This is a genomic window from Bacillus sp. 1780r2a1, from assembly GCA_024134725.1.
Lineage (GTDB): Bacteria > Bacillota > Bacilli > Bacillales > Bacillaceae_H > Priestia > Priestia aryabhattai_A.
Genome location: CP099863.1, coordinates 4,137,792 through 4,184,416, shown reverse-complemented (window position 1 = coordinate 4,184,416; position 46,625 = coordinate 4,137,792). Strand labels below are relative to the sequence as shown.

Annotated in this window: 46 protein-coding genes and 4 tRNA genes (1 of these 50 only partly in view); 46 read left to right on the top strand and 4 right to left on the bottom strand. The window is 36.5% G+C overall.

Annotated elements, in window-relative coordinates; translation table 11 throughout:
- Nucleotides 1-749: 749 nt before the first annotated feature.
- The 10 genes from rpmH (at nucleotide 750) to NIZ91_21095 (ending at nucleotide 9,944) form a co-directional block, all read left to right on the top strand.
- Nucleotides 750-884 (top strand): 50S ribosomal protein L34, encoded by a 135-nt coding sequence (gene rpmH, locus NIZ91_21140; protein USY55171.1) that lies wholly within the window; start codon nucleotides 750-752, stop codon nucleotides 882-884.
- Between the two features lie 111 nt (nucleotides 885-995).
- Entirely contained in the window at nucleotides 996-1,376 is a 381-nt protein-coding gene (gene rnpA, locus NIZ91_21135; GenBank protein ID USY55170.1) for a ribonuclease P protein component, read from the top strand.
- An 87-nt stretch (nucleotides 1,377-1,463) separates the two neighbouring features.
- Nucleotides 1,464-2,234, top strand: a complete 771-nt coding sequence (gene spoIIIJ / locus NIZ91_21130) for a YidC family membrane integrase SpoIIIJ (GenBank protein ID USY55169.1) — start codon at nucleotides 1,464-1,466, stop codon at nucleotides 2,232-2,234.
- Nucleotides 2,231-2,878, top strand: coding sequence for a protein jag (locus NIZ91_21125; protein USY55168.1), 648 nt, complete (start codon nucleotides 2,231-2,233; stop codon nucleotides 2,876-2,878). Before spoIIIJ ends, NIZ91_21125 begins: the two co-directional genes overlap by 4 nt.
- Before the next feature lie 268 nt (nucleotides 2,879-3,146).
- The gene (gene mnmE / locus NIZ91_21120) at nucleotides 3,147-4,535 is read left to right on the top strand and encodes a tRNA uridine-5-carboxymethylaminomethyl(34) synthesis GTPase MnmE (GenBank protein USY55167.1); all 1,389 of its coding nucleotides are present in this window, start codon (nucleotides 3,147-3,149) and stop codon (nucleotides 4,533-4,535) included.
- Nucleotides 4,536-4,561: 26 nt separating this feature from the next.
- A complete protein-coding gene (gene mnmG, locus NIZ91_21115) occupies nucleotides 4,562-6,451 on the top strand; it encodes a tRNA uridine-5-carboxymethylaminomethyl(34) synthesis enzyme MnmG (GenBank protein USY55166.1) in 1,890 nt (629 codons plus the stop codon).
- Between the two features lie 27 nt (nucleotides 6,452-6,478).
- The gene (gene rsmG, locus NIZ91_21110) at nucleotides 6,479-7,195 is read left to right on the top strand and encodes a 16S rRNA (guanine(527)-N(7))-methyltransferase RsmG (GenBank protein USY55165.1); all 717 of its coding nucleotides are present in this window, start codon (nucleotides 6,479-6,481) and stop codon (nucleotides 7,193-7,195) included.
- 143 nt (nucleotides 7,196-7,338) lie between these two features.
- Complete coding sequence (gene noc, locus NIZ91_21105; protein ID USY55164.1) at nucleotides 7,339-8,214, top strand: nucleoid occlusion protein; 876 nt, start codon at nucleotides 7,339-7,341, stop codon at nucleotides 8,212-8,214.
- 109 nt (nucleotides 8,215-8,323) lie between these two features.
- The gene (locus NIZ91_21100) at nucleotides 8,324-9,097 is read left to right on the top strand and encodes an AAA family ATPase (GenBank protein USY57251.1); all 774 of its coding nucleotides are present in this window, start codon (nucleotides 8,324-8,326) and stop codon (nucleotides 9,095-9,097) included.
- Entirely contained in the window at nucleotides 9,078-9,944 is an 867-nt protein-coding gene (locus NIZ91_21095; protein USY55163.1) for a ParB/RepB/Spo0J family partition protein, read from the top strand. The genes NIZ91_21100 and NIZ91_21095 overlap by 20 nt, the downstream gene beginning before the upstream one ends.
- A gap of 31 nt (nucleotides 9,945-9,975) precedes the next feature.
- Here the strand turns inward: NIZ91_21095 and yyaC are convergent, their stop codons facing one another.
- Entirely contained in the window at nucleotides 9,976-10,596 is a 621-nt protein-coding gene (yyaC, locus tag NIZ91_21090; protein USY55162.1) for a spore protease YyaC, read from the bottom strand.
- Nucleotides 10,597-10,680: 84 nt separating this feature from the next.
- Between yyaC and NIZ91_21085 the strand changes: the two genes are divergently transcribed.
- From NIZ91_21085 to rlmH, 24 genes are all read left to right on the top strand, one after another.
- Nucleotides 10,681-11,697, top strand: a complete 1,017-nt coding sequence (locus NIZ91_21085; GenBank protein USY55161.1) for a hypothetical protein — start codon at nucleotides 10,681-10,683, stop codon at nucleotides 11,695-11,697.
- 60 nt (nucleotides 11,698-11,757) lie between these two features.
- Nucleotides 11,758-12,669, top strand: coding sequence for a mechanosensitive ion channel family protein (locus NIZ91_21080; GenBank protein USY55160.1), 912 nt, complete (start codon nucleotides 11,758-11,760; stop codon nucleotides 12,667-12,669).
- A complete protein-coding gene (locus tag NIZ91_21075; GenBank protein USY55159.1) occupies nucleotides 12,666-12,863 on the top strand; it encodes a DUF951 domain-containing protein in 198 nt (65 codons plus the stop codon). The genes NIZ91_21080 and NIZ91_21075 overlap by 4 nt, the downstream gene beginning before the upstream one ends.
- Nucleotides 12,864-13,001: 138 nt before the next feature.
- On the top strand, nucleotides 13,002-14,102 hold the full coding sequence (gene ychF / locus NIZ91_21070; protein ID USY55158.1) for a redox-regulated ATPase YchF: 1,101 nt from the start codon (nucleotides 13,002-13,004) through the stop codon (nucleotides 14,100-14,102).
- A gap of 155 nt (nucleotides 14,103-14,257) precedes the next feature.
- Complete coding sequence (gene rpsF / locus NIZ91_21065) at nucleotides 14,258-14,545, top strand: 30S ribosomal protein S6 (protein ID USY55157.1); 288 nt, start codon at nucleotides 14,258-14,260, stop codon at nucleotides 14,543-14,545.
- A 44-nt stretch (nucleotides 14,546-14,589) separates the two neighbouring features.
- Nucleotides 14,590-15,090, top strand: a complete 501-nt coding sequence (ssb, locus tag NIZ91_21060) for a single-stranded DNA-binding protein (protein USY55156.1) — start codon at nucleotides 14,590-14,592, stop codon at nucleotides 15,088-15,090.
- Nucleotides 15,091-15,151: 61 nt separating this feature from the next.
- The gene (gene rpsR / locus NIZ91_21055) at nucleotides 15,152-15,391 is read left to right on the top strand and encodes a 30S ribosomal protein S18 (GenBank protein ID USY55155.1); all 240 of its coding nucleotides are present in this window, start codon (nucleotides 15,152-15,154) and stop codon (nucleotides 15,389-15,391) included.
- A 135-nt stretch (nucleotides 15,392-15,526) separates the two neighbouring features.
- Entirely contained in the window at nucleotides 15,527-16,474 is a 948-nt protein-coding gene (locus NIZ91_21050) for a YybS family protein (GenBank protein ID USY55154.1), read from the top strand.
- A gap of 38 nt (nucleotides 16,475-16,512) precedes the next feature.
- Complete coding sequence (locus NIZ91_21045) at nucleotides 16,513-18,486, top strand: DHH family phosphoesterase (GenBank protein ID USY55153.1); 1,974 nt, start codon at nucleotides 16,513-16,515, stop codon at nucleotides 18,484-18,486.
- Nucleotides 18,483-18,932 carry a 50S ribosomal protein L9 gene (gene rplI, locus NIZ91_21040; protein ID USY55152.1) on the top strand — a complete coding sequence of 150 codons (450 nt, stop codon included), beginning with the start codon at nucleotides 18,483-18,485 and terminating at the stop codon, nucleotides 18,930-18,932. The genes NIZ91_21045 and rplI overlap by 4 nt, the downstream gene beginning before the upstream one ends.
- A 120-nt stretch (nucleotides 18,933-19,052) precedes the next feature.
- Entirely contained in the window at nucleotides 19,053-20,417 is a 1,365-nt protein-coding gene (gene dnaB, locus NIZ91_21035) for a replicative DNA helicase (GenBank protein USY55151.1), read from the top strand.
- Between the two features lie 187 nt (nucleotides 20,418-20,604).
- Complete coding sequence (locus NIZ91_21030) at nucleotides 20,605-21,891, top strand: adenylosuccinate synthase (protein ID USY55150.1); 1,287 nt, start codon at nucleotides 20,605-20,607, stop codon at nucleotides 21,889-21,891.
- Between the two features lie 142 nt (nucleotides 21,892-22,033).
- A tRNA-Lys gene (locus NIZ91_21025) sits at nucleotides 22,034-22,106 on the top strand.
- Nucleotides 22,107-22,119: 13 nt separating this feature from the next.
- Nucleotides 22,120-22,191 (top strand) — tRNA-Glu (locus NIZ91_21020).
- 25 nt (nucleotides 22,192-22,216) lie between these two features.
- Nucleotides 22,217-22,292, top strand: a tRNA-Asp gene (locus NIZ91_21015).
- A gap of 9 nt (nucleotides 22,293-22,301) precedes the next feature.
- Nucleotides 22,302-22,374: transfer RNA gene (locus NIZ91_21010), tRNA-Phe, on the top strand.
- A 193-nt stretch (nucleotides 22,375-22,567) separates the two neighbouring features.
- Nucleotides 22,568-23,275: a response regulator YycF gene (gene yycF, locus NIZ91_21005; protein USY55149.1), complete on the top strand. Its 708-nt coding sequence runs from the start codon at nucleotides 22,568-22,570 to the stop codon at nucleotides 23,273-23,275.
- Between the two features lie 9 nt (nucleotides 23,276-23,284).
- The gene (gene walK / locus NIZ91_21000; protein ID USY55148.1) at nucleotides 23,285-25,180 is read left to right on the top strand and encodes a cell wall metabolism sensor histidine kinase WalK; all 1,896 of its coding nucleotides are present in this window, start codon (nucleotides 23,285-23,287) and stop codon (nucleotides 25,178-25,180) included.
- A complete protein-coding gene (locus NIZ91_20995) occupies nucleotides 25,171-26,535 on the top strand; it encodes a YycH family regulatory protein (GenBank protein USY55147.1) in 1,365 nt (454 codons plus the stop codon). The genes walK and NIZ91_20995 overlap by 10 nt, the downstream gene beginning before the upstream one ends.
- Nucleotides 26,522-27,301, top strand: a complete 780-nt coding sequence (yycI, locus tag NIZ91_20990; protein USY55146.1) for a two-component system regulatory protein YycI — start codon at nucleotides 26,522-26,524, stop codon at nucleotides 27,299-27,301. Before NIZ91_20995 ends, yycI begins: the two co-directional genes overlap by 14 nt.
- Before the next feature lie 18 nt (nucleotides 27,302-27,319).
- Complete coding sequence (locus NIZ91_20985; GenBank protein ID USY55145.1) at nucleotides 27,320-28,114, top strand: MBL fold metallo-hydrolase; 795 nt, start codon at nucleotides 27,320-27,322, stop codon at nucleotides 28,112-28,114.
- Between the two features lie 127 nt (nucleotides 28,115-28,241).
- Nucleotides 28,242-29,456: a trypsin-like peptidase domain-containing protein gene (locus NIZ91_20980; protein USY55144.1), complete on the top strand. Its 1,215-nt coding sequence runs from the start codon at nucleotides 28,242-28,244 to the stop codon at nucleotides 29,454-29,456.
- 76 nt (nucleotides 29,457-29,532) lie between these two features.
- Nucleotides 29,533-29,691, top strand: a complete 159-nt coding sequence (locus NIZ91_20975) for a CxxH/CxxC protein (GenBank protein USY55143.1) — start codon at nucleotides 29,533-29,535, stop codon at nucleotides 29,689-29,691.
- A 73-nt stretch (nucleotides 29,692-29,764) separates the two neighbouring features.
- A complete protein-coding gene (gene rlmH, locus NIZ91_20970; GenBank protein USY55142.1) occupies nucleotides 29,765-30,244 on the top strand; it encodes a 23S rRNA (pseudouridine(1915)-N(3))-methyltransferase RlmH in 480 nt (159 codons plus the stop codon).
- A 63-nt stretch (nucleotides 30,245-30,307) separates the two neighbouring features.
- Here rlmH and NIZ91_20965 read toward each other — a convergent pair whose 3' ends face one another.
- Complete coding sequence (locus NIZ91_20965) at nucleotides 30,308-31,480, bottom strand: MFS transporter (protein ID USY55141.1); 1,173 nt, start codon at nucleotides 31,478-31,480, stop codon at nucleotides 30,308-30,310.
- An 81-nt stretch (nucleotides 31,481-31,561) separates the two neighbouring features.
- Here NIZ91_20965 and yeiL point away from each other — a divergent pair, with 81 nt between their 5' ends.
- The 11 genes from yeiL to NIZ91_20910 all read left to right on the top strand — a co-directional run bounded on the left by yeiL (nucleotide 31,562) and on the right by NIZ91_20910 (nucleotide 42,697).
- A complete protein-coding gene (gene yeiL / locus NIZ91_20960; GenBank protein ID USY55140.1) occupies nucleotides 31,562-32,239 on the top strand; it encodes a transcriptional regulator YeiL in 678 nt (225 codons plus the stop codon).
- Nucleotides 32,240-32,378: 139 nt separating this feature from the next.
- A complete protein-coding gene (locus tag NIZ91_20955; GenBank protein USY55139.1) occupies nucleotides 32,379-33,128 on the top strand; it encodes an ATP-binding cassette domain-containing protein in 750 nt (249 codons plus the stop codon).
- Nucleotides 33,121-33,783, top strand: a complete 663-nt coding sequence (locus NIZ91_20950) for an ABC transporter permease (GenBank protein ID USY55138.1) — start codon at nucleotides 33,121-33,123, stop codon at nucleotides 33,781-33,783. The genes NIZ91_20955 and NIZ91_20950 overlap by 8 nt, the downstream gene beginning before the upstream one ends.
- A gap of 15 nt (nucleotides 33,784-33,798) precedes the next feature.
- Nucleotides 33,799-34,629 carry a MetQ/NlpA family ABC transporter substrate-binding protein gene (locus tag NIZ91_20945; GenBank protein ID USY55137.1) on the top strand — a complete coding sequence of 277 codons (831 nt, stop codon included), beginning with the start codon at nucleotides 33,799-33,801 and terminating at the stop codon, nucleotides 34,627-34,629.
- A 175-nt stretch (nucleotides 34,630-34,804) separates the two neighbouring features.
- Nucleotides 34,805-36,130 carry a 2-hydroxycarboxylate transporter family protein gene (locus NIZ91_20940; GenBank protein ID USY55136.1) on the top strand — a complete coding sequence of 442 codons (1,326 nt, stop codon included), beginning with the start codon at nucleotides 34,805-34,807 and terminating at the stop codon, nucleotides 36,128-36,130.
- Nucleotides 36,131-36,638: 508 nt separating this feature from the next.
- Nucleotides 36,639-37,040 (top strand): hypothetical protein, encoded by a 402-nt coding sequence (locus NIZ91_20935; protein ID USY55135.1) that lies wholly within the window; start codon nucleotides 36,639-36,641, stop codon nucleotides 37,038-37,040.
- A gap of 228 nt (nucleotides 37,041-37,268) precedes the next feature.
- On the top strand, nucleotides 37,269-38,855 hold the full coding sequence (locus NIZ91_20930; protein USY55134.1) for a sensor histidine kinase: 1,587 nt from the start codon (nucleotides 37,269-37,271) through the stop codon (nucleotides 38,853-38,855).
- A 1-nt stretch (nucleotide 38,856) separates the two neighbouring features.
- On the top strand, nucleotides 38,857-39,537 hold the full coding sequence (locus NIZ91_20925; GenBank protein ID USY55133.1) for a response regulator: 681 nt from the start codon (nucleotides 38,857-38,859) through the stop codon (nucleotides 39,535-39,537).
- 154 nt (nucleotides 39,538-39,691) lie between these two features.
- Nucleotides 39,692-40,699: a tripartite tricarboxylate transporter substrate-binding protein gene (locus NIZ91_20920; protein ID USY55132.1), complete on the top strand. Its 1,008-nt coding sequence runs from the start codon at nucleotides 39,692-39,694 to the stop codon at nucleotides 40,697-40,699.
- 13 nt (nucleotides 40,700-40,712) lie between these two features.
- On the top strand, nucleotides 40,713-41,171 hold the full coding sequence (locus tag NIZ91_20915) for a tripartite tricarboxylate transporter TctB family protein (protein ID USY55131.1): 459 nt from the start codon (nucleotides 40,713-40,715) through the stop codon (nucleotides 41,169-41,171).
- A gap of 26 nt (nucleotides 41,172-41,197) precedes the next feature.
- Nucleotides 41,198-42,697 carry a tripartite tricarboxylate transporter permease gene (locus tag NIZ91_20910; protein ID USY55130.1) on the top strand — a complete coding sequence of 500 codons (1,500 nt, stop codon included), beginning with the start codon at nucleotides 41,198-41,200 and terminating at the stop codon, nucleotides 42,695-42,697.
- Between the two features lie 65 nt (nucleotides 42,698-42,762).
- Here the strand turns inward: NIZ91_20910 and ahpF are convergent, their stop codons facing one another.
- The gene (gene ahpF, locus NIZ91_20905) at nucleotides 42,763-44,292 is read right to left on the bottom strand and encodes an alkyl hydroperoxide reductase subunit F (GenBank protein ID USY55129.1); all 1,530 of its coding nucleotides are present in this window, start codon (nucleotides 44,290-44,292) and stop codon (nucleotides 42,763-42,765) included.
- 13 nt (nucleotides 44,293-44,305) lie between these two features.
- Nucleotides 44,306-44,869, bottom strand: a complete 564-nt coding sequence (gene ahpC, locus NIZ91_20900; GenBank protein ID USY55128.1) for an alkyl hydroperoxide reductase subunit C — start codon at nucleotides 44,867-44,869, stop codon at nucleotides 44,306-44,308.
- A gap of 634 nt (nucleotides 44,870-45,503) precedes the next feature.
- On the opposite strand from ahpC, the gene NIZ91_20895 reads away from it, so the two are divergent.
- Nucleotides 45,504-46,625, top strand: partial view of a histidine kinase gene (locus tag NIZ91_20895; protein USY55127.1) — the 5' portion only. 615 nt of this gene lie beyond the right edge of the window; only the first 1,122 of its 1,737 coding nucleotides appear in the window; the start codon lies at nucleotides 45,504-45,506; its stop codon lies off the right edge, out of view.

Below are 46,625 nucleotides of genomic sequence, written 5' to 3'. Positions count from 1 at the left end.
AGAAGTAAGCCTCCTTTTCCATCAGAATAACGACTTGTACAACTTTTGTACAATCTTTAAAATCGTTTATGCATATAAAATTTATATTTATTCAATTGCTATTATGTGGGTAAATATATATTATAGAAGAAAAGCAACTATTCGACATATTCCACATGTTGTGGATAACAGTTCATAACAAGGGTGGAAAACATGTCCACAACTTTTCCACAATATGTGGATAAAGATGATATGTGGAAAAGTAATTAAGAGTGAAAACAAAAATATAATATCAAAGAATAACGGTTGTTGCAACGGATTTTCGAAACTTATCCACAATCACTACACCTTGTGGAGTAAAGTTTTCCACAACACAAGATGATGTGTACCACTTGTCGATAAGCGAAGTGGATTATTAAATTTGTCGAAAAAACTTATCCACAATACAAAAAACGACTTTTTATGAATAAAACCTTAGAAAAATGTCGTAGTTTTGTTTAAGTGTTTGAAAATGAGGAAGGGATTAAGATAATCGGTACTTTAAGGAGAGGTAGAAAGCTATCCATAAAAAAGAAGAAGGAAAGTATCGATTTACTATGGACAAGTGGACAGCAACAATATTACAATGGAGAAGATTTTAAGAAGACTGTTGAGAAAAGGATTTAGGAAGAGCATTTATTATTTTATAAATAACATTGCAATTTCTACTTATTTTCATTATAATAGTTAGGACTGTCTTTTTCAGTTATTCCTCGAGGAGGTGTTTATAGATGAAAAGAACTTACCAACCAAACAGACGTAAGCGTAGCAAGGTACACGGTTTCCGCTCTCGTATGAGCTCAGCAAACGGACGTAAAGTTTTAGCTCGTCGTCGTCGTAAAGGAAGAAAAGTATTATCAGCATAATAGACCACTGAGACGTCAGTGGTCTTTTTTTCACTTAATGGACAAGTTTGCCTCTAATCCTTTATGGAATTCATGGTGGAAACGTGCCTGAAAAAGGGTAGGAGTGTTGAAATGAAAAAAAAATATCGGATCAAGAAAAATGAAGAGTTTCAAAAGGTTTTTCAAAAAGGACATTCATTTGCGAACCGTCAATTTGTTATATATGTACTAGACCAACCAGAGCTTCAGCATTTCCGTGTTGGTTTTTCCGTCGGTAAAAAAATTGGAAACGCTGTTACTCGAAATCGAGTAAAGCGATTAGCTCGTCAAGTCATGTTTGAAATTGCCCCATATCTCAAACAGGATAAAGATTATATTGTGATAGCTAGAAAACCAGCAGCCGAGATGGAATATGAGGAAGTGAAAAAAAGTTTACAGCATGTATTTAAAAGAGCGAAGCTTTATCATCATAGGCTCAACAGTTCACGAACTGAAGAAGAGAACTCTCAATAAATGTTGTTTTTCTACTATATCCTTATATAATGGTGTTTGACAAACTTTCAGTTTTGGAAGTTGGAACTTATTAAAGGAGGAGCAAAGGTGAGAAAGAAAGTTTTACTAGGAATTACACTTGTCTTTCTTTTGACGGTTTTGGCTGGATGTACGGAAATTAATCAGCCAATTACTGCTGATAGCAAAGGCTTTTGGAATGAGTATGTCGTTTATCCACTTTCTATGGTAATCGTATACTTTGCGAATTTACTTGGTAGCTACGGTTTTTCCATCGTCATTGTTACTATTCTAATTCGATTATTAATTTTACCTTTAATGGTTAAACAAATGAAAAACACAAAAGCAATGCAGGTTTTGCAACCTGAAATGCAAAAATTAAAGGAAAAGTATAGCTCAAAAGATGCAAAAACTCAGCAAAAGTTACAGCAAGAGACCATGCAACTTTTCCAAAAGTACAATGTAAATCCTCTAGCGGGTTGTTTTCCAATCTTAATTCAGATGCCAATATTGATTGGTATATTCCATGCTATTACTAGAACTGAAGAGATTGCAAACAACAGCTTTTTATGGTTTGACTTAGGTTCACGTGACCCATATTTTGCATTACCAATCATTGCAGGAATTACAACATTTATTCAACAGAAGATGATGATGGCGGGAAATGCAAATCAGAATCCTCAAATGGCTATGCTTTTATGGTTAATGCCAATTATGATTGTGGTTTTTGCAATTAATTTCCCAGCAGCTTTATCATTATATTGGGTTGTCGGAAACATCTTTATGATTGTACAGACGTATTTTATCAAAGGACCAGATTTAAAAGCAGGCTCAGCAACCCCTCAAGGAGCTAAAAAATGAAAGATATAACGGTAACAGCTCCAACTGTTGAAGAAGCCGTCAATCAAGCTCTTTCAAAGCTAAATATTTCAAGAGAAAAAGCAGAGATTACCGTTGTTGAACAAGGGAAAAAAGGTTTCTTAGGGATTTTTAAAGGTAAACCTTTTGTTGTTCATGTGAAAAAAATAATGGATCCTGTTGAAGAAGCTGTATCATTTATTAAAGATGTAACAGCGCAAATGGGAATTGAAGCAGCAATTGAAGTGAAAAAAACATCAAGACAATGTGAAATTCATATCTCAAGTTCTTCGATTGGTCTATTAATTGGTAAACGTGGACAAACGATTAACGCACTCCAACTTTTAACACAACTGGTAGCAAACCGTTATAGTAAACACTATTTTAAAATTACTCTGAATGCAGAGAATTACCGTGAGAGAAGAGAAGAAACACTGGTTCAGTTAGCGGAGAAAATGGCCCATCAAGTACTACGCACAAATCGATCCGTGCAGTTAGAAGCTATGCCTGCACATGAGCGAAAAGTTATTCATCAAGCACTTGCTAAGAATAAAAAAGTAGAGACTTTATCCGTTGGAGAAGAACCAAAGCGATGTGTACTCATGCGTCCTGTACATTCAGTCTTTAAAAGCACTAATCACTTGTGATTAGTGCTTTTTTTATGTGTAAAAAAACAAAAACAAAAGATAGCAATTGTTATTCACATGTGGATAAGTTAAAATAATACGTACTGTTTATTTTGAGGTTGTGCATAACTGCTATTCGTTTTTTTTATTGATTGAATTGTGGTATCCTAGTTAGTTGATTGCCTTAATTTTAATAAGGTATGTTTTTGTTTTTATAAAAATGTGAACGATAGTAAAAAATCGTTTTAATAATAGCATAATTAGTCCAAAGGGATGAGGTGAAACTCAAATGTTAGATTTTGATACTATTGCTGCAATTTCTACTCCAATGGGAGAAGGCGCAATTGCAATTGTAAGATTAAGTGGAGAAGAAGCGGTAAGTATTGCGGATCGTGTTTTTAAGAGTGTTTCAAATAAAAGATTAAATGAAGTACCTTCTCATACCATCCATTACGGTCACATTGTTGATCCTAAAAATGGACAAACGATTGAAGAGGTTATGCTTTCTATTATGAAAGGCCCTAAAACGTTTACGAGAGAAGACATTATTGAGATTAACTGCCATGGAGGAATTGTTTCTGTGAATCGTGTGTTGCAGCTTGTTTTGGCAAATGGCGCACGTCTGGCAGAACCAGGGGAGTTTACAAAGCGTGCTTTTTTAAACGGTCGTATCGATTTATCACAAGCAGAAGCAGTCATGGATTTAATTCGTGCTAAAACAGATAAAGCGATGAATGTAGCAATTGGACAGATGGAAGGTCGACTTTCTAACTTAATCCGCCGTTTGCGTCAAGAAATTCTTGAAACGCTTGCTCATGTGGAAGTAAACATTGATTACCCTGAATATGATGATGTTGAAGAAATGACCCATCTTGTATTAATTGAAAAAGCGACTCGAGTTCGAAATGAGATTGATAACCTTCTACAAACATCTCAGCAAGGTAAAATTTTACGTGAAGGGTTAGCAACAGTGATTGTAGGTCGTCCAAACGTTGGTAAATCTTCACTTTTGAATAGCTTAGTTCAAGATACTAAGGCAATTGTGACAGACATTCCTGGAACTACTCGCGACGTAATTGAGGAATATGTTAATGTTCGTGGCGTACCACTACGCCTAGTAGATACAGCTGGAATTCGCGAAACAGAAGATATTGTTGAACGAATTGGAGTAGAGCGTTCTAGACAATACTTACAAGAAGCGGATTTAATTTTACTTGTTCTCAATTATAATGAAGAGTTAACAGACGAAGATCGTAAACTGTTTGAAGCAGTTAAAGGAATGGATTACATTGTCATTGTTAATAAGACAGACTTAGAGCAAAAACTAGATATGACTGCAGTGAAAAATCTTGCTGGAAATCGTTCAGTTGTCACAACTTCTCTGTTGCAAGAACAAGGGATTTCAGAGCTAGAGGAAGCTATTTCTTCTCTGTTCTTTACTGGAACAATTGAGTCACAAGATTTAACTTATTTATCAAATACAAGACATATTGCATTACTAGCACAAGCACAAAACGCAATCAATGAAGCAATTGAAGGAATTGAAAGTGGAGTTCCAATTGATATTGTTCAAATTGATTTAACAAGAACGTGGGAGCTGCTTGGAGAAATTATTGGTGATGCTGTACATGAAAGTTTAATTGATCAGCTATTTTCTCAATTTTGTCTTGGGAAATAAAGAATTGTTAAAAGGAGGTTATTCTTATGCATTATGAAGGTGGACAATATGATGTAATTGTTGTTGGAGCTGGACATGCTGGATGTGAAGCTGCACTAGCTTCTGCACGAATGGGTGCAAAGACATTAGCTTTAACAATCAATTTAGATATGGTTGCATTTATGCCATGTAATCCATCTGTAGGTGGTCCTGCAAAAGGGATTGTAGTAAGAGAGATTGATGCACTTGGTGGAGAAATGGGACGAAATATTGATAAAACTCATATTCAAATGAGAATGTTGAATACAGGTAAAGGTCCTGCTGTACGTGCTTTACGGGCGCAAGCAGATAAATTCGCTTATCAGCATGAAATGAAAAAAACCTTGGAAAATGAAAAGAATTTAACACTTGTTCAAGGTATGGTTGAAAAATTAATCGTTGAAGATGGTGTTTGTACAGGAGTTGTGACGCAAACAGGAGCGGAATATAAAGCAAAAACAGTTGTTATTACAACAGGTACGTTCCTTCGTGGAGAAATCATTCTAGGAGAACTGAAGTATTCAAGTGGTCCTAACAATCAACAGCCTGCTATTAAGCTATCGGAACACTTAGAAGAGATTGGTTTAGAGATGGTACGCTTTAAAACAGGTACGCCTCCGCGTGTTAATAGCCAGACAATTGATTACAGTAAAACGGAGATTCAGCCTGGTGATGATGTGCCACGGGCTTTTTCATATGAAACTACACAATTCATTACAGATCAACTACCTTGTTGGTTAACCTATACAAGTGAAACAACGCATCAAATTATTGACGATAACCTTCACTTATCACCGATGTATTCTGGAATGATTAAAGGGACAGGCCCACGCTATTGCCCTTCAATCGAAGATAAGGTTGTACGCTTTAATGATAAACCGCGTCATCAAATCTTTTTAGAGCCTGAAGGACGTCACACTCAAGAAGTGTATGTACAGGGTTTATCAACAAGCCTACCAGAACATGTCCAGCGTAAGATGCTTGAAACAATTCCTGGGTTAGAAAAAGCTCAGTTGATGCGTGCTGGTTATGCAATTGAGTACGATGCAATTGTACCAACGCAATTATGGCCAACATTAGAAACGAAAAAGGTAAAAAATCTGTATACAGCAGGTCAAATTAATGGAACATCCGGCTATGAAGAAGCGGCAGGTCAAGGTTTACTTGCAGGTATTAATGCTGGTTGTCGTGCTTTAGATAAGGAAGAGCTAATTTTAGGTCGAGCAGATGCTTACATTGGTGTTTTAATCGATGATTTAGTAACAAAAGGTACCAATGAACCATATCGTTTATTAACATCAAGAGCAGAATATCGTTTACTTCTTCGCCATGATAATGCGGACTTACGTTTAACAGATGTCGGATATAAGATTGGTTTAATTAGCGAAGAGCGTTATGCTTCATTCCAGGCTAAAAAGGCAGAGATTGAAGCTGAAAAAAATCGTCTGCATGCAGCAATTATTAAGCCAAATGAGCAAGTACAAAGCGTAATTCGAAGCGCTGGGGGTAGTGAATTAAAAGACGGTATTCGAGCCCTTGAGCTATTGCGACGACCAGAGATGACATATGATCATATTAGTCAGCTTGTCCCTGCAGAAACTGAAATCCATCCAGAAGTAGCTGAGCAGGTTGAAATTCAAACAAAGTATGAAGGTTACATTCAAAAATCATTGCAGCAAGTTGAACGTTTGAAGAAGTTAGAAAACAAAAAAATCCCTGATTTAATTGATTATGATGCTATTCATGGTTTAGCTAACGAAGCGCGCCAGAAATTAAAAGAAGTACGTCCTTTAACAGTAGCTCAAGCATCACGTATTTCAGGAGTTAACCCAGCGGATATTTCGATTCTTCTCGTTTATATTGAACAAGGTAAAATTGCAAAAGTATCAAACGACTAACTTATTGGTAAAGGAAAGGGTAACGCAATGAATATTTCACAGTTTCAACAGTTGCTAGAGGAAAAAGGAATTACTCTTTCTTCCTCTCAGCTTGATCAATTTGAACGTTACTATAAAATTCTCGTTGAGTGGAATGAAAAAATGAATTTAACGGCTATTACAGAGCATGGTGAAGTGTATGAAAAACATTTCTATGATTCTGTATCAGCAGCTTTCTTTCAAGACTTTCACTCTATTGAGAGCGTTTGTGATGTAGGAGCAGGTGCTGGTTTCCCAAGTATTCCATTGAAAATCTGCTTCCCTCACCTTCACGTTACAATTGTGGATTCGTTAAAAAAACGAATTACATTTTTAACACATTTAACCGAGGAGTTAGGTTTGGAAAATGTGTCACTTTATCACGATCGAGCAGAAGAGTTTGGGAAAAAAGAAGGAATTCGTGAATCCTTTGACTTAGTAACAGCTAGAGCTGTAGCTCGTATCTCAGTTTTAAACGAATTTTGCCTACCTCTTGTAAAAGAAAATGGTCGATTTATTGCCATGAAGGGATCTTCTGCACCTGATGAATTAAAAAATGGCGAAAAGTCCTTTAAAGTATTAGGTGGAAAAGTACAAAAAATTGAACATTTCCAGTTGCCATTTGAACAAAGCGAACGTTATATTGTTTTAGTAGATAAAGTAGCAAAAACGCCGAAGAAATATCCAAGAAAACCAGGAATGCCTATTAAATCACCACTTGAATAAATGGGATAAAAGGCACGTTAATGTAAAGAATGTTTCTTGTGAAACATTCTTTACATTAACATTTTCCTAGAGCAAAGAAGGATATTAACGACAAATATCGAATTAGTTTTAAGGCGGGATTTTCCTGAAGGTGGTGTAGGATTATGAAATCTGCTTTTTCACGTTTTTTTAATTTAAAAGAAAAAGATGAAGCTATCTCGGTAGCCTCAGAAGAACCTCAAATTGAAAATGTCGAAAAAGTTTCAAAAGATGAAGTAAAGCAAATTTTGGTTTCAAGTATTACTCCCAATCGCTATCAGCCACGTACGGTTTTTAATCAATCTAAAATAGAAGAGCTAGCACTTACTATTCATACGCATGGTATTATACAACCAATTGTTGTTCGACCGGTCAATGATAATGAGTATGAGTTAATTGCTGGTGAACGTCGCTGGCGAGCAGTTCAGTCACTTGGTTGGGAAAGAGTTCCTGCTATTATAAAAGATTTTAATGACACTGAGACAGCGTCAGTAGCATTAATTGAAAATTTACAAAGAGAAGAGTTAACGGCGATTGAAGAGGCATTAGCCTATGCGAAATTACTAGAGTTACATAATCTTACGCAAGAAGCTCTTGCTCAGCGACTAGGCAAAGGCCAATCAACAATTGCAAATAAACTTCGATTATTAAAACTTCCTTCTCCTGTACAAGATGCTATTAAACAAAAGTTAATTACAGAAAGACATGCACGAGCACTTATTCCTCTGAAGAATGAAGAAAAGCAACTTCAACTTTTAAATGACATTATCGAGGGTAAGCTTAATGTGAAACAAACGGAAGAACGTGTAGCTAAACTATTAGAAACACAGGTGAAAAAACCAAGAGCAAAACGAAAAGCATTCAGTAAAGATACTCGTATTGCTATGAACACAATTCGTCAGTCTTTAACAATGGTTAATGATAGTGGAATTAAGCTGAATACAGAAGAAGAGGAATTTGAGGAGTACTATCAGTTTACGATTAAAATTCCAAAGAAATAAAGATTAAAATAATCCTCATCTGCTTACGATGAGGCTTTTTTATAATTAGTTTAAGCACGAACTGAAAGTAAGAACAATAAATGGATGGGAAATGAAAGCAGGTGACAACTTGGGGAAAATAGTGGCGGTTGCTAATCAAAAAGGTGGAGTTGGAAAAACGACTACTGCTGTCAATCTAGGTGCATGCTTAGCGCAGCATGGTCAAAAAGTACTGTTAGTAGATGGTGATCCGCAAGGAAATGCAACAAGCGGTGTAGGAATTGAAAAAGCAGATGTAGATGCTTGTGTCTACAATGTTGTTGTAGAAGATATGGATACAAAACAGGTCATTTGCCCAACAGCTGTGGAAAACTTATCAATTATCCCTGCAACAATTCAATTAGCAGGTGCAGAAATTGAACTTGTTTCAACTATTTCCAGGGAAGTACGCTTAAAAAGGGCATTAGAAACAGTAAAAGATCAGTATGATTATATTATTATTGACTGTCCCCCTTCTTTAGGTTTATTGACATTAAACGCTTTAACAGCAGCAGATTCAGTATTGATTCCTGTTCAGTGTGAATATTATGCGCTAGAAGGTTTAAGTCAGCTACTTAACACAGTAAGATTAGTACAAAAACATTTAAATCATCACCTTCGAATTGAAGGTGTCCTATTAACAATGTTAGATGCACGCACGAATTTAGGACTCCAAGTTACTGCTGAGGTCAAAAAGTATTTCCAAGAACGTGTTTACCAAACAATTATTCCACGAAACGTTCGTCTTAGTGAAGCACCTAGTCATGGTGCACCAGTTATTTTATATGATTCAAAGTCTAGAGGGGCTGCGGTATACATGGAACTTGCGAAGGAAGTGATATATAATGGCGAAAGGATTAGGTAAAGGTATTAATGCTTTATTTTCGGGGGTAGATACACAAGCTACAGATTCAATTCAAGACATTGATATTAATGAATTAAGGCCAAATCCTTATCAACCGCGTAAAACGTTCCAGCAAGAAGCAATCGAGGAGTTAAAGCAGTCCATTTTACACCATGGAATTCTACAACCGATTGTTGCTAGAAGAAGTATTAAAGGATATGAAATCCTAGCTGGAGAACGTAGATTTAGAGCAGCAAAAGAAGCAAACTTAACAACGGTCCCTGTTATTGTAAAAGATTTTTCAGAAAAGCAAATGATGGAGTTGGCGTTGCTTGAGAACTTGCAGCGTGAAGACTTGACTCCAATCGAAGAAGCAATGGCTTACCATCTTCTTATTGAAAAACTTGATATGACACAAGAGCAATTGGCAGCTCGCCTAGGCAAAAGTCGACCGCATATTGCCAATTATCTACGTTTGTTACAGCTTCCAGAAGAAGTGCAAATGTTAATTTCAAATAACGAAATTTCAATGGGACACGGTCGTACATTAGCTGGATTAAAAAATAAATCATTACTTCCAAAAGTAATTAAAAAAATAAAAACAGAGCACTTAAATGTTCGGCAATTAGAGGCGTACGTTTCTCACCTTAATCAATCTGTTTCACGTGAAACAAAGAAAGAAAAACCTCAAAAAACAAAAGATATCTTTATTAGAGAAAATGAAACAAAGTTGCAGGAAAAACTAGGTACCCCCGTAAATATTACGAGAACCAAGAAAAAAGGAAAGATTGAAATTGAGTTCTTTACTCAAGATGATTTAAATCGCTTATTAGAGTTATTAGAACATATTTCAATTGAGCAAAAATAAAAAGGTTGTCCTAATTATTAGGACAACCTTTTTATTTTTCATACTCTAATTGATAACTATGAGATGACAAAGAGACAGAGGGTCCTCTATGAGTTTGATAAGCATATTGAATACTAGTAGCAATTAATTCTGCAATGCTCATGACTAAATAAAGTCTTGTATTTTGTAGTACAAAAAACTCCATAAAGCCACTTACATTTACAATTCCAGTCATATGAATATCACCCACAGGAGGTAACTCTTTATTTACGCCCGCACCAGGCTTTACCGGCCCTATTCCCAATGAAACAGATCCTACACTCTTCATTCTTCCTAAACAAGCATCAATGCCGATAATAAAAGGGTTATCAAATTCCTTTTGAATCATTTTTAAAGTATCTTTTAAATTAACAGCATGAATGGGATCTTTTAATGTGCCATATATATGAAAATGAGAAAGGCTTTTTTCTTTTAATTTCGTGCCTACTAATGGTCCTAATGAATCTCCAGTTGAGCGGTCTGTTCCGATACAAACAATTACGACCGGTCTAGCAGGATCAGCTGGAAGTAACAACCCTAGCTGTTTACTTAATTGTTGAGCAGCAAATTCTTCATCATGAAAAATACGAATTGAACGTGATGTTTTCTCAAAGAAGGAGGATTTTAGATTCATAGGTTCCACTCCTTATACATAGTAGTAACAGTATACGAAGATTTTTAATATTCTATACATACATTTCACTTAAAGGAGGAATTTATGTTGAAGCAGGGCTTTAAATGGATGTTTCTTATTTTAGGTACAATTATTGGAGCTGGTTATGCATCTGGAAGAGAACTTTGGCAATTCTTCGGCGAAGAAAGTGGACTGGCTCTGCTTTTATTCACTATTATCTTCATTATTTGTTGTCAAGTAATTATGAGTATTAGCTTTCAATTGAAAACAAATCAATTTTATCCATTGCTTATTGAAGTGTTTGGAAAAAGGTGGGCTTTCCTTTATGATAGCTTAATCATTTTTTATTTATTTTCAACAACAGTTATTATGATTGCAGGTGGAGGCGCTACGTTAGAAACATTTCAGCTTCCATACTGGTTAGGCATTATGACCTTTAGTTTATTAATTATCCTGGTGTTTATTAGAGGTATTCAAGGAATGCTCTCTATTAATTCTTATATTATGCCTGTACTTGTTATCGGCTTAATTAGTGTACTTCTTTTTTTTATTTTAAAAAGCCAGCATATTTTAGATATTGACTGGCGTCATCAACATAATTGGTCTTCAGGTTTTACTTTTACGGCTTTAAATATTCTCCCTCTCGTTGCAGTTCTCACAACCATTGGAAATGAGATTAAAACAAAAGTAGAAATTCATATTGCTTCCATAGGGAGTGGTTTGCTAATTGGTGGTTTATCCTTTGTTTATAATGAATCACTTTTACAGGTTTCAGATTTGTTACCAGACTACGAAATTCCGTTATTTGCTATAATGAAAAGTTTTCCGTTTTTTATGCTAATTATTATGAGTATCTTATTGTTAGTGGCTATCTATACAACAGCAGTATCAGGGATACTAGGTTTAACAACTAGATTTCGCAGGAATGAAAATACCTCATTATGGAAAATGGCCATTATATTTGTCATCATTATGATTCCATTTACAAAACTCGGATTTTCTAAGTTAATTGCTGTTTTATACCCTTTATATGGTATGGTTAATCTATTCTTATTAGCCGCTTTACTAGTTTATCCAATACGAAATATCTACAAAAATTAAATAAAACTTGCTAAAATAAACTAAAATATTATGACAATCATGAGAATGGGAGCTTGCAGCATGGAATCAATTCAAGCCTTTTTAAAAACGACGTTTCAGACGTTCTTTAAAGAAGAGACGTGGGCTAATATAGGGATAGGTTTTATTAAAATATTACTCATTATTATCGTTTCAATGTTATTAATTCGATTTGGGAAAATGTTTTTAAATAAAATGATAGAGGTTCGGACAAAAAGTCCACTGCGTATTTCAGAGCGAAGAGAAGCAACGTTAGTACGTTTAATTCAAAATGTATTTACCTATGCAGTTTATTTTATTGCGCTTGTTATGATTCTAGAAACGATGACAATTGAGGTAAAGGGATTATTAGCAGGAGCAGGAATCGTTGGTTTAGCAGTAGGGTTTGGTGCTCAAAATTTAGTAAAGGATGTTATTACAGGTTTCTTTATTATTTTTGAAGATCAGTTTTCTGTAGGAGATTATGTGCGAATTGGTACATTTGAAGGTACTGTGGAGGAGATTGGTTTGCGGACAACTAAAATTAAAAGTTGGACAGGAGAAATTAATATTTTGCCTAATGGAAGTATTATAGAAGTGACCAACTTTTCGCTTCATAACAGCATTGCATTTGTAGATGTTAGTATCTCATATGAAGAAGATATTCAAAAAGCGGAAAAAATTATTCTAGAACTCTTAGAAGAATTGCCTGGGAAATATGAAGATATGGTAAAAACACCAGAATTACTAGGAGTTCAAACAATGCAAGCAAATGAAGTTGTTATGCGCATTACAAGTGAAGTGAAACCAATGAGGCATTTTCACATATCACGTATGATTCGTAAAGAAGTAAGAATGAGATTAAATGAACATGGTATTGAAGTTCCGTTTGCGAAGATGATTATGTATAATCGTGGTGAAGATCCTAAAAATGTATTAACTCATCGAGAAAATCAAGGAGGTCACAGTAATTGAATCAAAAAGAATTTGGTTTAAATGACATTGTAGAAATGAAAAAACCCCACCCTTGTGGAGAGAATAGATGGAAAATAATTCGAATGGGAATGGATATTCGAATTAAATGCGAAGGCTGTGGTCATAGTGTCATGATTCCTCGTAAGGATTTTGCTCGAAAAATGAAAAAGATCTTAGTTAAACATGAAGAATAACTGAAAAAGTAATTCATATACATACTGAACTAGGACAGGCTTTTCCAATCAATAAAGCTTGTGTTTTCAAATGTGAATTACTATAATTGTGAAAGGTTAACTGGTTTTCGGTTATATAAAAGAGGAGTGAATGATCATATGGCTTTAACAGCTGGAATTGTTGGTCTTCCGAACGTAGGAAAATCAACTTTATTTAATGCAATTACACAAGCGGGAGCAGAGTCTGCTAACTACCCTTTCTGTACAATTGATCCGAATGTTGGGATTGTAGAAGTTCCTGACGAGCGTTTAGATAAACTTACTGAGCTTGTAAAACCTAAGAAGACAGTTCCAACAGCATTTGAATTTACAGATATTGCAGGAATTGTAAAAGGTGCGAGTAAAGGTGAAGGATTAGGAAATAAATTTTTATCTCATATTCGTGAAGTAGATGCAATTTGTCACGTAGTGCGTTGCTTCGAAGATGAAAATATCACTCACGTTTCGGGGAAAGTAGATCCTATCTCAGATATTGAGACAATTAATTTAGAGCTAATCCTAGCTGACTTAGAAACTGTGGACAAGCGTATTGGCCGTGTTCAAAAGATGGCGAAACAAAAAGATAAAGAAGCAATGTACGAATATGAAATCTTAGAAAAGCTAAAAGAAGCGTTTGAAGCTGGACAACCTGCGCGTTCTGTTTCATTTACTGATGAGCAATTAAAGCTTGCTAAGCAGCTACACCTTTTAACAATTAAACCAATTCTGTATGTAGCGAACGTATCAGAAGATGAGGTAGCGGATGCGTCATCAAATCAATATGTAGCAAAAGTACGTGAATATGCGAAAGAAGAAGGCGCAGAAGTAATTGTAGTTTGTGCTCGTATTGAATCTGAAATTGTTGAGCTTGAAGGTGAGGAAAAAGAAATGTTCCTTGAAGAGCTTGGAATTGAGCAATCAGGTTTAGACCAACTAATTCGTGCCACTTATGATTTATTAGGTCTTGCAACATACTTCACAGCTGGTGAGCAAGAAGTACGCGCATGGACGTTCAAAACAGGTATGAAGGCACCTGAATGTGCTGGTATTATTCATACAGACTTTGAGCGTGGATTCATCCGTGCTGAAACGGTATCTTATGAAGATTTATTAGCAGCTGGAACAATGGGAGCTGCACGTGAAGCAGGAAAAGTTCGTCTTGAAGGAAAAGAATACATCGTTAAAGATGGCGATGTTATGCATTTTAGATTCAACGTATAAAAAGTACGGCTTTAAGCCGTACTTTTTCTTTTAAACGAAACTCTTTTAATATCATTGCGTTTCGAAAGTTTACATGATATAATTTTAAATCGTGAGTAATATAATTATTGCTCCTTGCCCGTTTAGGGCCGTTAGACCAAAAGGAGGTGACAGTGATGAGAAAGTATGAAGTAATGTACATCATCCGTCCAAACATTGATGACGAAGCAAAAAAAGCATTAGTTGAGCGCTTTAACGGTGTTTTAACTGACAATGGTGCAGAAGTTGCAAACGTTAAAGAATGGGGTAAACGTCGTTTAGCTTATGAAATCAACGATTTCCGCGATGGTTACTACATGATTCTTGACGTAGCAGCGACTTCAGAAGCAGTTTCTGAGTTTGATCGTCTTGCTAAGATCAACGAAGACATTATCCGTCATATCGTTGTTAAACAAGAAGCTTAATTTATCGTTTAAATAAATAGTTTTTTCCTTAAGGAGTGGTTCTGATGATGAATCGCGTAATTCTCGTAGGACGCTTGACGAAAGATCCTGAATTACGTTATACCCCCAATGGAGCTGCAGTTGCAACATTCACACTAGCAGTCAACCGCGCATTTACAAATCAACAGGGTGAACGTGAGGCAGACTTTATTAACTGTGTCGTATGGCGTCGTCCTGCTGAAAATGTAGCAAACTTTTTGAAAAAGGGTAGTTTAGCTGGTGTTGATGGACGTTTACAGTCTCGTAGTTATGAAGGACAAGACGGTCGTCGAGTTTATGTAACAGAGGTTGTGGCAGAAAGTGTGCAATTCTTAGAACCAAAAAGTGGTGGCGGGGATATGCAACGCAATAACTTTGCTAACACTGGTGGATCTGGACAAGGCTCTCCATTTGGAGATAATCAGAACCGTAACTCAGGTAATCAAGGTTATACTCGCGTTGATAATGATCCATTTGCAAATAATGGTGAAACAATCGACATCTCTGATGATGACTTACCATTCTAAAAAGTGATAAGTGCGAAGTATACAATCGGATAGAGTTTAAAAGGGAAGGAGGCGTATTTCAATGGCAGGTGGACGTAAAGGTGGACGTAACAGACGTCGTAAAGTTTGTTTCTTCACAGCAAACGGCATCACTCACATCGACTACAAAGATGTAGATATGCTTAAAAAATTCGTTTCAGAGCGTGGTAAAATTTTACCTCGTCGTGTAACTGGAACAAGCGCTAAATACCAACGTAAATTAACGATCGCTATCAAACGCGCTCGTCAAATGGCATTATTACCATATGTTTCAGGTGAATAATGAATATAAAAAGAGACAGTGAGGACTTCCTTGCTGTCTCTTTTTACATCTAAATAGATAAACTGGTGAAATAGTTGCTTCTCTTGTATTGAATCGATACAATAAGTAATAGTTTATACAATACGAGGTGAAGTTGTGAAAGGGATTCGTTATATTACCGAAGGAGCAGCACTTTTAGCCCTTTTTGTAGCGCTGTTGTTGTTTCTCCTATACATACCGGTTATTGGTGGGTTTTTAACTCTTGCTCTTGCTGTACCGTTTATTGTTTATACAGTTAGACATGGTGTGAAAAGATCCATTCTGTTTTTTATTGTATCTTTATTGTTAACATTATTATTTGGGACAGTTGTAACATTACCAGCAACAATGGTTTTTGGTATAAGCGGTATTGTAATTGGCTACTTGTATCAACAGAAAAAAGCGCGATACAGCGTATTGTTAGGTGGAACCATTGCTTTTAGCCTTGCATTTTTGCTAATGTTTGTGCTATCAAGTTTGCTTATGAATGTTAACTTAATTAGTGAAATGAACAATGCGTTGAATCAGTCAATTGATCAAAGCGTTGATATGATGAAAAGTTTAGGACAAACCGTTACAGATGAACAGATTCAACAGTTGGAACAAACCATTACAACTTTTAAATATTTACTTCCACTGTTTATTGTCATGTTGGGGGTTGTTTGTGCCTTCTTTTCTCAGTTAATCGCTGCATCTGTATTAAAGCGTTTGAAGCATGATATTGAATCATTTCCACCATTTCGTGAACTGCAATTACCTAAAAGTGTAATTTGGTACTATTTAATTGTATTAATTTTATCATTTCCTTCATTTAATTTTGAAGAGGGATCATTTATGTTTATCGCCATCTTAAATTTAGCGATGGCCTTGCAAATGTTAGTCATGTTACAAGGATTTTCTTTTATCTTTTATTTTTCATATCAAAAAGGTTATTCGAAAGCAATTCCAGTGATTGTAACAATTTTGGCATTTATTCTGCCAATTCTCCTTCAATTTGTACGTATCTTAGGTATAATTGATTTAGGATTTAATTTACGTAAGCGTATTGGGAATGTGGATAAATAAAAGTTAATGTGGAACTTAAAGATTAGGAGCTGAAATAGATGCCTGTCTTTACAAAGAAAAATATCATTCGTTATCCATTTTATTTACTGTACAGTATTGCTCTTATTTTAGTAGGGGTAGTGACATATCACAACTGGATGATTGGCGTAGGGGGCTTTGTGCTTTTACTGGTGACCTTGCTGCTGTTTATTAAAATGGAGCGAATGTTAGTAGACGAGCTTGAAAAGTATATCTCAATGATTTCTCACCGGGTGAAAAAAGTGGGGGAAGAGGCATTAATGGAGATGCCGATTGGGATTATGTTGTTTAATGATGAATATCAGATTCAATGGACTAACCCTTTTCTAGCTTCTTGTTTTGATGAGGATTCATTAGTAGGACGTTCCTTGTATGATGTAGCCGAAAGTGTTGTTCCGTTAATTAAGCAAGAAGTTGAGACAGAAGTAGTCACTTTGCATGAAAGAAAATTTAAAGTAATTATCAAAAGAGAAGAACGTCTACTTTACTTTTTCGATGTTACAGAGCAGATAGAAATTGAAAAATTGTATGCTGATGAAAGAACCAGCATCGGTATTATCTTTTTAGATAACTATGATGAGCTTACACAAGGAATGGATGATCAAGTGAAAAGTAACCTGAACAGCCAAGTTACTTCTCTGCTTAATCATTGGGCTCAAGAATATGGTATCTTTATCAAACGGACGTCTTCTGAGAAGTTTATTGCAATTATGAATGAACAAACATTACTTCATCTTGAACGTAGTAAATTTTCGATTTTAGATCAAGTACGTGAAGAAACGTCCAAACAGAATATACCGCTTACACTAAGCGTTGGAATCGGTACTGGAACCTCTCCATTACCTGAATTAGGTGCACTAGCTCAATCCAGCCTTGACCTAGCACTAGGACGTGGTGGAGATCAAGTAGCGATTAAACAACCAAATGGTAAGGTGAAGTTTTATGGTGGCAAAACAAATCCAATGGAAAAGCGTACAAGAGTACGTGCACGTGTCATTTCGCACGCCTTAAAAGAGCTTATCACCGAAAGTGGTCAGGTTATTATCATGGGGCATAAATATCCAGATATGGATGCGATAGGCGCTGCAATTGGTATTTTAAAAGTAGCACAAGTAAATCAAAAAGATGGATTTATCGTTTTAGATCCTCAACATATTGATACGGGTGTAAAGCGGCTTCTAGAAGAGATTAAGAAAAGTCCTGATCTTTGGGAACGATTCATTACCCCTGATGAGGCACTTAATCTAGTGGGTGACGATACATTACTGGTGGTTGTCGATACTCATAAGCCTTCACTTGTAATTGAAGAACGATTATTAAATCGAGTTGAAAACGTTGTGGTCATTGATCATCATAGACGAGGCGAGGACTTTATTGAAGATCCTCTACTCGTCTATATGGAGCCATATGCTTCCTCTACTGCCGAATTAGTGACAGAGCTATTAGAATATCAACCTAAGCGTTTTAAAATTGATATGCTAGAAGCCACTGCTTTATTGGCAGGGATTATTGTAGATACGAAAAGCTTTACCCTTAGAACTGGTTCTCGAACGTTTGATGCTGCGTCCTTTTTAAGATCTCAGGGAGCTGATACAGTTCTTGTTCAAAAGTTCCTTAAAGAAGACATTAATCAATATGTGCAAAGAGCTCGTTTTATTGAACACGCAGAAATCTATAAAGCAGGAATTGCTATCTCAAGAGCAGATGAAGCTGAAACGTATGATCAAGTGTTAATTGCACAAGCTGCCGATACATTATTATCGATTAGCGGAGTCGTTGCTTCATTTGTTATTTCGAAAAGAAGAGATCAGCTTGTTGGAATCAGCGCTCGCTCACTAGGTGATATCAATGTTCAAGTAATTATGGAAAGCTTACAAGGCGGCGGTCATTTAACGAATGCAGCTACTCAATTACAAAACATGACGTTAGATCAAGCAGAAGAGCTATTAAAGCAAGCAATTGATGAATACTTGGATGGAGGTAAAAAATCATGAAAGTCATTTTCTTAAAAGATGTAAAAGGTAAAGGGAAAAAAGGAGAGGTTAAAAACGTAGCCGATGGTTATGCACATAACTTCTTATTGAAGAATGGATATGCTGTTGAAGCAACAGGTGGTAATGTAAAAGTATTAGATGCTCAAAAGAAAAAAGAACAAAAAGAAGCTGCACAGGAATTAGAAAACTGTAAAGAACTAAAGAACACGCTCGAATCTCTAACAGTAGAGTTAAAAGCTAAATCAGGTGAAGGTGGCCGTTTATTTGGTTCTATTACAAGCAAGCAAATTGCAGAAGAATTAAAGAAAAAACATAACATTAAAATTGATAAGCGTAAAATCGAATTAGATGATGCTATTCGTGCGCTAGGTTATACAAATGTACCTGTGAAACTACATCCTGAAGTAACGGCTACAGTAAAGGTTCATGTAACAGAACAAAACTAATGATAAACAAGGATTAGTCTATAAATAGTAAGGTTAAAATAAGAATAAATTAAATGTTGGCGCGAAGAATTTCGCGCCAACATTTGCGATAATCGAAAAAGCGATAGAGGGGCATAAACTATGAATGATCTTTTTGCTGATCGTCTACCGCCTCAAAATATCGAAGCTGAACAGGCGGTATTAGGGGCAATTTTCCTAGAGCCATCTTCTTTAACGTTAGCGTCTGAGTTATTAATTCCAGAAGACTTTTATCGAGCAGCTCACCAAAAGATTTTTACATGCATGCTAAAACTTTCAGACCAAGGTGAACCGGTCGACTTAGTTACGGTTACATCAGATTTAGCAAATCAAAAAATCTTAGAAGAAATAGGTGGAGTGGCATATCTAAGCGATTTAGCTAACTCTGTACCAACTGCTGCTAACATTGAATACTATGCGAAAATCGTAGAGGAAAAATCGATTCTTCGCAGGCTTATTCGAACAGCGACTGATATTGCTTCAGAGGGTTATGCGAGAGAAGATGAAGTCGAAGTCTTATTGAATGAAGCGGAAAAAAACATTTTAGAAGTAGCACAGCGTAAAAATACGGGCGTGTTTCAAAATATTAAAGATGTTTTGGTACAAACCTATGACAATATTGAAGTTCTTCACAATCGTAAAGGTGACATTACAGGGATTCCAACAGGGTTTACTGATTTAGACCGCATGACTGCAGGGTTTCAGCGAAACGATTTAATCATTGTTGCCGCACGTCCATCGGTAGGTAAAACTGCATTTGCGCTAAATATTGCCCAAAACGTAGCAACCAAAACAGATGAAAACGTAGCGATTTTCAGTTTGGAGATGGGAGCGGAACAGCTTGTTATGAGGATGCTTTGTGCAGAAGGTAATATTGATGCACAAAGGTTAAGAACAGGCTCTTTAACATCGGAAGATTGGGGAAAGCTAACCATGGCAATGGGCTCTCTATCTAATGCTGGTATTTATATAGATGACACGCCAGGTGTACGAGTAGGAGAAATTCGCTCAAAATGTAGACGTCTGAAGCAAGAAGGCGGCCTAGGAATGATTTTAATTGATTATCTACAGTTAATTCAAGGAAACGGTCGAAGCGGCGAGAATCGTCAACAAGAAGTATCGGAGATTTCTCGTTCGTTAAAAGCATTGGCACGTGAACTTCAAGTTCCTGTTATTGCACTATCTCAGCTTTCACGTGGAGTTGAGCAACGTCAAGATAAAAGACCAATGATGTCGGATATTCGTGAATCAGGAAGTATTGAGCAGGATGCTGATATTGTTGCCTTTTTATATCGTGAAGACTACTATGAAAAAGATACTGAAAATCAAAATATTATCGAAATTATCATTGCTAAGCAGCGTAACGGGCCAGTTGGAACGGTGCAATTAGCTTTTGTGAAGGAATATAATAAATTCGTAAACTTAGAAAGACGCTTTGATGATTCGGGTGTACCACCAGGTGCATAAACCTCTCAATTCGAGAGGTTTTTTTGTATATATATCGTATATGTTCGGTAAAAAGCAGTATATTATCTTTGTTTAAGATTAAATAGTTCGGATTTACATTGACTTTACTATGATAAATTGATACACTTATTTACGGTTAAATTATGTCGTAGTAGGCTGTTGCTTACTAAGCGGAGGTGCTTAAGATATGTCTTCAGTTGTTGTAGTAGGAACACAATGGGGAGATGAAGGAAAAGGGAAGATTACAGACTTCCTGTCAGAAAATGCAGAAGTAATTGCACGTTACCAAGGTGGAAACAATGCTGGTCATACGATTAAGTTTAATGGTGAAACGTACAAATTACATTTAATTCCTTCAGGGATTTTTTATGATGATAAAGTTTGTGTGATTGGAAATGGTATGGTTGTAGATCCAAAAGCACTTGTTCAAGAATTAAAATATCTACATGATCGTAACGTAACAACAGATAACTTACGTATTAGTAACCGTGCGCATGTTATTTTACCTTACCACTTAAAATTAGATGAGGTAGAAGAAGAGCGCAAAGGTGATAATAAAATTGGAACAACGAAAAAAGGAATTGGTCCAGCATATATGGATAAAGCTGCACGTGTAGGTATCCGTATTGCAGATTTATTAGACCGTGAAGTGTTTGAAGCAAAATTAACGCAAAACTTAGCTGAAAAAAATCGTCTTCTTGAAAGAATGTATGAAGTAGAAGGCTTTAAATTAGAAGATATCTTAGATGAATATTACGAGTATGGTCAACAGGTTGCAAAATATGTTGTCGATACGTCTGTTGTATTAAATGATGCTTTAGACGAAGGTCGTCGCGTATTATTTGAAGGTGCACAAGGTGTTATGTTAGATATCGACCAAGGAACATATCCGTTTGTAACTTCTTCTAACCCTGTTGCTGGTGGGGTAACAATCGGTTCAGGTGTAGGTCCTTCAAAAATCAAGCATGTAGTGGGTGTATCAAAAGCATACACAACTCGTGTTGGTGACGGTCCGTTCCCAACAGAATTAACAAACGAAATTGGTGATCAAATTCGTGAAGTAGGTCGTGAATACGGAACAACAACAGGTCGTCCACGTCGCGTTGGTTGGTTTGACAGCGTAGTTGTTCGTCACGCGCGTCGCGTAAGTGGTATCACAGATTTATCTTTAAACTCAATCGATGTTTTAACAGGAATTGAAAAATTGAAGATCTGTGTAGCATATCGTTATGAAGGTAAAATCATTGAAGAATTCCCAGCTAGCTTAAACGTTTTAGCTAAATGTGAGCCTGTTTATGAAGAGCTTCCAGGTTGGACGGAAGATATTACAGGTGTGAAATCTTTAGATGAGTTACCTGAGAATGCACGTCATTATTTAGAGCGTGTTTCACAATTAACTGGTATTCCGTTATCCATTTTCTCAGTGGGACCAGATCGTAAACAAACAAACGTATTACGCGGAGTTTATAGCTAATAGTGTAAAAAAACCAACGTTTAGTTTCTTAAACGTTGGTTTTTTGTTAAATTCATTTCTTAAAAATGTTTTTCTAAAAAAACTATTGCATTTAGTATCTAAATCATGTTATTATTACACATGTCGCTGATATTCATAGTATGAGCCATTAGCTCAGTTGGTAGAGCATCTGACTTTTAATCAGAGGGTCGAAGGTTCGAGTCCTTCATGGCTCACTTTTATTACTATGGCCCGTTGGTCAAGCGGTTAAGACACCGCCCTTTCACGGCGGTAACACGGGTTCGAATCCCGTACGGGTCATTTTTATTACATATTATAAACTGAGGGTCCCGTGGTGTAGCGGTTAACATGCCTGCCTGTCACGCAGGAGATCGCGGGTTCGATTCCCGTCGGGACCGCCATTTGATGATGGCTCGGTAGCTCAGTTGGTAGAGCAAAGGACTGAAAATCCTTGTGTCGGCGGTTCGATTCCGTCCCGAGCCATAAAAAGCATGACTTTTAAAAGTCATGCTTTTTTGTTTGTATATGGTTGAAAATTAATGCTGTTGTTGTATAGTAGAGGATGAATTTGTGACGATTACTATGTTATGAAGTATAATACAATTAGTGTATTCAAACATTATGAATACTTACTTTCCTATTTTTTGTTCGAAATGATAAAAGGAGAACGATGATCATGGATAAACGTATTTTAGTAGTAGATGATGAAAAGCCAATTGCAGATATTTTAAAGTTCAATCTGCAAAAAGAAGGTTACGAAGTGTTTTGCGCTTACGATGGTGTAGAAGCACTTGAAAAGGTGGAAGAAGTACAACCAGAAATGATTCTGTTAGATATTATGCTACCGCAAAAAGATGGCATGGAAGTGTGTCGAGAAGTTCGAAAAAAGTATGATATGCCAATTATTATGCTGACCGCTAAAGATTCTGAAATTGATAAAGTACTTGGCCTTGAACTAGGTGCAGATGATTATGTAACAAAGCCTTTCAGTACCAGAGAGCTGTTGGCGCGAGTGAAAGCAAATTTAAGAAGACATCAACAGATTTCAAATAATGTTGAAGAAGAAGAGAGCAATGAGATTACAATCGGTGCACTTGTCATTCATCCTGATGCTTATATTGTTTCAAAGCGTGGAGAAACGATTGAATTGACACATCGTGAATTTGAATTGCTGCATTACTTGGCAAAGCATATCGGACAAGTTATGACGCGAGAGCACTTGTTACAAACAGTATGGGGCTATGACTATTTTGGTGATGTTCGTACAGTTGATGTTACTGTTCGAAGATTACGTGAGAAAATTGAAGATAATCCAAGCCATCCAATGTGGATTGTAACAAGACGTGGGGTAGGTTATTATTTGCGTAGTCCAGAGCAGGAGTAACGCTACGTTATGAAGAAAGTCCGGTTTTTTCAGTCCATTCATTTGAAGTTTGTATTAATTTATGTATTGCTTATTTTAATTGCAATGCAAATCATTGGTGTTTATTTTGTACGCCAGTTAGAAAAAGAACTTGTTAATAACTTTACAAATTCATTGACAGAACGTGTAGGGTTACTTGCTTATAATATTGAACAAGAGCTAGAAAAAACACGTAACGACACGTCCCCTACTTTAGAAGAAGACTTAGAAGTAGTGCTGAGAGACTTTGCTTCTATGCAAGGGATTTCTTCTAAAGATATATTAGAAGTGCGCGTTATTGACCCGAATAGACGTATTATAGGGACATCAAATCCAAACCCTGAACAAATAGTAGGGAAAAAAATAAATGATTTAGCCGTTACGAATGCTCTTTTAGCAGGCACATCTTCTAATAAGGTATATCGTAAAAGTGGTGACAGAATTAGAGTATTGACTGTGCCTATTCGTCTACAGGATGATGTAGGAGGAAATGCTTCTACAAATCCAAATAGCCGAGAAAGTTTACAGTCAGAACAAGAGATACTAGGTGCTGTTTATTTAATTGCGACGATGGAGCCCGTCTACGAGCAAATGAGGAAAATTAATAGCATCTTTGCTTCCGGTACAGTTATATCGTTAGTTATTACAGCACTTTTAGGTGTGTTTTTGGCTCAAACGATCACACGACCAATGTCTGAGATGCGTAAGCAGGCATTAGAAATGGCAAAAGGAAACTTCTCAAGAAAAGCAAAGGTCTACGGTTATGATGAGATAGGACAGCTTGCCTTAACGTTTAATAATTTGACAAGGAAACTGCAAGAAGCACAAGCTACTACTGAAGGAGAGCGGCGTAAGCTAAGCTCTGTACTTGCTCATATGACAGATGGTGTTATTGCTACTGACCGTAAAGGTAGAGTGATTTTAATTAATGACCCAGCTGCGTCGATGTTAAACGTTTCACGTGAAACTGTATTGTCAGAGCCTATTGTCACGCTTTTAGGTTTAGATGAAACACATACATTTGAAAGCTTATTGGCCAATCAAGATTCACTAATCCTTGATTTTAGTACGAAAACAGAACCGTTTATCTTGAGAGCCACTGTGTCAGCTATTCAAAAGGAAACAGGTTTTATCAACGGAATTATTATTGTCTTACACGACATTACAGAGCAAGAGAAAATCGATCAGGATCGACGAGAGTTTGTAGCAAACGTCTCTCATGAACTTCGAACACCTTTGACTACAATGCGAAGCTACTTAGATGCTTTGGCAGAAGGCGCGTGGCAGGATAAAGAGATAGCTCCAAACTTTTTACATGTTACTCAAACAGAAACAGAGCGCATGATTCGTTTAGTTAATGACTTGTTGCAATTATCTAAGTTAGATAGCGAAGACTATCGTTTTAGTCGAGATCCGGTTAACTTTGTAAAGTTCTATCATTACATTATTGATCGTTTTGAAATGACAATTGAGCAAGGAATTACCTTTGTTAGAGAACTACCTGATGAATCCATCTATGTAGCGATTGACCAAGATAAAATTACGCAAGTATTAGATAATATTATTTCAAATGCGATTAAGTATTCACCAGAAGGGGGAACAATTACGTTTTCCATTAAACAACACACGCATGAAATTGTGGTGAGTATTAAAGACCAAGGCATGGGAATACCAAAGTCAAATCTGTCTAAAATCTTTGAACGCTTTTATCGTGTGGATAAAGCGAGAACGCGTAAGCTAGGAGGAACAGGTTTAGGTTTAGCGATTGCAAAAGAAATTATTGAAGCTCATGATGGTCGAATATGGGCAGAAAGTAAAGAAGGGGTTGGGACATCTATTTACTTCACACTCCCAATTGAAAGCGAGAATGATGAAGAATGGGAATGAGATATGAAAATATAAAAACCATTGTGCTAGTGATTCTGGTGGTTTTAAGCTTATTCCTGACTTGGAATTTATGGTCCTATCAATCACCTTCTGATTTAAATACTGAAACCCAAAACCTTCAAGAGGCTGAGGTAGGTGGAAAGAGTGAACTGGAGGAATATATACGTCCTACGAAGGTACTCTATCACCAAAGCGGCAGTCACTATCTGTCTCATGAAGAAAAGCAAATAGACTCATGGTTGCAAGAGATGAAAACGTGGAAATTAGCAGATATTACGGATGTTTCGAGTGCCATTGAGCCTAGTGGCTTTTTAAACTATGTTCATGATAATAATTCTGTAGAAATTGTATATCCTGACCTAATACCAGTGGAAACTTTTCAGCAAATGTTTAGTTTTACCACAGATAAATTACCAAGGATAGATTTTGATCGGGTAGTCATAAAGATAAAAAAGACGCCTACTTTGTCTGTAAACATGTATTTGGTGAACTATAATCAACAAAAAGTGTATGCAGTAAAAATTAGTAATGTAGTGAAGAACGATGTGCAAAAATTAGCAGATGCGGGAACGTCAGCAGAGCGTTGCGTAGTTTATAAAAAGAATGAAAACCGATATATTTTCATACCAGCTCAAACGCCTGATATGCACAAGCTTTATGCATATGAAGCACCTTTAGATATTCGTAAATTTCAAGATGCGCTGTTTACAAATCCAAGTTATGCCCGAACAGAAAGCTTAGCATATAGAGAGCTGTATACGGAAGGAACAAAGGTTATTAATGTAAATACACGAACAAATGTGATGGAGTATGTTAACCTCGTGAATTCGAATACAGAATCAAATGATGACGCAAATTTATTAAATCGTAGCTTTAGCTTTGTTAATGATCATGCCGGATGGACAGAGCCCGATTACCGTTTTGATAGTTGGAATCGTGTAACAAAAGAGATTACATATCGTTACTATCACGATAATCACCCTGTATATAGCAACCAAGGCATGACAGAAATCTATCAAAGGTGGGGTAATGCTGAAGTCTTAAATTATCGTCGACCTTTGTATCGCTTTGTTCAAGTTTCCTTACCTGAAACGAAAGTGCAGCTCCAGTCTCCTCAAGAAGTAATTGAAATGATTGAAAAGCATCAGGATTTTGATCCTTCTCTGCTAAATGACATATCAATTGGATATCAGCTTGAGGAAGGGATTGGGAACAATCAACAAAAAGATAAGGATAAAGCCGAGTATGATTCAAATTCCGTTACATTGGTTCCTTCTTGGTTTTACTACTATAATAACAAGTGGTACCGAGTTACGTTACCTGATGAAGGAGGCGTAAACGGTGGATTGGAATAAAACGAAATCGATTTTCATTGTAACGTTCCTAGTCTTAGATTTATTTTTAATTTATCAATTCATGAAAAAGCATGATCAAGATCAGTATTCATTATTTGTTGAATCAAGTATTGAAGATCAGCTAGCTGCAGAAGGAATTACTTACACGGAGCTTCCTAAGATTGAAAAAAATGCATCTTCACTAAACGCAAATAGTAAAGGGTTTAGTGAAAGCGATTTGAAAAAGCTTAAAAAGCAAAAAGCAAAATTAATTGATGAAAAAACAATTGAAAGTACGTTAGATAAACCAATTCCTGTTCCTACAAAGAATAAAACATCAAAGCTAAACCAGTTCTTACAAGACTATGTTCTTTCCGGGAATGCATATACACTTTGGAAAATCAATGAAGATAAAAATACAATTACATTTTATCAACAGTATAAAAATAAAGTTATTTACGATAATGAAAATGGCATTGTCATTGCGCATTTAAATGACAAAAATGAAATTACTTCTTATGAGCAGACCCTTATGGAAAATATCGAGCCTTTAGACGATGAACAAGAAGTTCTTGCGCCAATTAAAGTGCTTGAAAATCTGTATTTAAAAGAAGAGTTAACCGAAAAAAGCACGGTAACAGAAGTAGAGTTAGGTTATTATACTTTTGATTTACCTTTGCCAAGCTCACAGGTCCTTGCACCTACTTGGCACGTTGTCGTAGACGAAGATGTTGACTATTTTGTAAATGCTTTTGAAGGGCAAATCATTCAAAAGAGTTCAAAATAGTATATTGGAGTGAGAAAAATGAGTTTGCATTTTAGCGTGCTAGCTAGCGGTAGTACTGGAAATGCGATTTTTGTAAGTGATGGAGACCAATCGCTATTAGTCGATGCAGGCTTAAGTGGTAAAAAAATGGAGTCACTTTTTCAAGAAATCGATCGAGATATTCACAACGTATCGGGGATACTGGTAACTCATGAACATAGTGATCACATTAAAGGGCTAGGCGTGTTAGCCCGTAAATATAAGCTACCTATTTATGCAAATGCAAAAACATGGAAAGCTATGGACGGGTTAATTGGCCAGGTATCACCGGATCAACAATTTCACTTTGAAATTGGTCAAAATAAAACATTTGGAAGCATTGATGTTGAATCGTTTGGTGTGTCGCATGACGCTGCTGAACCAATGTTTTATGTTTTTCATCAAGGAGATAAAAAACTGACGTTAATTACGGATACTGGCTATGTAAGTGATCGCATGAAAGGCATTATTAAAAATAGTCAGGCTTTTGTTTTTGAAAGCAATCATGATGTTGAGATGCTTCGCATGGGCAGGTATCCTTGGAGCGTTAAGCGTCGTATTTTGAGCGATGTGGGTCACGTTTCAAATGAGGATGCAGCATTGGCAATGGCTGATGTTATTGGCGATCAGACAGAGAGGATTTATCTAGCTCATTTAAGTTTAGATAACAATATGAAAGAAATTGCTCGAATGTCTGTTTCACAAGTTTTAGCTGAAAAAGATATTGATGTGAAAGAACAGATAAAACTTTATGATACAGACCCTAATAGACCAACACCGATTGTTTATGTATAGTCTACATGAACAAAACAAAAAATAACTTCATTTAGATGGTTAGAAAGAAACAGAAGTGTCTAAAAAAGTAATAGTTAATCTGTTTCGGTACGTATAATCATAATAAATGAAAAGGTCGGTGATGGATATGGAACATTATGATGAGAATCGTGAACCGTCTCCTTCACGTCAAAAGCCAAGAAGACGTGGAGGCTGGTTTCTGTCGTCATTAATAGGAGCAATCATTGGAGGAATAGTGGTTGTCATTGCACTTCCATTTTTATCGGAATCAAATTTACTTCCAAACCCTCCAGCAGAAGAAAGTCAAGGCTCCATTCAAAATGGTGAAGATATTGTTCAGAAAACGGTATCTGTTGATGTAAACACAGATACTACAAAAGCTGTGAACCAAGTTAATGAAGCAGTGGTTGGAGTAGTAAATATTCAGCAAGGCGAAAGTTTTTGGAATGAAAGTGGGACAGACGCTGGCACGGGTTCGGGTGTCATCTATAAAAAACGGGGAAACAAAGCCTTTATCATTACAAATCATCATGTGATTCAAGGTGCCAAGCAAATTGAAGTCAGCTTGTATGACGGATCTAGAGTACCTGCACGCACATTGGGAAGCGATGAGTTAATGGATTTAGCCGTTATTGAGATTGATGCTGAACACGTAACCAAAATTGCTAACTATGGGGATTCAGATAAGCTGAAAGTTGGGGAGCCGGTTATTGCTATTGGAAACCCTCTTGGACTGCAGTTCTCTGGTTCTGTAACACAAGGTGTAGTCTCTGGTGTCAATCGTGTCATTCCACAGGACTTAAATGGTGATGGAAGCCCTGATTGGCAAGCAGAAGTTATTCAAACGGATGCAGCGATTAACCCTGGTAACAGTGGCGGTGCTTTAATTAACATTGACGGCAGGTTAATTGGAATTAACTCCATGAAAATTTCTCAGCAAGAAGTTGAAGGAATTGGCTTAGCTATTCCAATCAATATGGCCAGACCTGTTGTAGATGATTTAGAAAAGTATGGAGAAGTAAGAAGACCTTATTTAGGTGTTGGAACATTATCGTTAAGCGAAATATCAGGTTATCATCTAAAAGAAACGTTAAAGCTTCCGCAAGACGTTGTAAATGGTGTTGCCGTATTAAATGTTGCAAATGGCTCACCAGCTGCTAAAGCAGGCTTAAAAGAATATGACGTTATTGTTGCCTTAGATGGAGAAGATATTAAAGACTTAGTAGGATTACGTAAGCATTTATATATCGACAAAGAAATAGGTGATAGTATGGAAGTGACGTTTTATCGACAAGGCAAAAAACAAACGGTCACGGTGAAGCTATCACGCGAGTCATTATAAACTAAAAGTTATCCACAGAGGAACTTTCTCTGTGGTCTTTTTACTGATACTTGTGAAAAAGAAAGGAGATCATAATTTGAAAATTTATTGTTGCTTAGAACATACAGAATTAGCGTTAGATGTAGCCGTAGATGAGATTGAGTTAGCCCCAGTTTTTAAAGAAATAACTGAAGATGAGCGCAATCATGTATGTGAATACTGCGAAAACCCAGCGTTATACACAGTGGAAAACTAAAAAAACACAGGTTGTGTATATATATTGTGGATATGTGGATAAAATCTGTGGATAATTTATAAGGGAGATTATTTTGAATATTTCAATTGTATCGATCGGAAAATTAAAAGAGAAATACTTGAAGCAAGGCATTAACGAATACTTAAAACGATTAGCGCCTTATGCCAAGATAGAGATTATCGAACTTCCCGATGAAAAAGCACCTGAGAATCTGAGTGAGTCGGAAATGGTTCAGGTCAAGCAAAAAGAAGGAGAGCGCATACTAAGTAAAATTGGGCAAGATGTACATGTTATTGCTTTAGCGATTAATGGCAAACAGCGTTCATCTGAAGAGTTGGCCAAAGATTTAGACTCGCTTGCTACATATGGAAAAAGCAAGGTAGCTTTTGTCATCGGAGGATCACTGGGGCTCAGCGATGAAGTGATGAAAAGAGCAAACGCTACGCTCTCTTTTTCAAAGATGACGTTCCCACATCAGCTTATGCGCTTGGTGTTGGTTGAACAGATTTATCGTGCGTTTCGGATTAATCGTGGTGAACCGTATCATAAGTAAAAACTCTACTTTTATAGAAAAAAGAAGCTGGTTTAACTTAAACCAGCTTCTTTTTAATCAAATCTAAGCAGACAATAAAACCTTCTTTTCCACTTCTAGTTTCCGGTACATAAGTGCAATTAACATCGCAGGTAAGCTACATGCAAGCATTCCAATGAAAGCATACCTTGGCTCAATTTCATATAAGAAGCCACCGAAAACTGTAAATACAGCCGTACTCCAGCTGAGCGCGAAAGCTGAATACATGCCTTGAGCTTTTGGAATATGTGTATGTGGAATGTTTGCTGTTAGGTACTTCATGAAAGCATAGTGCCCCATCGCAAATGAAAACGCATGTAGGGTTTGGGCCATACAAAAGACAATAATGTTTGGAAAAATAAATACTAACACCCATCGCAGAGAAGAGCCAGCTGCAGCTAATGCTAATAGGGTACCCGGTGAAAACCGGCTAAAGCGTTTATCTGCAATCGAAAAGAAAATAATCTCAGCAATAACGGCAATATTGATAATGACACCGATTAGATAGATTGGCGCATCAATTTCTTTTAAAAAGATATAGCCATAGTTGTAATAAGTAGCATGGGCAGCTTGGAGAAGCACTACGATAACAAGTACAATTAAGAAATGTTTAGTGCGAAATAAATCTAAGATATTTACCTTTTTACTTGGATTTACTTGAGGTTTCTGCGATAAAATATCCGGAGCACTTGTGAAGCTGAGAGCCACAAAGCAGCTAATCCCAAGCAGTAGCGCCCAAAAAATAACTTTATCCCCAAATATTCCTGTAAACACGGTTAACAGGATACCTACAGAGACAAACCCAATAGATCCCCATTGGCGGCTTTTTCCGTAGTGTTTCAGCTGCTTGCTTTGTACAAGAACACCCGCGACGCTATCTAAAGCTGGCATTAAGGTTGGATAAAAAATATGCAAAAAGACGGTTACCACTAGTAAGCTTGTAAACGAATTAGCTGGAATGTAACAAAGAATTCCAATCAATGTGCCAATTCCCGCGATATTTAAAAGTGCTTTATTACTGATTCGTTCTAATAAATAAGGAAAAGCAAATAGTGTAGAAAGACCTCGCGCCACTAATCCAATACTCATAATAAAACTAGCTTCTGAAACGCTAATTCCTTTTGTTTGAATCATCCAGCCTGACCAGTAAGGTAGAAAAATTCCCCATGTCAGAAAAAAACTAAAAAAATGTGTGCTCATCCAACGTTGTGTATTCATTGATATCCTCCTTATCAATGGCATGATATCATGAGAATAAATAAGATTACTATGAGATATCTCATAGTTTTGAGGTGGAAGATGGAAATTTACAAAGGCGAAAAAAAACAGTTGTATCTAGAAAGCTATTCAATTGCTAATCAGTTTTCTTTTCCAATTGAAGAATTTCTTGAAGTGCGAGAGTATAAGCGAGATGAATGGATTATCCGCGAAGGGAAAAGACCAGATTTTTTGTTTTATGTGACAGAAGGCAAAGCGAAAATCTATGTAACGCATCAAAATGGAAAAGTATCGCTTATTAATTTTATTAGCGCGCATGATTTTATTGGTGAAATGGAATTGTTAAACGATGTGTACTATACAAAAGGTATTCAAGCTTCTACTAAAACAGTTTGCTTTGCCTTGCCGTTTTCGCAATGTCGCACGAGGTTGCTTGAAGACGCTAAGTTTCTTCGGGAATTAACAAAGTTCTTGAGTGCAAAAGCAACGTTGATGGCAGCTAAGTACTCACAAAGCCTAGCTTTTCCTCTAGAAAATAGGCTTGCAGACTTTATTTTACAAACGGCTGATAAAGGATTTTACCGAGAAAAGCACGTCATTGTTTGTGACTACCTCGGCGTTTCTTATCGTCATTTATTGCATGTGTTGACACAGTTCTGTGAGAAAGGATATTTGCAAAAAGAAGGTAGAACCTATCAAATTAAAGAACAGCGTGCTTTATATGAACTTGCCGAAGCAATTAAGAATAAAAGCGTGTAAAGTCCAAGCTGAATATATAGTAAAAATTAATAAAATCACATAAAATAATGTTAAAATAAACAGCGTTGTATCATTTCTTAAATATATCTATTCATACGAATATTCTCACCCTTCAATTAAAGAAAGGAGGGGTTTTTTCATGATTAAATTAAATCGTGTAAGCAAAAGATTTTCACATTTTGAAGCAATTAAAGAAGTGTCTTTAGAGATAAATAGTGGTGAGATTCATGGAATTATAGGAGCGAGCGGAGCAGGAAAGTCAACGTTGCTTCGCCTTATGAACCTAATTGAAATTCCTGATGAAGGAGAAGTAGAAGTGAATGCTCAAAACTTAACAAGGATGAGTGGAAAAAAGCTTCGCGAAGCGCGAAAATCAATTGGGATGATTTTTCAGCACTTTAATCTCGTTTCAAATAAAACGGTGTACGATAACGTAGCTGTTTCACTAGAGTTAACACAAACGCCAAAGGAAGAGCAGAAAAAGCGCGTATCTGAATGTTTACGCTTTGTTGGATTAGAAGAGCTTAAAGGTAAATATCCGTCTCAGCTAAGCGGTGGGCAGAAACAACGTGTGGCCATTGCACGTGCCCTAGCAAATAGGCCGCAAGTTTTACTGTGTGATGAGCCAACCTCCTCTCTAGACCCTAATACCACAGCTGACATACTAAAAGTCTTAGAAGATATTAATAAGCGCTTAGGTGTGACGATTGTCATTGTTAGTCATGAGATGGAAGTCATTAAAAGCATATGCAATTGTGTGACCGTTCTCGAAAATGGATCTATTTATCAAACGGTCATTACAAAGCCAAACGGTGTTCAAATGAAGGACAATGGGGCACAATACTTTGTAGATCAATTAACACGGGGAGAGGAAGCGAACAATGCTTGAAGTTTTGGCGCAATACGAAACTGAAATTTGGCAGTCTATTGGTGAAACCTTTGTCATGGTGGGTGTTTCAATTGTAGCTGCGGTTTTCATCGGCCTTCCCGTTGGCACTTTTTTGTTTCTTTGTCGCAAGGGGCAACTGCTTGAAAATCAGCTTATATTTTCAACCTTAAACCTCTTGGTGAATACGATTCGTTCGTTTCCATTTTTATTACTAGTCGTCTTCCTCATACCGTTTACTCGGTTTGTCCTCGGGACAGCAATTGGAACAGCAGCAGCAACAATTCCACTCTCAATTATTGCGATTGCACACTATTCACGTCTTGTGGAGCAATCGCTGTTAGATGTGCCTAAAGGCGTTATAGAAGCAGCAATTTCTATGGGGGCATCTATTCGAGAGATTATGTTTAAGTTTGTTTATGTAGAAGCACGTTCAGGCCTAATTCTTGGACTGACGACCTCAATCATTAGCTTTATTTCGTATTCCACTATTATGGGAGTTGTTGGTGGAGGAGGAATTGGTGATTTTGCCATTCGGTATGGATATCAACAATTTAAAACAGATTTAATGATGTACATGATTATTATTATGATTGTATTGGTGCAGTTTGTTCAATTTATTGGAATGACTGTAGCCAGAGTATTGGATAAAAGATAAGTAATGGAGGAAAAAATGAAAAAACTATTCTTTTTTATGTTGGTGCTTGTTGTAGCATTAAGTGGTTGTGGCCAACCAAACGAAGCAAAGGAAAATAAAAATAAGCAAGGACAAGATGGAGAAGAAGTGACGTTAAAAGTAGCTTCTTTAATACCACCAATGACAGAGATTTTAGACCTTGTAAAGCCAAAGCTAAAGGAAGAAGGAATTAACTTACAAGTAGAAGTCTTAAGTGACAACGTACAGCCAAATAGCGTGCTTGCAGCTGGAGAAGTAGATGCAAACTTCTTTCAACATGTGCCGTATATGAAAGAATTTAATCGTAATAACAACGCAGAATTAGTAGCTGTTGAGCCAATTTATTTTGCAAACTATGGTGTATATTCGAAGAACTACAAGTCAGTGGAAGAATTACCTGATGGTGCGACTGTGGCCATTGCTAATGATGTTTCTAACATTGATCGTTCGCTTTCTTTGCTTGCACAGCATGAGGTTATCAAGTTAGGTGAGAAGAAAGATACGTATTATACGAAGGCCGACATTAAAGAGAATCCAAAAAACCTTCAGTTTAAAGAAGTTGATTTATTAATGCTATCGAGAATGTATGATGATGCAGATGCGGTAGTCATGACGCCAGCTTATGCTGCACCTCTTGGCTTAACCCCAAAAAGTGATGCACTTCTTACTGAAGGAGTAGACAATGATTTTGCGATTACCTTAGTGGCGCGCAAAGATAACGCTGATTCAGATGCAATTAAGAAGCTAGCTGAAGCAATGACAAGCCCAGAAGTTCGTAAATTCTTAGAAGAAAAGTACGACGAAACAGCGATTCCAGCCTTTAAATAAATAAAAAAGCCATTTGAAGATTTTTTCAAATGGCTTTTTTATTTATATTTCATTAATTTTACTTTTTTTAATTACAAAACTTTAATAAGTTTCATAATCTATCAACGCTTGTTAAAAATCATTTAGAATGTCTATAAGTCAACTTGAAAACGATTACAAAAGGGGGATAAAGCGTATGGAAAAGCCATTGAGAAAATCAGATGTCTTAGATCAAAAGCCAAAGGTATATGACCTTTCGCAAAACAATATGCAGCCAACAATTATGGGAATGCCCATCTTATGGTTTGCTTTGTTTTTAGCTATCACAGTTGTAACGGTTTATACAGGTAATCTACCTGCTGGAATGATTGGAAGTTTACTTGTCATGGTTGTATTTGGTGAAGCTTTAGGTTGGATTGGAGATCGTTTGCCAATCATTAAATCATACTTAGGTGGAGGCGCTATTGTTGCTATCTTCGGTTCCGCTTATATGGTATACAGTGGGCTTTTACCTGAAACCGTAACGACAAATGTAACGGAGTTTATGACCACTGCTGGATTTTTAGACTTTTATATTGCTGCTTTAATTACGGGTAGTATTTTAGGAATGGATTCAAAAGTACTCATTAAGATTGGTGTTCGCTATTTTGTTCCAATCTTTGGTGCAGTGATTGGAGCTATGGTTATTGCAGGTTTGGTAGGAGCACTCATTGGTTTTTCAATTCGAGACGCTATCTTAGTTATTACTCTTCCAATCCTAGGTGGAGGAATGGGAGCTGGAGCAATTCCGATGGCTCAGGTTTATTCTGAATCACTTGGAAATTCACCAAGTTATTATATTTCAATTCTTGTTCCTGCATTAGCATTAGGTAATGTATTTGCCATTATCTTTGCAAGTTTACTAAACAGTTTAGGTAATAAAATTCCTTCATTATCAGGAAACGGCCAGCTTATCCCGGGCTTAAAAATAGAAGAAAAGAAATCAAAGTTTGATATCTCGAAAATGGGAATTGGGTTACTAGCTGCTCTATTATTCTTTGCGTGTGGCCATTTATTAGGCGCAATTATTCCGCTTCATCCATATGCTTTGATGATTATTCTTGTTGCAGTTGCTAAAATTGCAAACTTAATACCTGAAAATGTTGTAGAAGGTGCGAGCCAATGGTATCAATTCGTTGCTAAAACATGGACACTCGCTTTACTGTTTGGAATTGGTGTAGCGTATACGGATTTAAATGCCGTGTTAGAAGCACTAAGCCTGCAGTATATCTTACTAGTAGCAGGCGTTGTATTAGGTGCCGTAATTGGAGCAGCACTGCTTGGACGATTAGTTGGATTTTACCCAATTGAATCAGCGATATGTGCAGGTTTATGTATGGCTAATATGGGGGGAACTGGTGACGTAGCCGTTCTTTCAGCCTCTAAGCGTATGCAGCTCATGCCATTTGCACAAATCGCTTCTAGATTAGGTGGTGCTCTAATCTTATTGTTAACAGGTTTAATTATTCCACTCTTTATGTAAAGGCTGGGTTATACCTTTGTTATTTTTATTCAGATAGTAAGAAGTAAAATCTTTTTTACAACTAATATTTATTCTCTTATTAATCCTCTAGCTTGTTTAGATATGCTGGAGGATTTTCTCATTCTTTAAATTGGTAATAGGTATATTGATACCCTTTTGGATTAAGTTAATTGATACATGAATACTAGAAATAGTATGTATGAAAAACTTTATAATTATGATTTTAAAGGAAAAGAAGTCGTTGCTTACTATAAAATAATTAGTTATATTTAATAAAGAACACTTATATTAAAAGGATTTTTATGAACTTAAACATTTCTGTTAGGAAATAATTTATCAAGTTATAAAGCCGTAAAACATTCTTTAAATTTAGATAGCCTAGGTTGAAAAATGACTATCAAGTAGTTCTAATATACTATTGGAGATTGGAGAGCTAACGCGTTAAGACATGTTTAAGTGGAAAAAAATTTTATTAATAGTTGTGTGTGCTGGAGTATTTCTTTTTTATATGGGATATTTCAATAAACCAGAGGACAAGGTAAATGATTTCGTATCAGCTTACAATCATCAAAATGTGCGAGCAATGATTGGAATGTTTGACAATCAAGAAGTTAATCAAATGAAAAGTGCGATGAGCTTTGCAGGGAAAATTAGTGAGGCAACATTAGGAATAGATGCGAGCGAGTTGTTAATGGATTTCCTACCTATTTCAGAGAGTCTTTTAGGGTATACAGGCTCCCGAATGGACGCTTATATACAGTCAACTGACATGGATTTATTACATAGTGAAGCAAAAGTATATACACAAATTTCAATCAGTGAAGATGAAGCAACTGAGAACGAAAACATTATCTTTTTTCTGAAGAAAAAAGACCGAGAATGGTATATTACTGATATTCAAGAGTATTAAAAAGTATTAAATAAAATAATGAAAGTTAAAATGAATTTTTTATATCGACACAATGAAAAGTCTATATAAGAATATGTTCTCCTTACTAAAAACAAAGCAACTTCTGTTTATTAGTAAGGTTTTTTTATAAACTAAATAACCAAGGTTTAAAATAATCAGATAATTCTAACTAAGACTACCAATTAGCTGCATCTCTCGTTATACTAAAATAGTAGGGGGCGTTGCAAAGTGAAGGCTCGTTGGCCGTTAGAGCGTAAATTTATGTTTTTGATTTCTATTTTGGTTACGATGATCATGTTAATGGTAACCATTGTATATGTTTATTTTGAACGAAAACAGACGCGTGAATTAATGGGAGAAAAAGCATTAACAACGGCAATTGCTGTTTCAGAAATGCCACTTGTAAAGGAAGTTATTCTACAAAATGAAAACGCTATAATTATTCAGCCGCTTATTGAGCGAATTAGAAAACAATCAGGTGCAGAATTTATTGTAGTTGGTGATGCAGATGAAGTTCGTTATACTCATCCTCATAAAGAGAAGGTTGGTCAAAAGATGATTGGTGGAGACAATGAACGAGCTCTTATTGAAGGAGAAAACTATATTTCATTTGCAAAAGGCTCTCTTGGGATGTCAGTGAGGGGAAAATCACCTATCTATGATGAAAATAATAGGATTATTGGCGTTGTATCTGTCGGCTTTATGCTATCTTATGTAGACTCTTTATTTGGACAAGGGCTTGCAGCTTTTTCAATTTGGCTTGCTTTTATTTTTATTAGTGGTGTTGTAGGTAGTTTTATGCTTGCGAGAAGTATTCGCAGAGATACATTTGGTTTAGAGCCTTATCAAATTGCTAGATTGTATAAAGAGAGGGAGGCTATTCTAGAAGCACTGAATGAAGGGTTAATTGCAACAGACCAAAAAGGGAACGTAACGCTCATTAACCATTCAGGTAAAAAAATTCTTGGAATTAGAGAGAATATTATCGGCCAACCAATTCGAAAAGCTTTAAGGAACTCAGAAATTTCAAACGTGCTTGCGAATCAGCTAGCCGTTGGTCACTACGAAACAATCTACCATAAAAAGCCGCTGCTCGTGCACTATAAAATGATTGGTGACAAAGATAGTTACGCGGGCAAAGTAGCAAGTTTCCAAGAAAAATCTGACGTTCAAGAGCTGCTCAACACTTTATCAGAGGTTCAACAGTATTCTCAAGATTTGCGTGCGCAAACTCATGAATATACGAATAAGCTCTATGCTATTTCTGGCTGGTTACAGCTGGGACACGGTGAAAAAGCTAAACGATTCATTCACGAAGAAATTGGTCAGCAAAAAATATATGAACGTGTACTATTTGAACGAGTAAATGATTCAACTATACAAGCGGTTTTGATTGGCAAGCTTTCAAAAGCCTCTGAAAAGAAAATTGATTTTGTTATTGATGAAGATAGCATGGTTCACAAGACTTGGCCGACCAAAATGACGGCACCTTTAGTCACTATATTAGGAAATATTATTGATAATGCGTTTGACGCTGTAGCAGAACAAACAGAACCGCTCGTCGATTTGTTTCTAACAGATGTAGATGGTGAACTAATTATTGAGTTAGGAGACAACGGTAGCGGTATTAAAAATAAAGATTTAAACCTTGTTTTTAATGAAGGTTATACTACAAAAGCAGGGGGACATAGGGGTTTTGGGTTAGCTCTTGTGAAAGCTGCTTTAGATGAACTAAATGGAACGATCTATCTATCAAAAAACCAGCCACACGGGACTGTTGTTCACATACATATACCAAAAACAGGAGCGACATGATATGAATGTTTTAATTGCAGAAGATGATTACAGAGTAGCAGATATTCACTGTCAGTATGTAAAAAGCTTAAAGCAAGTAAACGAAGTAAAAACCGTTGCAACGGCAAAAGAAACCCTACTGGAACTAAAGAACTGGCAACCTGATTTAATTTTATTAGACGTATATCTGCCAGATCAAACAGGAATAGACTTAATTCACCAACTGAAAGAAGAATGTTTAACTGTACAGGTAATATTAATCACAGCTGCAACAGATATAAGCATATTAAAAGATGCGTATAACCTTGGTGTCATTGATTATTTAGTCAAACCAATTGAACTTCAGCGTCTTTCTGATGCGATTGAGAAAGTAAGCAGAAATAATCTGGTCTTAAATTCTCAGCAAAAAATTACTCAAACGATGGCAGATCAGCTTTTTCAATTTAAAAATATAAAAAAAATAGATGGAAATCATCTTCCAAAAGGTATTGATCAATTAACTTTAGAAAAAGTAAGAGAATTATTACAACAGCAAAAAGAAGGAATTACAGCAGAAGAGCTTGGCAAGCTTCTAGGCGCTTCTCGCACTACTTCAAGACGATATCTAGAATATCTAATCTCTATTCGTGAAGCAAAAGCTGAACTGGTATATGGGATTGTTGGAAGACCAGAGCGAAAATACTATGTTGTTTCTTCCGAATAAGAAGCTTTCAAAGAGTCCATTCTTTGAAAGCTTCTTTTTGTGAACAAAATGAACTTAATTTGTAAAATAAACTTAATACACTTTAAAAAGAAAACGGTTACAAAAAGGGGTGCGGTAGGTAAAATTAGTTAAAAACAAAAAGGAGGCGCTTTCATTGGTTAAAAAATGGTTAGTTTTACTTAGTGTAAGCTTAGTTGTATTAACCGGCTGTTCCATGCCAGTTCAACAAGGAAAAGTTAATGAACAAGGAGAATGGGAGCCAGATCGATCTATTGAAATTATTGCGCCATCTGCAGCAGGTGGAGGATGGGATACTACTGCACGTATGCTAGCACGTACAATTGATGAAGAAAACTTAGCAAACAAAGGATTTGGAGTTGTAAATAAGCCAGGTGGAGGAGGCGCTGTTGGCTGGGCGTACATCCACAAGCGCAACGATCCTCATAATCTTTTTATTAGTTCACCACCTCTACACTTTGTCGCATTGAATGGACAGTCTCCTTATGGATATGAAGATTTTACACCTATTGCGAATTTAATTGCGGATTACGGAGCTTTTGCAGTCCGTGATGATGCTCGTTGGGATAACTTAGAAGAGCTTTTTGCTGAGATGAGAAAAACGCCAGAAAAAGTAACTGTTATTGGAAACTCTTCACCGGGAAGCATGGATCATATGCAGTTTATATTGTTTGCAAACGCAGCAGGGGTTGATATTACAAAAATTCGTTACATTTCTGACCAAGAAGGTGGAGCGATGACAGCTGTTTTAAATGGTAGTGTAGATGTCGTTTCAACCGGTGTATTAGACGCAGCTGAACAAGCACGAGCTGGAAAAATGAAGGTTCTGGGTATCACGTCACCCGAAAGACTAAAAGGAGATAAATTTTTAGGTACTTTACCAACAGGGAAAGAACAAGGGATTGACACAGAGTTTATTGTTTGGCGTGGTATTTTTGGACCTCCTAATATGACAAAAGAGCAATTAGAGTATTATCAACAAATCTTTAAGAAAGCGTCAGATTCAAAGTCATTTGCAAAGGTTCGTGAATCTTACGGCTGGGATGAACAATACATGGACAGTGAAGAATTTAAAGTATTTTTAGATGAACAATCAAAAGAGTTAGAGACTTTATTGAAAGAATTAGGATTTATAAAAGAATAAAGGAGGTAATCGTATGAACTGGTCTGTTAATAAGGGATTAGGTTTAGCATTAATGATTATATCAGTCGTCTATTTATTTTTAGCATTTAGTTTACCTGAGTACGCGTTTGTTCCTGTAGATTCAGATCTTATTCCAAAAATATTAGGCTTTTGTTTGTTTATATTAGCTATTGTTCTCTTTTTTAGCCCAGATAATGATACAGAGGAGCAAAAGAAAAAGCGTGTTATTAAGCGGAATGAATTATTTATGCTTTTAGGGGTGATGGCTCTTATTTTAGCTTATATTACCGTACTAGAAGTAGTGGGATTCGTTATTATGACAACGGTCTTTATTATTTTCTGTTCCCGCTTTCTCGGCTATAAAAACTGGATGGCCAATATTTTAACAGCCTGTATTTTTTCTCTTGGTTCTTATGTTTTATTCAACTATGGCTTAGCTATTCGATTACCAGCAGGCATTTTACCATTTTAAAGAGGTAGGAAAGGGGGAAGAGAGTCATGTTTGAAGGAATCATACAGGGGTTTCAAGTCGCTTTTAGCTGGGAAGCTATCTTATTTGTCTTTATTGGTGTCTTTATCGGAACAATTATTGGAATGATTCCCGGTCTGGGGCCAATTAGTGCAATTGCAATTATGATTCCGGTCACATATGGGATGGATACAACAAGTGCATTGGTTATGATGGCAGGGGTCTATTATGGCTCGATGTATGGTGGGTCCACATCTTCTATTTTGTTAAATGCTCCTGGGGTAGCAGGGACGGTTGCAGCATCATTCGATGGTTATCCGATGTCTCAACAGGGAAAAGCAGGTAAAGCGTTAGCCATCTCAGCCATTTGTTCATTTATTGGGGGGACTGTTAGCGTTATACTTTTAATGATGTTTGCACCGATGCTGGCCAGCGTGGCCATCGTGTTCGGTCCTCCAGAATACTTTGCACTGATGCTCCTTGGGCTGACGGCCATCGCTAGCCTATCGGAAGGTTCAACAATTAAAGCGTTAATTTCAGCAGTTGTTGGTTTTATGGTGGTGACCATTGGAATTGATGCACAAACTGGTACGAGCAGATTTACATTTGGCAGTGTGAATTTATTAGATGGAATTGACTTTTTAATTATTGCGCTTGGCGTATTTGCTTTGGCTGAAGTTTGCTTCTTAATCTTAAACCGTAAGCAAAAACTAAAGGGATTAAATAATATCGGTAGTCTAAAGTTAAGTAAGCAAGACTATAAAGACATGGCCGGACCTATGGCGAGACAATCCTTTCTTGGCTTTATCTTAGGGGTTTTACCGGGGGCAGGGGCAACAATTTCTTCCTTTGTGGCTTATATATCCGAAAAGAAGCTAGCTAAAAAGCCAGAAGAATTCGGAAAAGGATCTATCAAAGGTTTAGCAGCACCAGAAACAGCGAATAATGCAGCAACAAGCGGCGCGTTTGTACCATTATTAAGTCTAGGAATTCCAGGCTCTGGAACAACAGCTGTGATGTTGGGAGCATTTCTTGTTTTAGGTGTTCAACCTGGTCCATTACTCATGACAGAAAATCCATCTGTGTTTTGGGGAATCATTGCGAGTATGTATATCGGAAACGTATTTTTGTTAATTTTAAACCTTCCGTTGATACCATACTTTGTGAAAATTTTAAAAGTACCACGTCCACTTTTAATTTCACTCGTTATTATTTCAAGCTTAGTGGGAGTATATGCAGTAAGTTTCAGCACGTTTGATTTATATCTCCTCGTTTTGTTTGGAATCTTAGGTTACTTGATGAGAATCTTTGCGTTTCCAGCAGCACCGTTTATCCTAGCTTTTATTTTAGGTGGAATGATGGAAAACTCGCTTCGTCAATCGTTAACAATTTCAGGTGGATCATGGAATATCTTCTTAACCAGTCCGTTGGCCATGTCACTGATTGTGCTAACAATTTTAGCGATAGTAGTACCTGCATGGAGAGGGAGCTTAAAGCGTAAAAAAGAAAATACTCAAATTGGAATGTAGCTATAAAAAAGAGCCCTTGTCCAAAGACAAGGGCTCTTTCAATTGGATAATTCGTTAAATCTTAATCAGTTACGAATTAGGTAATCAAAAGCACCTAAAGCTGCTGTTGCACCTGAACCCATGGAGATAATAATTTGTTTATAAGCACTATCTGTGCAGTCTCCCGCAGCAAATACGCCAGGAATGCTAGTTGCACCATGCTTATCAACGACGATTTCTCCCATGCGTGTACGTTCTATGTCATCGCCTAACCAATCAGTGTTTGGTACTAAGCCGATTTGAACGAATACGCCTTCTAATTCAACGTGTTTTTCTTCCTCTGTCTCACGATCAATATAAGTAATACCGTTTACTTTATCCGTTCCGGTAATTTCTTTTGTTTGAGCATTTTTCACGACAGTTACGTTTGGAAGGCTGTTTAGGCGCTCTTGTAATACAGCATCAGCTTTTAATTCAGACATATATTCAAAAACAGTTACGTGATTAACAATACCTGCAAGGTCAATCGCTGCTTCCACGCCTGAATTTCCACCGCCAATAACAGCTACGCGTTTACCTTCAAATAAAGGGCCATCGCAGTGTGGGCAGTAAGCTACACCTTTGTTTTTGAATTCTGCTTCTCCAGGTACACCAACATTACGCCAGCGAGCACCTGTTGAAAGGATAACTGTTTTACTTTTTAGAACAGCACCGTTGTCTAGCTCAAGCTCAACAAAGTCTTTTTTCTCTAAGCTACGAGCGCGTACTAAATTCATTACGTCAATGCCGTAATCTTTAACATGCTCTTCTAAGCTTGCTACGAGTTTAGGACCTTCTGTCTTTTTAACGCTAATAAAGTTTTCGATGCCCATTGTGTCCATAACTTGGCCACCAAAGCGCTCGGCTACAATACCAGTGCGAATACCTTTACGCGCTGCATAAATTGCAGCACTTGCACCAGCCGGACCGCCACCAACAACGAGTACATCGTAAGGATCTTTATCAGCAAACTCTGCTGCATCTGGGCCGCTGCCCATTTTACTTAAAATTTCTTCGATTGTCATACGACCACTGCCAAACTCTTCACCATTAAGGTAAACAGTTGGAACTGCCATAATGTCTTTGCTTTCTACTTCGTCTTTGTAAGCCGCACCGTCAATCATTGTGTGAGAGATCCCGTCGTTTAAGATACTCATTAAGTTTAGAGCTTGTACAACATCTGGGCAGTTATGGCAGCTTAAGCTGATATACGACTCAAATTTGTATTCGCCTTTAATGTTCTTAATTTGGTCAATCACTTTTTGATCAACTTTTGGTGCACGTCCACTTACTTGTAATAAAGCAAGAACTAATGAAGTAAATTCATGTCCTAAAGGGACACCAGCAAATGTTACACCTGTATCTTCACCGATACGATTTACGCTAAAGCTCGGTGTGCGCTCTAATTCAGCTTTTTCAACTTTAATACGAGATGACATTGTTGCTAGTTCATCTACTAATGAAAGCATGTCACGAGATACTTTATCTTCTCCCGCGCTCACTTTTAGCACAATGTCACTTTCTAACAATTGAAGATACTGATCTAGCTGTGCTTTGATATTTGCATCTAATAACATGTAATCAAACTCCTTAGATTTTACCTACAAGGTCAAGTCCTGGTGTTAGTGTTTCAGAACCTTCTTGCCATTTAGCTGGGCAAACTTCACCTGGGTTTTTACGCACATATTGTGCTGCTTTAATTTTATTTACAAGTGTGCTTGCATCGCGGCCGATACCACCAGCGTTGATTTCAACAGTTTGAATAACGCCATCTGGATCAATGATGAATGTTCCGCGATCAGCAAGACCTTCTTCTTCGTTTAGTACTTCAAAGTTACGAGAGATTTTTTGTGAAGGGTCACCAATCATAATGTATTCAATTTTATTAATTGTTTCTGAATGGTCATGCCATGCTTTGTGTGTGAAGTGTGTATCTGTAGAAACTGAATATACTTCTACGCCTAGTTCTTTTAATGCTGCGTATTGATCTTGTAGATCGCCTAATTCAGTTGGACATACGAAAGTGAAATCTGCTGGGTAGAAGCAAACTACGCTCCATTTACCTTTAAGGTTTTCTTCAGTAACCTCAAGGAATTCACCTTTTTGGTAAGCTTGTGCTACGAATGGTTTTACTTCAGTTCCGATTAATGACATATCGAAATTCCTCCTCAATAAATTATAATAATTCTAATTCAATACTCATTATTATATAAAACCTGTTGTTTTGTCAAAGGAAATATGGTTAGTTTTTAAAAAAAGTTGTCTGATCGTCTGATTTCCTTTGAAAAACAAGGTTTTCTACAGTGTTTCTACATATATCTTATCACTCTTGTGTGTTTTTTATCTAATAATATGATTGTATAAACTGGAAATGTATAAGTAGTTTTTTTATCTAATGAAGGAAAGAAAATTTGAAAATAAAAGGTGGTGATTGAGAATAATTGAAGTTTATTGCATCTGCTTAATTTTATTAGTGGCTAAAAAGTATACAGTTTAATTCTTGGAAGGATAAAAATGGAGTTTTGTTTATATTCTAATTACATTTTTTAGGCTTAAATACCCATTCGAAAAAACTCCTTAAGAATGAAATGTATAAAAATTCATGAATTATAAATAGTAATTCTTATAAATAAACCATTATAAACCATAAAAACATTATTTTTCATATTTTTAAGAGGCGTAAGTATTGCTTCGGTATGATTGACGTAATATAAGCCATGTTATAGTCTATAAATGCTTTAGGAAAGGCTTTTCAGGTGGTTTAACAATATAGAAAAGGAGCCAATAAATGAGAAGCTTTCAAGTTCGGTTATTACTGCTTCTAGTCGTGCTTATTATCTTACCATACTTCCTATCGGTATTTGTTATTTATGGAAATACCAAAAGTAGCATTGAGAACAAAGAGTTGGAGAAAAGCCGCGAAGAGCTACGTGAAGCGGGGAATGATCTTGAGCAACATTTTGAAAAGATGATTATATTGCCTTATTCCGTTTATAACATGCCCGATATATTACAAGTTTTTGATGAGGGCTTGCCAAAAGAAGGTAGCAATGATTTTTTATCCTTTGAAAAAAGTATTGAAACATTTTCAGCTACAAGACCAGAATTGGTGCAGCTTCGCTTTTACTTTCACAAGGAAAATGAATCATTGATTGTTTATAAATCAAATTTAAGCGCACCAAAAACACAAGTTAACTATGTCAAGCATTCTCCATTTAAACAGCTTTATCAATCAGAGCAAGATTATGTGATTGAAGAGCCGCATAAACTCAAAAATTATAACAACGTTCCAATTATCCCTAAGACAGAAGATTCTATGGTATTAACAATGCACCATAAAATCAAAAACATTTTAAGCGAAGAGTTTCTTGGCTTTCTAACAATGGATATTGATATTAATTCATACGCTCCGTTAGTAAAACAGCTTGAGGGAGACGATGGTACGTCGGTTTTCTTGCTCAACGAAGATTATAAAGTAATGTATTCTAGTGACTCAAAGCAAATGGGACAAAAGATTAGTCAAAAGGAACTTACAGGATTGAGTGAGTCAAAAGAGCTTATACTTACCGAAAGCTTACAAGCACCGCTAAATAACTGGAAAATAGTGAAGGTTATCTCTAAAGATGCGCTGTTCCAAGATGCTAAAAAAGCAGCTTCTACTAACGTTTTGTTAGGTTTAGGCGTGGTAGTGCTGGGGGTGATTATGGTTTTTCTAATTTCACGAATTGTCACAAAACCCATAAGGGTTTTGAGTGATAAAGTACGGTCGATTGAAGGTGGAAATATGGATGTGACTCTTACAACTTCTCGTAAAGATGAAATTGGTCATTTGGAGAATCATATGCAAGAAATGTTATATCGTATTAACAATCATATTGATCGTGAGTATAAGTTGGAGATTGAAGTGAAG

What these genes read in the sequence shown, in the direction of transcription:
- dnaB (USY55151.1), top strand. Translation starts at nt 19,053, where the DNA reads ATGAATGATCTTTTTGCTGATCGTCTACCGCCTCAAAATATCGAAGCT.
- ychF (USY55158.1), top strand. Translation starts at nt 13,002, where the DNA reads ATGGCTTTAACAGCTGGAATTGTTGGTCTTCCGAACGTAGGAAAATCA.
- rnpA (USY55170.1), top strand. Translation starts at nt 996, where the DNA reads ATGAAAAAAAAATATCGGATCAAGAAAAATGAAGAGTTTCAAAAGGTT.
- NIZ91_20995 (USY55147.1), top strand. Translation starts at nt 25,171, where the DNA reads ATGGGAATGAGATATGAAAATATAAAAACCATTGTGCTAGTGATTCTG.
- NIZ91_21085 (USY55161.1), top strand. Translation starts at nt 10,681, where the DNA reads ATGTTGAAGCAGGGCTTTAAATGGATGTTTCTTATTTTAGGTACAATT.
- NIZ91_20940 (USY55136.1), top strand. Translation starts at nt 34,805, where the DNA reads ATGGAAAAGCCATTGAGAAAATCAGATGTCTTAGATCAAAAGCCAAAG.
- rpsR (USY55155.1), top strand. Translation starts at nt 15,152, where the DNA reads ATGGCAGGTGGACGTAAAGGTGGACGTAACAGACGTCGTAAAGTTTGT.
- NIZ91_20955 (USY55139.1), top strand. Translation starts at nt 32,379, where the DNA reads ATGATTAAATTAAATCGTGTAAGCAAAAGATTTTCACATTTTGAAGCA.
- NIZ91_21030 (USY55150.1), top strand. Translation starts at nt 20,605, where the DNA reads ATGTCTTCAGTTGTTGTAGTAGGAACACAATGGGGAGATGAAGGAAAA.
- rsmG (USY55165.1), top strand. Translation starts at nt 6,479, where the DNA reads ATGAATATTTCACAGTTTCAACAGTTGCTAGAGGAAAAAGGAATTACT.
- yycF (USY55149.1), top strand. Translation starts at nt 22,568, where the DNA reads ATGGATAAACGTATTTTAGTAGTAGATGATGAAAAGCCAATTGCAGAT.
- rplI (USY55152.1), top strand. Translation starts at nt 18,483, where the DNA reads ATGAAAGTCATTTTCTTAAAAGATGTAAAAGGTAAAGGGAAAAAAGGA.
- NIZ91_21125 (USY55168.1), top strand. Translation starts at nt 2,231, where the DNA reads ATGAAAGATATAACGGTAACAGCTCCAACTGTTGAAGAAGCCGTCAAT.
- NIZ91_20935 (USY55135.1), top strand. Translation starts at nt 36,639, where the DNA reads ATGGGATATTTCAATAAACCAGAGGACAAGGTAAATGATTTCGTATCA.
- walK (USY55148.1), top strand. Translation starts at nt 23,285, where the DNA reads ATGAAGAAAGTCCGGTTTTTTCAGTCCATTCATTTGAAGTTTGTATTA.
- NIZ91_20985 (USY55145.1), top strand. Translation starts at nt 27,320, where the DNA reads ATGAGTTTGCATTTTAGCGTGCTAGCTAGCGGTAGTACTGGAAATGCG.
- NIZ91_21045 (USY55153.1), top strand. Translation starts at nt 16,513, where the DNA reads ATGCCTGTCTTTACAAAGAAAAATATCATTCGTTATCCATTTTATTTA.
- NIZ91_20980 (USY55144.1), top strand. Translation starts at nt 28,242, where the DNA reads ATGGAACATTATGATGAGAATCGTGAACCGTCTCCTTCACGTCAAAAG.
- ahpC (USY55128.1), bottom strand. Translation starts at nt 44,869, where the DNA reads ATGTCATTAATCGGAACTGAAGTAAAACCATTCGTAGCACAAGCTTAC.
- noc (USY55164.1), top strand. Translation starts at nt 7,339, where the DNA reads ATGAAATCTGCTTTTTCACGTTTTTTTAATTTAAAAGAAAAAGATGAA.
- rpsF (USY55157.1), top strand. Translation starts at nt 14,258, where the DNA reads ATGAGAAAGTATGAAGTAATGTACATCATCCGTCCAAACATTGATGAC.
- NIZ91_20925 (USY55133.1), top strand. Translation starts at nt 38,857, where the DNA reads ATGAATGTTTTAATTGCAGAAGATGATTACAGAGTAGCAGATATTCAC.
- NIZ91_20945 (USY55137.1), top strand. Translation starts at nt 33,799, where the DNA reads ATGAAAAAACTATTCTTTTTTATGTTGGTGCTTGTTGTAGCATTAAGT.
- mnmE (USY55167.1), top strand. Translation starts at nt 3,147, where the DNA reads ATGTTAGATTTTGATACTATTGCTGCAATTTCTACTCCAATGGGAGAA.
- NIZ91_20910 (USY55130.1), top strand. Translation starts at nt 41,198, where the DNA reads ATGTTTGAAGGAATCATACAGGGGTTTCAAGTCGCTTTTAGCTGGGAA.
- ahpF (USY55129.1), bottom strand. Translation starts at nt 44,292, where the DNA reads ATGTTATTAGATGCAAATATCAAAGCACAGCTAGATCAGTATCTTCAA.
- ssb (USY55156.1), top strand. Translation starts at nt 14,590, where the DNA reads ATGATGAATCGCGTAATTCTCGTAGGACGCTTGACGAAAGATCCTGAA.
- NIZ91_21095 (USY55163.1), top strand. Translation starts at nt 9,078, where the DNA reads ATGGCGAAAGGATTAGGTAAAGGTATTAATGCTTTATTTTCGGGGGTA.
- mnmG (USY55166.1), top strand. Translation starts at nt 4,562, where the DNA reads ATGCATTATGAAGGTGGACAATATGATGTAATTGTTGTTGGAGCTGGA.
- NIZ91_20915 (USY55131.1), top strand. Translation starts at nt 40,713, where the DNA reads ATGAACTGGTCTGTTAATAAGGGATTAGGTTTAGCATTAATGATTATA.
- NIZ91_20950 (USY55138.1), top strand. Translation starts at nt 33,121, where the DNA reads ATGCTTGAAGTTTTGGCGCAATACGAAACTGAAATTTGGCAGTCTATT.
- rpmH (USY55171.1), top strand. Translation starts at nt 750, where the DNA reads ATGAAAAGAACTTACCAACCAAACAGACGTAAGCGTAGCAAGGTACAC.
- NIZ91_20965 (USY55141.1), bottom strand. Translation starts at nt 31,480, where the DNA reads ATGAATACACAACGTTGGATGAGCACACATTTTTTTAGTTTTTTTCTG.
- NIZ91_21080 (USY55160.1), top strand. Translation starts at nt 11,758, where the DNA reads ATGGAATCAATTCAAGCCTTTTTAAAAACGACGTTTCAGACGTTCTTT.
- yyaC (USY55162.1), bottom strand. Translation starts at nt 10,596, where the DNA reads ATGAATCTAAAATCCTCCTTCTTTGAGAAAACATCACGTTCAATTCGT.
- yeiL (USY55140.1), top strand. Translation starts at nt 31,562, where the DNA reads ATGGAAATTTACAAAGGCGAAAAAAAACAGTTGTATCTAGAAAGCTAT.